Source organism: Nocardia sp. NPDC004123 (assembly GCF_053603795.1).
This window is the reverse complement of record NZ_JBSGGG010000018.1, coordinates 1-55,728: the sequence shown is the minus strand read 5'-3', so window position 1 is coordinate 55,728 and position 55,728 is coordinate 1. Positions and strand designations below refer to the sequence as shown.

General features: G+C 66.1%; 57 protein-coding genes and 1 pseudogene (1 of these 58 only partly in view). 24 read left to right on the top strand and 34 right to left on the bottom strand.

Going from position 1 to position 55,728, the window contains the following annotated elements:
* The 4 genes from ACWEQQ_RS26100 to ACWEQQ_RS26085 all read right to left on the bottom strand — a co-directional run.
* Positions 1-698, bottom strand: the start of a protein-coding gene (locus tag ACWEQQ_RS26100; RefSeq protein ID WP_452350055.1) for a wax ester/triacylglycerol synthase family O-acyltransferase. Its footprint begins 766 nt before the window's first position; 698 of the gene's 1,464 nt are visible here — the first part of the coding sequence; it begins with the start codon at positions 696-698; its stop codon lies beyond the left edge, outside the window.
* Between the two features lie 100 nt (positions 699-798).
* A complete protein-coding gene (locus tag ACWEQQ_RS26095; protein ID WP_452350054.1) occupies positions 799-1,089 on the bottom strand; it encodes a DUF4342 domain-containing protein in 291 nt (96 codons plus the stop codon).
* A gap of 478 nt (positions 1,090-1,567) precedes the next feature.
* On the bottom strand, positions 1,568-2,479 hold the full coding sequence (locus ACWEQQ_RS26090; protein WP_452350053.1) for an alpha/beta hydrolase: 912 nt from the start codon (positions 2,477-2,479) through the stop codon (positions 1,568-1,570).
* On the bottom strand, positions 2,476-3,552 hold the full coding sequence (locus ACWEQQ_RS26085; RefSeq protein ID WP_452350052.1) for a saccharopine dehydrogenase NADP-binding domain-containing protein: 1,077 nt from the start codon (positions 3,550-3,552) through the stop codon (positions 2,476-2,478). The genes ACWEQQ_RS26090 and ACWEQQ_RS26085 overlap by 4 nt, the downstream gene beginning before the upstream one ends.
* A gap of 63 nt (positions 3,553-3,615) precedes the next feature.
* Here ACWEQQ_RS26085 and ACWEQQ_RS26080 point away from each other — a divergent pair, with 63 nt between their 5' ends.
* Positions 3,616-4,224 carry a TetR/AcrR family transcriptional regulator gene (locus tag ACWEQQ_RS26080; RefSeq protein WP_452345156.1) on the top strand — a complete coding sequence of 203 codons (609 nt, stop codon included), beginning with the start codon at positions 3,616-3,618 and terminating at the stop codon, positions 4,222-4,224.
* 621 nt (positions 4,225-4,845) lie between these two features.
* Here ACWEQQ_RS26080 and ACWEQQ_RS26075 read toward each other — a convergent pair.
* A complete protein-coding gene (locus ACWEQQ_RS26075; RefSeq protein ID WP_452350051.1) occupies positions 4,846-5,334 on the bottom strand; it encodes a hypothetical protein in 489 nt (162 codons plus the stop codon).
* 212 nt (positions 5,335-5,546) lie between these two features.
* Complete coding sequence (locus ACWEQQ_RS26070; protein WP_452350050.1) at positions 5,547-7,031, bottom strand: FAD-dependent monooxygenase; 1,485 nt, start codon at positions 7,029-7,031, stop codon at positions 5,547-5,549.
* 93 nt (positions 7,032-7,124) lie between these two features.
* On the opposite strand from ACWEQQ_RS26070, the gene ACWEQQ_RS26065 reads away from it, so the two are divergent.
* Positions 7,125-7,772, top strand: a complete 648-nt coding sequence (locus tag ACWEQQ_RS26065; RefSeq protein ID WP_452350049.1) for a TetR/AcrR family transcriptional regulator C-terminal domain-containing protein — start codon at positions 7,125-7,127, stop codon at positions 7,770-7,772.
* Between the two features lie 132 nt (positions 7,773-7,904).
* Here ACWEQQ_RS26065 and ACWEQQ_RS26060 read toward each other — a convergent pair whose 3' ends face one another.
* Positions 7,905-8,312: a MarR family winged helix-turn-helix transcriptional regulator gene (locus ACWEQQ_RS26060; protein ID WP_452350048.1), complete on the bottom strand. Its 408-nt coding sequence runs from the start codon at positions 8,310-8,312 to the stop codon at positions 7,905-7,907.
* A 151-nt stretch (positions 8,313-8,463) separates the two neighbouring features.
* Here ACWEQQ_RS26060 and ACWEQQ_RS26055 point away from each other — a divergent pair, with 151 nt between their 5' ends.
* Positions 8,464-9,591 (top strand): NADH:flavin oxidoreductase, encoded by a 1,128-nt coding sequence (locus ACWEQQ_RS26055; protein WP_452350047.1) that lies wholly within the window; start codon positions 8,464-8,466, stop codon positions 9,589-9,591.
* A 194-nt stretch (positions 9,592-9,785) separates the two neighbouring features.
* Positions 9,786-10,028: a hypothetical protein gene (locus tag ACWEQQ_RS26050; RefSeq protein ID WP_452350046.1), complete on the top strand. Its 243-nt coding sequence runs from the start codon at positions 9,786-9,788 to the stop codon at positions 10,026-10,028.
* 687 nt (positions 10,029-10,715) lie between these two features.
* Here ACWEQQ_RS26050 and ACWEQQ_RS26045 read toward each other — a convergent pair.
* The 3 genes from ACWEQQ_RS26045 to ACWEQQ_RS26035 form a co-directional block, all read right to left on the bottom strand.
* Positions 10,716-12,842, bottom strand: a complete 2,127-nt coding sequence (locus ACWEQQ_RS26045; RefSeq protein ID WP_452350045.1) for a serine/threonine-protein kinase — start codon at positions 12,840-12,842, stop codon at positions 10,716-10,718.
* Between the two features lie 1,177 nt (positions 12,843-14,019).
* Positions 14,020-14,439, bottom strand: coding sequence for a hypothetical protein (locus tag ACWEQQ_RS26040; protein WP_452350044.1), 420 nt, complete (start codon positions 14,437-14,439; stop codon positions 14,020-14,022).
* Positions 14,440-15,090: 651 nt separating this feature from the next.
* A complete protein-coding gene (locus ACWEQQ_RS26035; protein WP_452350043.1) occupies positions 15,091-15,300 on the bottom strand; it encodes a LysR family transcriptional regulator in 210 nt (69 codons plus the stop codon).
* Between the two features lie 103 nt (positions 15,301-15,403).
* Between ACWEQQ_RS26035 and ACWEQQ_RS26030 the strand changes: the two genes are divergently transcribed.
* A complete protein-coding gene (locus ACWEQQ_RS26030) occupies positions 15,404-15,736 on the top strand; it encodes a putative quinol monooxygenase (protein ID WP_452345169.1) in 333 nt (110 codons plus the stop codon).
* Complete coding sequence (locus ACWEQQ_RS26025; RefSeq protein ID WP_452345170.1) at positions 15,733-16,194, top strand: nuclear transport factor 2 family protein; 462 nt, start codon at positions 15,733-15,735, stop codon at positions 16,192-16,194. Before ACWEQQ_RS26030 ends, ACWEQQ_RS26025 begins: the two co-directional genes overlap by 4 nt.
* 19 nt (positions 16,195-16,213) lie before the next feature.
* Here the strand turns inward: ACWEQQ_RS26025 and ACWEQQ_RS26020 are convergent, their stop codons facing one another.
* From ACWEQQ_RS26020 to ACWEQQ_RS26010, 3 genes are all read right to left on the bottom strand, one after another.
* Positions 16,214-16,603: a hypothetical protein gene (locus ACWEQQ_RS26020; RefSeq protein ID WP_452350042.1), complete on the bottom strand. Its 390-nt coding sequence runs from the start codon at positions 16,601-16,603 to the stop codon at positions 16,214-16,216.
* 330 nt (positions 16,604-16,933) lie between these two features.
* The gene (locus tag ACWEQQ_RS26015; protein ID WP_452350041.1) at positions 16,934-17,770 is read right to left on the bottom strand and encodes a MurR/RpiR family transcriptional regulator; all 837 of its coding nucleotides are present in this window, start codon (positions 17,768-17,770) and stop codon (positions 16,934-16,936) included.
* Between the two features lie 32 nt (positions 17,771-17,802).
* Positions 17,803-18,102, bottom strand: coding sequence for an antibiotic biosynthesis monooxygenase (locus ACWEQQ_RS26010; protein WP_452350040.1), 300 nt, complete (start codon positions 18,100-18,102; stop codon positions 17,803-17,805).
* A 77-nt stretch (positions 18,103-18,179) separates the two neighbouring features.
* Between ACWEQQ_RS26010 and ACWEQQ_RS26005 the strand changes: the two genes are divergently transcribed.
* Both ACWEQQ_RS26005 and ACWEQQ_RS26000 read left to right on the top strand, forming a co-directional pair.
* Entirely contained in the window at positions 18,180-19,415 is a 1,236-nt protein-coding gene (locus ACWEQQ_RS26005; RefSeq protein WP_452350039.1) for an amidohydrolase family protein, read from the top strand.
* Positions 19,416-19,532: 117 nt separating this feature from the next.
* Positions 19,533-20,885 (top strand): threonine/serine ThrE exporter family protein, encoded by a 1,353-nt coding sequence (locus ACWEQQ_RS26000; protein ID WP_452350038.1) that lies wholly within the window; start codon positions 19,533-19,535, stop codon positions 20,883-20,885.
* A gap of 290 nt (positions 20,886-21,175) precedes the next feature.
* Here the strand turns inward: ACWEQQ_RS26000 and ACWEQQ_RS25995 are convergent, their stop codons facing one another.
* The gene (locus ACWEQQ_RS25995; RefSeq protein ID WP_452350037.1) at positions 21,176-21,367 is read right to left on the bottom strand and encodes a DUF397 domain-containing protein; all 192 of its coding nucleotides are present in this window, start codon (positions 21,365-21,367) and stop codon (positions 21,176-21,178) included.
* Entirely contained in the window at positions 21,364-22,242 is an 879-nt protein-coding gene (locus ACWEQQ_RS25990) for a DUF5753 domain-containing protein (protein ID WP_452350036.1), read from the bottom strand. The genes ACWEQQ_RS25995 and ACWEQQ_RS25990 overlap by 4 nt, the downstream gene beginning before the upstream one ends.
* 385 nt (positions 22,243-22,627) lie before the next feature.
* On the opposite strand from ACWEQQ_RS25990, the gene ACWEQQ_RS25985 reads away from it, so the two are divergent.
* The gene (locus ACWEQQ_RS25985) at positions 22,628-22,864 is read left to right on the top strand and encodes a hypothetical protein (RefSeq protein ID WP_379383496.1); all 237 of its coding nucleotides are present in this window, start codon (positions 22,628-22,630) and stop codon (positions 22,862-22,864) included.
* A 245-nt stretch (positions 22,865-23,109) separates the two neighbouring features.
* Here the strand turns inward: ACWEQQ_RS25985 and ACWEQQ_RS25980 are convergent, their stop codons facing one another.
* A complete protein-coding gene (locus ACWEQQ_RS25980; protein WP_452350035.1) occupies positions 23,110-24,858 on the bottom strand; it encodes a proline--tRNA ligase in 1,749 nt (582 codons plus the stop codon).
* A 58-nt stretch (positions 24,859-24,916) separates the two neighbouring features.
* Here ACWEQQ_RS25980 and yaaA point away from each other — a divergent pair, with 58 nt between their 5' ends.
* On the top strand, positions 24,917-25,663 hold the full coding sequence (gene yaaA / locus ACWEQQ_RS25975) for a peroxide stress protein YaaA (protein WP_452345179.1): 747 nt from the start codon (positions 24,917-24,919) through the stop codon (positions 25,661-25,663).
* Positions 25,664-25,725: 62 nt separating this feature from the next.
* A complete protein-coding gene (locus ACWEQQ_RS25970; RefSeq protein WP_354850838.1) occupies positions 25,726-26,118 on the top strand; it encodes an ankyrin repeat domain-containing protein in 393 nt (130 codons plus the stop codon).
* A gap of 169 nt (positions 26,119-26,287) precedes the next feature.
* On the opposite strand, the gene ACWEQQ_RS25965 is transcribed toward ACWEQQ_RS25970, so the two are convergent.
* From ACWEQQ_RS25965 to ACWEQQ_RS25955, 3 genes are all read right to left on the bottom strand, one after another.
* On the bottom strand, positions 26,288-27,109 hold the full coding sequence (locus ACWEQQ_RS25965; RefSeq protein WP_452350034.1) for an ABC transporter permease: 822 nt from the start codon (positions 27,107-27,109) through the stop codon (positions 26,288-26,290).
* On the bottom strand, positions 27,106-28,128 hold the full coding sequence (locus ACWEQQ_RS25960) for an ABC transporter ATP-binding protein (RefSeq protein WP_452345181.1): 1,023 nt from the start codon (positions 28,126-28,128) through the stop codon (positions 27,106-27,108). Before ACWEQQ_RS25960 ends, ACWEQQ_RS25965 begins: the two co-directional genes overlap by 4 nt.
* Before the next feature lie 164 nt (positions 28,129-28,292).
* Positions 28,293-28,976: a PadR family transcriptional regulator gene (locus ACWEQQ_RS25955; RefSeq protein ID WP_379384158.1), complete on the bottom strand. Its 684-nt coding sequence runs from the start codon at positions 28,974-28,976 to the stop codon at positions 28,293-28,295.
* Between the two features lie 218 nt (positions 28,977-29,194).
* On the opposite strand from ACWEQQ_RS25955, the gene ACWEQQ_RS25950 reads away from it, so the two are divergent.
* Positions 29,195-30,469: an alkaline phosphatase family protein gene (locus tag ACWEQQ_RS25950; RefSeq protein ID WP_452350033.1), complete on the top strand. Its 1,275-nt coding sequence runs from the start codon at positions 29,195-29,197 to the stop codon at positions 30,467-30,469.
* Positions 30,469-31,557: an alkaline phosphatase family protein gene (locus ACWEQQ_RS25945; RefSeq protein WP_452350032.1), complete on the top strand. Its 1,089-nt coding sequence runs from the start codon at positions 30,469-30,471 to the stop codon at positions 31,555-31,557. Before ACWEQQ_RS25950 ends, ACWEQQ_RS25945 begins: the two co-directional genes overlap by 1 nt.
* A gap of 57 nt (positions 31,558-31,614) precedes the next feature.
* On the opposite strand, the gene ACWEQQ_RS25940 is transcribed toward ACWEQQ_RS25945, so the two are convergent.
* Positions 31,615-32,106 (bottom strand): carboxymuconolactone decarboxylase family protein, encoded by a 492-nt coding sequence (locus ACWEQQ_RS25940; RefSeq protein WP_452350031.1) that lies wholly within the window; start codon positions 32,104-32,106, stop codon positions 31,615-31,617.
* On the bottom strand, positions 32,103-33,179 hold the full coding sequence (locus ACWEQQ_RS25935) for an NAD(P)H-dependent amine dehydrogenase family protein (RefSeq protein WP_452350030.1): 1,077 nt from the start codon (positions 33,177-33,179) through the stop codon (positions 32,103-32,105). The genes ACWEQQ_RS25940 and ACWEQQ_RS25935 overlap by 4 nt, the downstream gene beginning before the upstream one ends.
* Before the next feature lie 56 nt (positions 33,180-33,235).
* Between ACWEQQ_RS25935 and ACWEQQ_RS25930 the strand changes: the two genes are divergently transcribed.
* Positions 33,236-33,724: a nuclear transport factor 2 family protein gene (locus tag ACWEQQ_RS25930; RefSeq protein ID WP_354850854.1), complete on the top strand. Its 489-nt coding sequence runs from the start codon at positions 33,236-33,238 to the stop codon at positions 33,722-33,724.
* A 46-nt stretch (positions 33,725-33,770) separates the two neighbouring features.
* Here the strand turns inward: ACWEQQ_RS25930 and ACWEQQ_RS25925 are convergent, their stop codons facing one another.
* The 4 genes from ACWEQQ_RS25925 to ACWEQQ_RS25910 all read right to left on the bottom strand — a co-directional run bounded on the left by ACWEQQ_RS25925 (position 33,771) and on the right by ACWEQQ_RS25910 (position 37,370).
* The gene (locus ACWEQQ_RS25925; RefSeq protein WP_452350029.1) at positions 33,771-34,529 is read right to left on the bottom strand and encodes a hypothetical protein; all 759 of its coding nucleotides are present in this window, start codon (positions 34,527-34,529) and stop codon (positions 33,771-33,773) included.
* A gap of 8 nt (positions 34,530-34,537) precedes the next feature.
* A complete protein-coding gene (locus tag ACWEQQ_RS25920; protein ID WP_452350028.1) occupies positions 34,538-35,236 on the bottom strand; it encodes a hypothetical protein in 699 nt (232 codons plus the stop codon).
* Between the two features lie 86 nt (positions 35,237-35,322).
* Entirely contained in the window at positions 35,323-35,913 is a 591-nt protein-coding gene (locus ACWEQQ_RS25915; protein ID WP_452350027.1) for a hypothetical protein, read from the bottom strand.
* A gap of 38 nt (positions 35,914-35,951) precedes the next feature.
* Positions 35,952-37,370, bottom strand: coding sequence for a DUF1254 domain-containing protein (locus ACWEQQ_RS25910; protein WP_452350026.1), 1,419 nt, complete (start codon positions 37,368-37,370; stop codon positions 35,952-35,954).
* A 228-nt stretch (positions 37,371-37,598) separates the two neighbouring features.
* Between ACWEQQ_RS25910 and ACWEQQ_RS25905 the strand changes: the two genes are divergently transcribed.
* The gene (locus ACWEQQ_RS25905) at positions 37,599-38,843 is read left to right on the top strand and encodes a PucR family transcriptional regulator (RefSeq protein ID WP_452350025.1); all 1,245 of its coding nucleotides are present in this window, start codon (positions 37,599-37,601) and stop codon (positions 38,841-38,843) included.
* A gap of 49 nt (positions 38,844-38,892) precedes the next feature.
* Here ACWEQQ_RS25905 and ACWEQQ_RS25900 read toward each other — a convergent pair whose 3' ends face one another.
* From ACWEQQ_RS25900 to ACWEQQ_RS25890, 3 genes are all read right to left on the bottom strand, one after another.
* On the bottom strand, positions 38,893-40,365 hold the full coding sequence (locus ACWEQQ_RS25900; protein WP_452350024.1) for an MDR family MFS transporter: 1,473 nt from the start codon (positions 40,363-40,365) through the stop codon (positions 38,893-38,895).
* A complete protein-coding gene (locus tag ACWEQQ_RS25895; RefSeq protein ID WP_452350023.1) occupies positions 40,362-41,030 on the bottom strand; it encodes a hemerythrin domain-containing protein in 669 nt (222 codons plus the stop codon). Before ACWEQQ_RS25895 ends, ACWEQQ_RS25900 begins: the two co-directional genes overlap by 4 nt.
* Positions 41,031-41,091: 61 nt before the next feature.
* Entirely contained in the window at positions 41,092-41,874 is a 783-nt protein-coding gene (locus tag ACWEQQ_RS25890) for an SDR family NAD(P)-dependent oxidoreductase (RefSeq protein WP_452350022.1), read from the bottom strand.
* Between the two features lie 94 nt (positions 41,875-41,968).
* Here ACWEQQ_RS25890 and ACWEQQ_RS25885 point away from each other — a divergent pair, with 94 nt between their 5' ends.
* Positions 41,969-42,580: a TetR/AcrR family transcriptional regulator gene (locus ACWEQQ_RS25885; RefSeq protein ID WP_452350021.1), complete on the top strand. Its 612-nt coding sequence runs from the start codon at positions 41,969-41,971 to the stop codon at positions 42,578-42,580.
* Positions 42,581-42,795: 215 nt separating this feature from the next.
* Here the strand turns inward: ACWEQQ_RS25885 and ACWEQQ_RS25880 are convergent, their stop codons facing one another.
* Entirely contained in the window at positions 42,796-43,623 is an 828-nt protein-coding gene (locus ACWEQQ_RS25880) for a DUF4184 family protein (RefSeq protein WP_452350171.1), read from the bottom strand.
* Between the two features lie 366 nt (positions 43,624-43,989).
* On the bottom strand, positions 43,990-44,391 hold the full coding sequence (locus ACWEQQ_RS25875) for a winged helix-turn-helix transcriptional regulator (RefSeq protein WP_452350020.1): 402 nt from the start codon (positions 44,389-44,391) through the stop codon (positions 43,990-43,992).
* Positions 44,392-44,527: 136 nt separating this feature from the next.
* On the opposite strand from ACWEQQ_RS25875, the gene ACWEQQ_RS25870 reads away from it, so the two are divergent.
* Entirely contained in the window at positions 44,528-45,394 is an 867-nt protein-coding gene (locus ACWEQQ_RS25870; protein ID WP_452350170.1) for an aldo/keto reductase family oxidoreductase, read from the top strand.
* Positions 45,395-45,722: 328 nt separating this feature from the next.
* The gene (locus tag ACWEQQ_RS25865) at positions 45,723-46,751 is read left to right on the top strand and encodes a hypothetical protein (protein ID WP_452350019.1); all 1,029 of its coding nucleotides are present in this window, start codon (positions 45,723-45,725) and stop codon (positions 46,749-46,751) included.
* A gap of 714 nt (positions 46,752-47,465) precedes the next feature.
* Here the strand turns inward: ACWEQQ_RS25865 and ACWEQQ_RS25860 are convergent.
* A complete protein-coding gene (locus ACWEQQ_RS25860; protein ID WP_452350018.1) occupies positions 47,466-48,368 on the bottom strand; it encodes a LysR family transcriptional regulator in 903 nt (300 codons plus the stop codon).
* Positions 48,369-48,499: 131 nt separating this feature from the next.
* Here ACWEQQ_RS25860 and ACWEQQ_RS25855 point away from each other — a divergent pair, with 131 nt between their 5' ends.
* Positions 48,500-48,811, top strand: a complete 312-nt coding sequence (locus ACWEQQ_RS25855) for an EthD family reductase (protein WP_452350017.1) — start codon at positions 48,500-48,502, stop codon at positions 48,809-48,811.
* Positions 48,812-49,255: 444 nt separating this feature from the next.
* On the opposite strand, the gene ACWEQQ_RS25850 is transcribed toward ACWEQQ_RS25855, so the two are convergent.
* The 3 genes from ACWEQQ_RS25850 to ACWEQQ_RS25840 form a co-directional block, all read right to left on the bottom strand.
* Positions 49,256-49,720, bottom strand: a complete 465-nt coding sequence (locus tag ACWEQQ_RS25850; protein WP_452350016.1) for a hypothetical protein — start codon at positions 49,718-49,720, stop codon at positions 49,256-49,258.
* A 186-nt stretch (positions 49,721-49,906) separates the two neighbouring features.
* The gene (locus ACWEQQ_RS25845) at positions 49,907-50,725 is read right to left on the bottom strand and encodes a maleylpyruvate isomerase family mycothiol-dependent enzyme (protein WP_452350015.1); all 819 of its coding nucleotides are present in this window, start codon (positions 50,723-50,725) and stop codon (positions 49,907-49,909) included.
* A gap of 194 nt (positions 50,726-50,919) precedes the next feature.
* A complete protein-coding gene (locus ACWEQQ_RS25840; protein ID WP_452350014.1) occupies positions 50,920-51,369 on the bottom strand; it encodes a nitroreductase/quinone reductase family protein in 450 nt (149 codons plus the stop codon).
* Positions 51,370-51,732: 363 nt separating this feature from the next.
* Here ACWEQQ_RS25840 and ACWEQQ_RS25835 point away from each other — a divergent pair, with 363 nt between their 5' ends.
* The 5 genes and pseudogenes from ACWEQQ_RS25835 to ACWEQQ_RS25815 all read left to right on the top strand — a co-directional run.
* A complete protein-coding gene (locus tag ACWEQQ_RS25835) occupies positions 51,733-52,194 on the top strand; it encodes an N-acetyltransferase family protein (RefSeq protein ID WP_452350013.1) in 462 nt (153 codons plus the stop codon).
* Between the two features lie 726 nt (positions 52,195-52,920).
* Positions 52,921-53,955 (top strand): TY-Chap domain-containing protein, encoded by a 1,035-nt coding sequence (locus ACWEQQ_RS25830; RefSeq protein ID WP_452350012.1) that lies wholly within the window; start codon positions 52,921-52,923, stop codon positions 53,953-53,955.
* 218 nt (positions 53,956-54,173) lie between these two features.
* The gene (locus tag ACWEQQ_RS25825; protein WP_452350011.1) at positions 54,174-54,551 is read left to right on the top strand and encodes a hypothetical protein; all 378 of its coding nucleotides are present in this window, start codon (positions 54,174-54,176) and stop codon (positions 54,549-54,551) included.
* 188 nt (positions 54,552-54,739) lie between these two features.
* The gene (locus ACWEQQ_RS25820; protein ID WP_452350010.1) at positions 54,740-54,886 is read left to right on the top strand and encodes a hypothetical protein; all 147 of its coding nucleotides are present in this window, start codon (positions 54,740-54,742) and stop codon (positions 54,884-54,886) included.
* 534 nt (positions 54,887-55,420) lie between these two features.
* Positions 55,421-55,728 (top strand): annotated as a pseudogene (locus ACWEQQ_RS25815) (sterol desaturase family protein); the annotation flags it as partial.

Below are 55,728 nucleotides of genomic sequence, written 5' to 3'. Positions count from 1 at the left end.
GGCTTTTCGGTAAGCACCTCCCGCCAGGCCGGCAACGCGCGGCGTGCAAGGCGCAGTGTTCTGCTCGGATGGACAAGGCCCGACCACCCAAGCCCCAGTTCGTGTCTGCGGCGTCGCAGGTTGTCGCGAAGCAGTTCACCGGTGGACGGGGTGGGTGTCGGCGTCCACGGCGGTGCACCCTCGACGGGCGCGTCGGCGGTCCGGTCGAGCAGCGCCCCGAATGCGGCCATCGCGGCCGGGCCATCGGCGAGGACGTGATGCAGCTTCAAGAACGCGCCGACCCGTTGGTCCGGCAGGCCGGGCAGCAGCCACAGCTCCCACAGCGGCCGGGCGGGATCGAACGGTCGCCCGGCCAGTTGCTGGCATATCTGGAGCAACTGGCCCTGGTCGCCGGGCGCGGCAAGCGCATGGACGTGGATGTGCTCAGCGAGGTCGAAGTAGGGCGCGTCGATCCACAGCGGCCAGCCCAGCCCGAGCCGAGGCCGGCACAGCAGCTGTCTGAAGCGAGGCACCAAGTGCATTCTCGGCTCGAGGTGTCGCCGGACCACGTCGAGCCGGACGCTGCCGTCCTCGTCGAGCAGGCTTGTGCCGTCGAGGATGGCGAGCCCGCCGATGTCGGTGGACCAGCCGTAGTCGTCCCAGAGCAGCAGGAACAGGTCCGAAGCGGTCACCCGTTCCAGCAGACGGGTCTCGGCCATGACCTCACGTCCCTTCCTCGTGGCCTGGACAGCCGCCGCGGTTCCGAGACCTTGGAGGAACGAGTCGGCATCATTCACCTCCGGCCACCGCCCGCATTTCCTACGTCGGCGCAGTGATGCCGGTCTCTGTCGAGTCGGGAGTCTCTCGTTCGACTTCGATCGAGTAGTCCGCGGCGAGCGCGGCGAGCGCCCCGATCGCGGCCACTGTGGGCGCGAGGAGGAAGCCGACCACACCGACCGTCACGGGTACCTCCATCACGGTCTTGCCGTCGGAGTCCTTGATGATGATCCGACGAATGTTGCCCTCATGGACCAATTCCTTGACTCGCTCGACAAGGTGGCCGCCCTTCACGTCGATCTTCTCTGTCGATGTCGTCGCTTGCTGCGTCATTCCGTTCACCGCCTCCGCTGCACTGTCCGGCGGACCGCGGCCTCTCCGTTCCCGCGGCTCAGCCTCGATGTCCGGCTCATGACCGGACCCCCTCTTTTCTTCACATCGTCGTCTTCGGGACCGCCTCGCGGCAGGGCCGAAGGTCCACCCCTCACCGGGCCGAACCGCCTGACTGCCGGGGTCCGATTCGCGACCCGTTGATCGGTACCGCGCCGAACATCACCCTCTGGCGCCTCGGGCTGGCCGGTTCGGTCAGCGCGGTATCGGCTACTTACCGTGCGTGTCCGGCACGGGCAGAGCATCGACGGCGGTTTCGCGAGGCGCCGAGAGCCAAAATGGGTGCGCAGCGGACACTCCATAATCGTGGGCTACGACCGCGACCGATAATGACGCCCACATCCTCGACCGCCGCAAACCAGATGACCGGAACAGTCGCCACTGCGTCGGCTTGCAGCTATTGAGAGAAGGATCGGCGTGGTTATCGGGCGTGGTGGGCGGCGTGCCTCGTGAGGAATTCCAGCTCTACTCGGAGCACGTCGGAGTGGTCGATCCCGCCGTCATAGACGTCGTAATGCCCGCCGCGGCTGCGGTAGAGCTCGCCTCGGGGCGCTCGCGCGGCGGCCTGGGTGGCGGGTCCGGTGGGGGCCATGGTGTCGGATTCGGCGACGACCATCAGTAGAGGGCATTGGATTCGGTGGGCCGTTCGGACAGGGCGATGGACAGCGATGTCGAGCAGTGATCGTGCGGTGATGCGGTTGGGCCAGGGCTCGCCGTCGGTTGGGGTGAGTCGATGTAGTCCAGTCAGTGAGTCGTTTGTCGCGATCACGCCGAGGCTGTCGGGTCCGACGCTGAGCGGCAGGTATTTCGGCGGGTTGCCGACGACGCCCGAAAGCGCGTCTGCCACTGCGGTAGCGGTCAGGCGCAGCGTGCGCAGTGGAGCCACATTCCCCATCCCGGCCAAGCCGTCGACGAGGGGGCATTGTGCGATGGCTCCGGCCAGTGCCGGATCGGCGGCAGCGATATCGAGGATGTGCATGCCGGCGAAGGATGTTCCCCAGATGAACAGGCGATCGTTGTCGAGCGAGTCGTGGCGACGTGCCCAGGCCAGGGCGGTGCGGTAGTCCTCTCGCTGGCGGCGGATCGAGAGGAGCTCGCGCGGTGTGCCGCCGGATCGACCCCAGTGGCGATAGTCGAATACGAGGGCGGCAAAGCCGTTGTCGGCGAAGAACTCCGCGAACGGGGCCAAGCCGGCGGCTTTGACTCCGCCGATGCCGTGGGCCATCACCACCGTCGGGTGCGGCGCCGGTGACGACGGGAGGTAGAGCCAGCAGTCCAGTTCGGTGCCTGCACCTGCCGGGATACGCACGTGCTGTCGGGTGGTGTCGGTCATCGCAGGTCCTTCGCGGTCGAGTCGAGGGTGATCGTGACGCCCGCCGATCGGGCAAGATCGGCGCCGAACAATGCGCCAGGGGTGAACGCACCGGGGCGGGCATCGCCTTCGGCCAGGCGGGCCGCGACCAGGGCCGCGACGCGGCTGGTGAACGCATAACCCTCACCGGTCTGCAGCCACGCCCGGCGTGTTTCCCCGCCCTCCCATTCCGCGCACGCGTATGCCCACGACACTTCACCGAGCGTGGCCGGTGGTGTCAGTTGCCAGCGGTCGATGAGTCGGATCACGATGCGCCGCAAGGCTTCTACCCTCAGTATCGCGCCCACGATCGGTAGGGCGGCCCGGGCCACCCGGCCGGTGGGGACCTCACTGGAGGTCGCGATCACGTCACCGGCATTCGAGGCGCGGAGCGCGGCTTCCAGCTCGCCGGTGGGTACCGCCACCGTGGCACGCGTCGTGCCGTCGGGCAGCGGAATGCGTTGCAAGTGAGCGCCGAGCCGGGTCCGCACGAGGCGGCCGTCTCGGTAGACCAGCCCGCCGGTCGCCGCCGCATCCACCACGCTGGCCAGCACCGCCGGTCCCAGGCCGTCCACGACGGGCATCGCCGCCACTCGCACGCGGATCGGGGACGGGCGCCCCGCGCACAGCTCGTACACCAGCGCCTCGTTGGCCAGGGTGCCGAAGCCTGCGCCGGTGACCAGTGTCGACCCCGCGGCCCGGGCCGCGGAATCCATCTCCAGCAACGACCGCACGGGCTGGAATTCGTTGGCCAGATCCACGTAGTGACTGCCCGCGGCCACACAAGCCTGCGCGGTCGGGACCGTCGTCGCACCGAACGGCCCAACCGTGTTGACGACGACATCCGGTCTGCCCGCAGCGATTTCGGCGAGCGGATCATCGGTGACCAGCGTCCGTAGCGGCACCCCGCCCGACGCCTCGATCGTCGCGGCGGCCTCGGCCAGCCGCTGAGCATTGCGGCCGACCAGCACGATCCGATGCCCGCCGCCGCGTAGTTCGGCACTGATATTTCGCCCGGCGCGGCCGGTCGCGCCGACGATCCAGATTTCACCCATGCACATACGCTACGTTCTGTAGCGTATGTCTGGCAAGAGTCAATCCGATACAATCCGTAGCGTATGTCTGACAAAGGTAAATCCGCCGGGATGGGCCGCCCCCGCAATGCGGCCCTGGACACCGCCATCGCCACCGCCGTCGAACAGCTGTTGCTGACAGACGGTTACAGTGCAGTCACCATCGACCGCGTCGCTACCGTGGCCGGTACCACTCGCACCGCGCTGTACCGCCGCTTCCCGGGCCGCGTCGCCCTGATCGCCAGCGCCCTGGCCGAGCATTTCGGCACCGATCCAGCGCCCGACACCGGCACCCTGCGCGGCGACCTGATCGAGCTGCAACGCCTACAGGTCGAGTTCTTCCGCACCCCGGTCGTCGCCGCAGGCATCGCCGGCCTGCTCGGCGACCTCAGCGGCGACCCGCAATGGAGTGCGTTGTTCCACGAAGCCTTCATGGCGCCACGCCGCCGATCGACCCAAGCAATGTTCCAACGCGCCGTCGACCGCGGCGAGATCCCGCCGTTCACTCATCCCACCGTCGTCTCCGACATCCTGACCGGCCCCCTGCTGCTGCACGCAATGCTCCCAGCCACCGGCCCCCTCGATGACACCCTCGTCGCCGCCACCGTCGACGCAGCCCTGCACCTCCTCAACGTCGGCATTCGCGACGCGTAACCCGCCACACCCCGGAGCGTTCGGTCCCCGGCAGCCCAATACGCGAGCCGACCGCTGCGAACCGCGCACTATGCGGCAGGAGAAGGTGTCTCAGTCGTGTTCCGCCGACGGCTACGACCGGCTCATCCCATCGTTCACGGCCGACAACCGCACGATGCCATGCGCAACGTCCACTCCAAGGGGATCGCCCGCGGTCTGAAGCTGTTCACCACGGAGCTGACGACTGCGAAGTTCCTGCTGCGTATGCAGACTCGAAGGAGCGACCAGCGTCTGCATATCTCCGAGAAGACCTGCGGCAGTAGCGGAACCGGATCTGTGTCGCCAGTAAATCCAACCCCGCGACTCGGCCCACACACCCACGCGGTCCAAGACAACACCGAAGAGAACAAGGCCGACAACCAACCACACCAACGACATAACCGCCCCCTCCACGTCCTGGTACGACGATACCCGGCGCGGTTCCGTGCCCGATCCAGACAGCGCGCCACGCGGATCTTCGGACGTGGCGCATGGCTGCTCTGAACGGCGCCCTATGCGGCTAGGACATTGCCCGTGAAGATGATTGGCGGTGGCGACCATTCGCGATCGGACCGAATGGGTGTGATGATCGGGACGAGGCGGCTAGGGATGGGCTCGGCGGAAGCCTTGGTGTTCGGATCTTTCGATGACCAGGCCAGGGTTTCTGCTGTGCAGTTCCGCGGCAATGTCGTCCAGTGATGTCGGGCGCAGCCAGCGCTCCGAGATGGTCAGTGGGTAGCCGACTGCGATCTTGCCTATCGGGCCGTAGATCCATCTGAGCCAACGCCTTTCGGTGATCTTCGGGCTGGGCTCGACCAGTTCGATGGCCAGATACCTACTGCCATGGGCTGTTATCAGATGGATACGCGATATCGCAGCCCACGGAATTCGGCCGAAGGGGCTGAACGTCACGCCCTGATCGTCGACTGCCACCTCGGGTGAGGGACGGACGATGTGGTCCAGTCCGACGAGAAGAGAAAGGATTCCCGCGACGATCGGCGCCACCACGGGGAACGTCAGCCGCGAGCCGGTGGTCGTGGTCGTCACGAGTAGCAACCAGCCGCCCGCGATCCCTAACAGACCCAGCGACAACATCTCTACCCAACGGACCCACGAAGATCGAAAGATCGCCGGTGGTGCTGAGACTTCCCGAGGCTGGTCCACAATCGTGGACTGTAGCGGTCAGCATGATAGGGCCCTCCCGTAGATCTCTCTGCTGAACCATTGCCAAGCGCCCGATTTCGACGTGGCGCGGTCTACGTGCCTTCGTCCAGGAGGGCGCACCGCCAAGTTGTCGATTTGCCCTACACGCAGGCCGATTCGCCGACCCAGGTCGTCAGAGCATCGATCAGACCGGCCGTGCTCGACTCATCGGTCGCCCATGCGACATAACCGTCGGGGCGAATGAGTACGGCGGCCGGGGCCGGGATGGTTCCGACTGCGGGGACGGCCCACTGCGCGGTGTGGGTTTCGGCGGTGACGATCTCGAGCCGGTTCTGCCACCGCGCCACGTCGGGGACGGCATTCCCGTTGAGCACCAGCAGGACCGGGCGAGCCTGCTGAAGCAACCGGTGGAGCCGGGTTTCGCCGTCCGCGGTGGTGAGGCCGGCGTCGGGTACGCGGCGTCCGGCCAGCGGGTGGTCGCTCTTGGTGTCGTAGCGGATGTCCAATGCGGTGATCATGAGGCCGAGCCGCGTGCGGACCGCGTCCATGTCGATCAGATCGCTCACGGTGTCGCGCAGTGCGTCGATGTGCGCACCCGGGCGCATGAGGGCGGTCTGGGCGCGGGTGTTGTGCAGGACGCGGGCCGCGATGGGGTGGCGCTCGGTCTCGTAGGTGTCGAGCAGTTCGTCGGATGCGTTGCCGCGCAACACCGCTGCCAGCTTCCACCCGAGGTTGACCGCGTCCTGGATGCCCAGGTTCTGGCCCTGACCACCGGCCGGGTAGTGGATGTGGGCGGCGTCCCCGGCGAGGAATACCCGCCTGGCGCGGTACCGCTCGGCCTGGCGGGCGGCATCGCCGTAGTGCGTTACCCAGCGCGGGCTGTGCATGCCGAAATCGGTGCCCGCGAGCTCCATGAAGTGCTCGCGGAAGGCTTCGAAGGTCAGCTCGGCGCCACGTTCCAGCACCATGTCGTGCCGCTGGACGATCAACCGGTACCAGCCGGGCTGCAATTGCACCACCGAGAAGTCACCCGGGCCGCTGCGGTGGGCGAAGAAGGGCTGCGCCGGCGGATCCGCCAGCTCGACATCGGCAATCATTCCGGTCACGGTCGCATCCGTCCCGGTGAAGGCGATGCCCGCCAGCTTGCGCACCGCGCTGCGGCCACCGTCGCAACCGACGAGATAGGCCGCGCGAATCCGGCGGGGGTTGGCTCCGCCGATCTCGACCTCGACGCCCGCGCCGTCCTGGCTGAATCCGGTGATCGGCGAACCCCACTGTGTGTCCGCGCCCAATTCCGTAGCGTGCGTGTCGAGTTCGCGTTCGATAATGGACTGGAGGATGGCGAGCATGTAGGGGCGGCGGGTGGGGAAGTCGCTGAAGTCCAGCGACAGTCCCCCGAAGTGCCCGGCCTGCATGATGCGGCCCTGCGGCAGCAGCCGATCGAGCAGTCCGCGCTGATCGAGGATCTCCATGCTGCGGGCGTGGATACCACCGGCCCGTGATTCGCCGGTGCGCGCCGGAAGTCCGTCGACCAGGACGACATCGACGCCCGCGAGCCTCAGTTCGGCGGCCAGCATGAGCCCGGTCGGCCCGGATCCGGCGATGACTACCTCGGTGGTTTCCATGACGCTCTCCTTAACAACGTTAAATCGCTTAACGATGTTAAGGAGAGCAGAACGTTGTTAAGCTGTCAAGGAATCGGACGAAAGGGGTGGTCGATGAAGAAGCTCGACGCCGACGTGATCGCCGAGGCTGCGCTCGGATTGCTCGACGAGCTGGGTCTCGACGGCCTGACCATGCGCAAGGTGGCCGCGGCGCTGGATGTGCAAGCGCCCGCGCTGTACTGGCATGTCAAGAACAAGCGCGAATTGCTCGATGTCATGGCGCGTTCCGTGTTCGCCTCCGCCGTCACCGATGTCGAAGCACCACGGCAGGGAGAGAGTTGGCAGGACTGGGTGGCTGCGGTGGCCGGGCGGCTGCGGCGGTCGATGCTCCGCTACCGCGACGGGGCGAAGGTCCTAGCGGGCACCTATGTGAGCGACGAATCCATGTGGCGCACGGTCGAATTGACGCTGCGCACCTTGGAAGATGCCGGCTTCGCGCTGCCGGAAGCCGGCCGGGTCTTCCCGATCCTGCTGCACTACACCGTCGGTTTCGTCATCGAGGAACAGTCGCGCACCGGCGCGGAGTACATCGACGGCAACCCCTACGAGCTCGAACATATCGGCCAGGGGATCGACTCCGACCGCTATCCGCGCACGGCGCGCATGGTGGCCGACACCTTCACCGCGGATCCGGACGCGGAGTTCGACCACGGGGTGCGCGTCATTCTCGCCGGAATCCTCGCCACCACACGGGCGGGGTGATTCGACCAGCACTACCTTTCACAGTTCATCGCCGCCGCCGGGCGGCGGGGTCGGTCTGGGCTCGCCACTGGATCAGCGCCTCCGCGAACGGCCGCGCGCACTTACCGAGAGACCACACCGAGGCGTGCCCGCTCACTCCGGCCGGGCGGCGAGCTGGGAGACGAAGACCCGTTTCAGCAGGACATACAGGTGGTCCTGATCTTCGGCGCTGAGGCTGTTCAGGCCCTCTCGAGTGGTGTGCATCTTCGCTCGGATGGCGTCGGTGACCTGCTCGCCCTCGACCGTGATGACGAGGTTCGTGACGCGCCGGTCGGATGCGCTGGCCTCGCGGCGCACGAGGCCGCGCTTCTCCAGCCGGTCGATGATCCCTGTCACGTTCGAGGCGTCGCAGACCATGATGTGAGCCAAGGCGCGCATCGCAATCGGGCCTCGGCGCAGCACGGTCAGCGCCTTGCCCTGAATCGCGGTGAGGTTCTCGCTCGCCGCCGCGAGCGTGAAGTCTCCGTAGTAGGCGCCGAGCGACACCGAGAGCAGCTCCATGAGCTGAGCGGTGTCGACGCGGGGAGCTGCTGCCATATGAACCAGCCTATCCACAGAAACTTGACTACCTCAAATATTTACCACTAGCGTTTGCCATATTGCTTGAAGTTCTCAACCATCTAGATTGACAAGTAACCACGAGGAGTGCCCAGTGACCGTCACCGCGTCCGACGCCGTTCGCACGGCTCAGGTTCTGTCACGACCCGTCACGCTGAACGGACTGACCGTTCCGAACCGCATCGTGATGGCGCCGATGACGCGCATGTTCTCCCCCGGCGGCGTTCCCGGGGAGGACGTGCGCGCCTACTACGCCCGCCGCGCTGCCGCCGGCGTGGGGCTGATCGTCACCGAGGGGACCTACGTCGGCCACGATTCGGCCGGGCAGAGCGATCGGGTGCCTCGATTCCACGGTGAAGAGCAGCTGGCGGGATGGGCGAAGGTGGCGGCGGACGTGCACGCCGCAGGCGGCAGGATCGTGCCGCAGCTGTGGCACATCGGCATGGTCCGCAAGCATGGCGAGGAGCCCTACGCCGATGCCCCCGCCGTCGGCCCCTCCGGCATTCGTGTCGACGGCACCGAGGGCACCGGCAAGGCGATGACCCAGGGTGACCTGGACGACGTCATCGGCGCCTTCGCGGATGCCGCCGCGGCCGCCGAGCGCATCGGCTTCGACGGCGTCGAAGTACACGGCGCCCACGGCTATCTCCTCGATCAGTTCCTGTGGGAACGGACGAACCGCCGAACCGATGCCTACGGTGGCGATTCCGTGGCCCGGACGAAGTTCGCGGCCGAGATCGTGGCGGCGATCCGGGCGGTCGTCTCACCCGGGTTCCCGGTGATCTTCCGCTACTCGCAGTGGAAGCAGGAGGCCTACGACGCGCGGCTCGTCGAGACCCCGCAGGAGCTGGAAGCGATCCTGGCCCCGCTCGCCGCGGCCGGCGTCGATGCCTTCCACGCCTCCACCCGCCGCTACTGGCGCCCGGAATTCGAGGGCTCGGACCTGAACCTGGCCGGCTGGACCAAGAAGCTCACCGGCAAGCCCACCATCACCGTCGGTTCGGTCGGCCTCGACGGCGACTTCCTGCGTGCGTTCACCGGCGAGGGCGCCGAACTCGGCAGCCTCGACAACCTCCTCGACCGGCTGGAGCGTGACGAATTCGATCTGGTCGCTGTCGGCCGAGCTCTGCTCCAGGACCCGGAGTGGGCGTCCAAGGTCCTGGCGGGGCGGATCGACGAACTGAAGCCGTACGACGCGGCAGCACTGAAGACACTGAGCTAGCCGTCGGCGGTAGCGACGCGTCACGAGCTGGTGGGCGACTCCGTGTCGTCGGCTGGTACATCCGCCACGGATGCGTCACTTCGGCGGTGATCCACGTCGCCCTCTCCGCCCAGTCCTGAATCCTGTACTCGACGGCTGGAGCTGTGCCAGCCGAAGTTGTTGTCGGGAAGCAACTTACGGGCATTGTGGAGCGCGTGAACGCACTCGACTCGGCAGTCGCGTGCGCTCTGCCGACGTCGAAGACTCAGGGCCCGTTGATTTTCAATGGGGATGTCGATCGTGCGGGGTTCGGCGTGACCATCGAATCGGTCACGGCAGGAGTGGCCCTGTTCCGAAATCCGATCGGCCGGCTGGTCAGGGAAGGTGCGGGTTTTCACCCTGGGGTGGGTGTTGCGCGATCCGTTCACAGACGAGGATTGACCCTGTTCACGTCGTGAGCGATACCGCCCCCAGGGAAGTGATGCAGATGCCTCTTGCTGTTCAGTTTCTGTCTTCTCGTCCCGGGACCCCCGGCAGGCGAATGCGCTTGCGTACCCGGCGCCGCGTCCTGCTCTCGATGGCCCTTACCGGCGGACTCATGCTGCTCGGCCCCAGCGTCTTGGGGATGTCGGGGTCGCTGGCGCTAGCGGCACCACCGGTGGCATCCGTGTCGTCGTTCGATGCCGCCTCGCAAAGCTACTGGCATCCGCCGATACTTCGGTGCCCTCACTTCGACTGCTAACTCAGTTCCCCACCGGGCGGCGGGCTCTCCAGGACACGGAGCGGCGGAGGCTCCTGCCAGATCTATCCGGGGTGTTCCAGCCCCGGACCAGGGCGGACTGGCTGCGGCGCCCGGGCAGCCCACCTGTGACATGAGCGAGCGGCTGGCGAAGCCGGACGCGGTGGCCCCAGGGAGCAACCGAAGCCCAAGGATCCATGGCCAGAGCCACAGCCCCGCCTCAGCAGGGGCTGTGCTGGTGCTGGTGCTGGTGAGGATCGCAAACGGAAAGCGCCCGGACCTACCGAGTTCGCACATCGCATCGGCATCGAAGACCAGTTGACTTCGTCTGTCGGCATGACGCGAGTTATCGACGAATCGACGTGCGGTCGACGCTGCTCAGCCGACGCGGCGGAGACATCGGCGCCTACAGCGGGTTCTTTTTGAACCAATCGATCAAACCCTGATCGGTCTTGGGACGGTTCGAGGGGGAATCGGGACCGACTGCTTTGACTCGAATGGCGATGTCGCTGCTCTGATCCAACGCAACGAGCGTCGGTACAGGATCGGTGGTGCAGGTGAACCGACCGACGGTAGTGCCATTTCGAATCGACGGTTGCTCGGGAACCGTTGCACCGGCGCACGCGCGCCCGCCGGACTTCCTCATGACACCATCGAAAAACTGCGTCGCGATCGGATGGTTGGGAAATTGGAAAAAGGTTGCTGTCGGCGCACCAGATTCGTTGCCCAAGCATACGACGACGGCGGTCGCATCGCTCTCGGGTGACTCGTGTCGACAGTATCGTGGGTTGTAAGTTTTGGGCAGTTTGGTGAGCAGATCACGGTCGGCTGGAGTGGTGTAATCCGGGTCCTTCGGTTTGGTCCGGAATTGCGAATTCCCCTCTCCCGTGTCGCTCAGTGTCCAGAACAAACCTGCGCTACCGCCCACCGACTCGGTGAAGTAGAAAACCGCCATGCTCATGGCCGCGTCGTCGGTTTGGATCACCCCCGACGTCGGTGGTGTCGTAGTGGCATCCATGAAGCAGGCCGTCCGCCCGACCTCCCTGCCGTCTCTCGTCGCGGGGCCGTCCGGGCCGGCTGGATAGCCCGGACAGCTGCTGGTCTGTACCGGTAAGCCGTGATAGGCCTTGCCTAGCGCGTCGGCGCTGGGAAACAGGTGGAACTCCGCTCTGGGCACGCGGATTTCCGGAATCTCGTCGCAGGCGAGACGGGCTTTCTCCCCCAGAATCGCCTCTGGCTTCCAGTGATGACAGATGCTGCGGTTGTACGGGCCTTGCGCGTTCATCAGCAGAGTGATGTCGTCGTCGGTGAACTCGGATTTCGCCGCCCCTGGGGCCGGTGGTGCGGGCTTGTAGAGCAGCGACCAGGCTCCGACGGCCACGACGGCCACGACGGCCACGGCAGCGGCGATCCAGAGGCGGCGTGGCCGGCGCCTGGGCCCAGGGACGGATCTCACCTCGGGCGTGGAGGTCGCCCGGGGTGCGGGATGCGCCGCCATGGTCGGATCGTATTCGAATACGGCAAGGGGACTATCGTCTGCGGCGTCGCCGGTTGACGGTGCAAGTGCGGCGTGAGCGGCGGCGGCCAGTTCGCCGGCGCTGGCGTAGCGTTCATCAGCCGACTTCGCCATGCCGCGCGCGACGACAGCGTCGATCGCGACCGGGATTCCCGGTGCGTAGCTGCTCGTTCGGGGTGGAAGTTCGTACATGTGGGCCCGCATGATGGCGGCGTCGCCCCCATCGGTCGCGTAAGGGCGGGTGCAGGTCAGGCATTCGTGCAACACGCACGCCAGGGCATACACGTCGACAGCCGGGGTGGCCGGGCCGGGTTGGAAACGTTCGGGTGCCATGTAGTTGAACGACCCGATCGCCGATCCGGTCTGGGTCAGGCGTTCGTCGGTGTTCGTATTGGCCAGGCCGAAGTCGGCCAGGTAGGCGAACCCGTCGTGGGTGAGCAGGATATTGTCCGGCTTGACGTCACGATGGACCAGGCCGTCGTGGTGTGCCGCGTCGAGTCCGGCTGCGATCTGGCAGATCACCGAGACAGCTTGCTCGGGCGGCAGCGGGCCGCGGGTTCTCAGCACGGTGCGGAGGCTTTCGCCGTGCACGAGTCGCATGTCGATGTAGAGCAGCCCGTCGATCTCGCCGTAGTCGTGGATCGGGATGACGTGGGGCTCCTGCAGCAGCGCGGCGATGTGGGATTCGCGCCGGAACCGGGCCCGATAGACCGGGTCGTCGGCCAGCTGTTCGGGCAGCACTTTCACCGCGACTACCCGGCCCTTGGTGGTATCGAGTGCCTCGAATACCCGGCCCATCCCGCCGGAACCGATCAGCCGCCGCAGGCTATATTTCCCGAACGTCGACCCTGGCATCAGTGGCGGCCGTAGGTTGTTCACGACTGCCTTGCCTGCGTTGTCGGCAACCTGCGCAGGTTGATCAGAATCGAGAATCGGCGCTTGAACATTGTCGACCTGCCAGCTGGACGACGATGCGGCCTCGGCCCCTTCGGCGAAAGTGCGACCCCACTGCCACACGATCTATGCCCCCTCACATTCTAGTCCGACGGTATGGACCGGCGTGCTACGACTGCTCGGGGATCGACCGGCTCTCGCGCCGACACATCGAGCGAATGCTGATGACTCACTGCTGATGGGGGTGCCGTCTCGTTCCACAGACTCGTCTGGAGGATTGTGGTTCGCTGCATGCTGCGAGCAGCGTGCGGCACGCGGCCGGTACGGTGGCCGGCCCCCCACTGCCCGTGTGTCGGAGTCGAGTGCACGGTGGTTCACCGCCTCCGCGACCAGTTCGCGGCCCACCTCGCGGAAAAAGGTGTAGCGCGGTAGGCATCGGCTCGGTCGCGAACATCCGCGACAAAGGTGGACGGCATTCGTGAACTCCTGGAGAGCTGGTTCGTGTATCGGCGCGGCGCGCGATGGGTGAGGTCTGCCGCTTCGTTGGTAGCAGCCTTGACAAGAATCTTCGGCGTCGGCGCTCGTCTCGAATAGCCACCATAGGTGGCGATCGTTTTCACCCCTGGGCAATATCTCACGCCCTGGGTGCCGACACAGCACTGCTGGTCGGCCCCGATTCCACCGCGGTTGTACAACGCCCATGGCCGCGACCGGGCGGTCATAGACCAGTCGGGACCGAGATCGGTCGCGGGCATCACCGATAAGCCGGCCTGGAAACCGGGTCGATACCCGGCACGCCGGTCATGCCGACATCCTCGCCGAACAAGTTCAGGCGAACGAGCAATCAGAGCGCGAGCAAACGAATAGCGGACAGGCCTCCTCCCGGCTCCTCGACGACGCCCACTGATCACGGGATCCAAGCGACCCCTGCACTGGATTCGGTCGACTACGCTGCACGCTTCGTGCTGCCGACCGGTCGGGGTGGCGAAGGCCGAGGCGGGTGGCGAGTTTCCCTTTGCTGACCCGCCACCCACGCCGGCAGACGACGGTTATGCAGAGGGGCTGGCGATAAAGCACCACAGGGCGAGAAGGGGGTCGGCGTTGCACAAGCCGCCGGCGACGGGTTCGGTTGTTGCCGGAGCGGGCGATTCGAGCGGGAGGGGGTTGGCTGTGGCGGTGCCGGCGGCGGACAGGGTTGCGGCGCCGATCAGGAGGGCGGCAGAGATTCCGCGGCGTGCGAGCATGTGAAACTCCTCAAAGCATCGGGGGTGGGGCGAGAAGAGGTCGGGTGGTGGCCGGATCAGATTGCTACGCAGGCGGATCCGAGGTTGATGCCGGCGCCGACATCGACGGGCTGCCTGATTTGAGCTGTCGCGTTCGGCTGGATGGCGTAGATGTAGGTGATTTTCGTCGAGGACGGGGTCCAGGTCGCCTTCGCTACGCCGTTGGAAGGCTTCGCCTCGGCGAATCCGCTGGGGCCCTGGCCCTCCTCGAAGAAGTAGACGGTCTGGCTGTTGTCGTCCACCGCGACGGTGACGGTGTACGAGCAGGTCGTTCCGTACGTGTGGGTGCCGAGGGTGAAGGCGGGCGCGATCGCGATGCTGGTGACGGTCGCCGAGGCCGACGGCGCGGTCAGTGCGGTCACGCTTGCGACGACGCCGAGTGCGGCAGCACCCGCAGCGATCCGTTTCGTCTTGGGCGAGTTCAGAATTCGCGTCATGGTGTATCGATCTCCTGTCAGGGTCGAAATCGGTTCGGCCGGACGGTCTGCCGCCGGCCGAGGGTGAGAGCCGCGGTGCCCTTGCCGGCGATCACGCCGTCCGTCGCATTGATGACGTAACAGCGGCGGGTCCGCCGGCCCCGACCAGCGTCGCGATCGCAACCGCCGCCAGGACACCGATCCGCGCCGAGAACTGTTGAACCTTGCGCTTTTTCGGACTCACAGTCCATTCGTCGGATGATCCTCGGACACCGTTAGCAACAGCGGCGGCCCCCAAAACTGGGGGCAGCGTTCGAGCAGCTCTATCGGAGCCATCCGAGTTCGTGGGCGAGTTCCTTGGCGGCGGACCGGATGCGGCGGTGTAAGGGTGACTGCTCGCGTGGATGCACCGGATAGACCGTCAGGGCGGGTGCGCCGCGTAGGGGGCGCCAGGTGAGGCCGGCTACCTGGGTTGACAGGGCTGCCTCACCAGCGAGCGACAATGTGACTCGGTCGTACAGGTCTCGCTGGGCGATGTCGAATGAGAGTGCCGGCGTGTGGAATCGAGGTTCTCGGCCGCCGGTGCGTAGCAGCGCCTTCAGTTGGTCGTGGACGGCCGGATTGGCGGCGCGATCGTGGATTCGGACGGGATATGCTGCGGCCGCGTCGATCTCACGCGGCGGGCGCCTCCTGCGCCAATGCCATACCGGCCGCGGTCAATTCGACACGACGAGTGCTCCGCAGCAACAGCGCCGTCCCGAGTTCCGCCTCCAACCGGCGTGTGCGGCCGCTGAGCGCCGGCTGGGCGATGCCGATCCGCTCGGCCACTCGCGTGAAATTCAATTCCTGCGCGAGTACCAGAAAATACCGCAGGCTCACCACGCCCGGAGCTATGCGTCCCCCCTGCCGATTGATAACGATCCGTTCTGACTCTATCCCGAATCGATCTTTCGCTCGACCGTGCGCGTGACCCTAACCTGCACATATGACAATCCAGCTGACCGCGGTGCTGGACATCGCGCCCGCGCACACCGCCGCTTTCGAGTCCGCGATCACCACCCTCGCCAAGGCCGCGACCACCGAACCCGGTGTGCTCGTTTATGGCTTCTGGCGCGATCCGGCCCAGCCTGGCCGTTATCTCATCCGGGAGCGCTACGCCGACCAGGCGGCAGTCGACACCCATATGGCGCTTGCGGACGTCGTGGCCTTCACCGTCCTGCTCCCGGAGTGGCTGACCGAGGACTCGCACGTGATCCTCGAAACCACGACCGACCTGACCCGAATCCCGTTGTCCCGCAACCAGGAAGGTGCACTGTGAACGACCGGGATTCGAAAGTCGCCGCCATCGCCGCCTTCTTCGACGCTTACGCCCGCTATGACCTGGACGGCATGCGCGCCGTTCTCACCGAGAACATCGCCTGGACCATTCCCGGCCGTCACGCCCTGTCCGGCACCAAACACGGCATCGACGAGGTCGTCGCCTTCTTCGATCAGCTGTCCAAGGCAGGTATGAAGGCGGAGACCTTCTTCCTGGAGGCCAACGACGAATACGTCGTGGACATCCACCGCGGCTACTCCACCGCCGGCGCGGGCAAGGTGGATACCATCTGGGCGCTGGTGTGGCACTTCAATATCGACGGCAAGGTCGACCGGGTGGTGAACCTCTCCGGTGACCAGCATCAAATGGACAGCTACGTCTGGCAGAACTACACGCTCGCACCACTACCCGAACGGCTCGCACTGGCTGCAAGGCAGTCTGTTCGGGTGCACGATTGAGCGGCTGCTGACGCTGACGCTACCTCTCGATCTCTTGGGACGTGGCCATGGTGGAGTGGATTCCGCGGGCTTCGGCGGCCGATGGTCCACCTCCGGTCCCACCGGTCTCGCCGTGGTCGCTGCAGCCGTCCCCGGTCTGGCTGGGGTCGGTGCAGGTGTTGTCGCCCCCACCGCTCTCCCCGCAGTTTTCGGTGTCGCAGCCATGGGGCGGGACGGGCGGAGGCGGAACCGGCTCGGCGGCATTACCAATCCATCCCCAGGTCCGATCGACCTGCACCACGCCGGGCGCTGCACTCGGCGCGGCGAGGGCCGGAACCGCCGCCGTCGCGGGAACTGCCATCGCCACCCCCGCCAGCACGAACGCGGTGAACAGCTGACGTGTGGTACTTCGGTAAGTCTCGTTGGTCATCATCATTGCCTTTCCCGGACTCGGTGAACCGGCTGCTGCGCCTGATCGATTTCGTCACCTCGCACGTCTCGTTCGAGTAACGACTACGCCGTCGTGACCATCCGGGGTGGCGGCGCGGTCGATGGTGTCGCTGTGAAAGCCGCTTCGGCGGGCAAATCCGAGTAGCCCGGTGTGCGCATGTCCGGGGACACCGTCCATGAGATGCCCCCATGTGCGATCGCCCTCAACCGAATTTTACTCAGGTGATCAACAGCGGAAAATGGCCATCTCCGGCACCGAGACGAGGACCGGGTGCGTGCTCGTCGGCGGATCCAGATGCCATGGGCGGGTTCAGGGTTGGTCGTCCATGAGATCGAGGTCTTGCCACATTTGCTGGATCTGGCCCGAGGCGCGGATCGCGTCGTCGTCGGCGAGTTCGCTGAGAACGGCCTGGATTGCGGCGACTACGCCGGTGAGGGATGGTCCGGCATGGGTGGCCTCGATGGGGGTGAGGATGAGGTGGTCGGCATCTCCGGCGAGGGGCGAGGTGCGAAGGTCGGTGAGAACGCTGACGGTGGCGCCACGGTCGCGGGCGAGTCGGGTCAGGCCGCGCAGGGTTCGGGTCAGACGCCAGATGTTGATGGTGATGAGGCAGTCGCCCTTTTCGAGGCGAGCGACGTCGACGGCCTGCGTGGTGGAGGAGCCGAGGGAAAGCCGGATGTCGTGCCCGGCGATGGCACCGAGGTAGCCGAGGATGTGGGCCGGCCCGGCTCCGCTGCCGGAGCTGATGATGAGTGTGCGGCGGGCCGCCTTGATGGCCCGGGCGGTGGCACGGATGGCGGCGAGATTGTCGGAGGTGGCAAGTGCGACAACGTTGTTCGCGTCCTGCCGCAGCATCTGGGCTGCGGGGTCGGCGGCCGCGGGGCCGAGGGAGATGTCACCGGAGGAGACGGAGGCGAGGTAGAGGGCCCGGAGTTCCTCGCGGAGCTGGGGCCAGCCTTCGAAGCCGAGTTGCTGCGCGGTGCGGACCACGGTGGAGACATTGACGCCGGCTCGTTCGGCGATCTCGCGGGCGGAGGAGTAGCTGGCGAAGTGCGGCGCCCGGACGAGCACCTGCGCAACGCGTTCGGCTTGGGGACCGAGCGTGTCGCGTGCGGTTTGCGCTGCCAGCCATGCCTCGATGCTCACGTGTCGTCTCCTCGTGGGGGTAGGTGCCCTCGTCACTGCGCCGTGTGATGAGCGACGTGGAAGCCGCGGGTGCTGATGGCATCGGCAGAGTCGAAGAAGGGCATCAAGGCCAGGGCGAACTCCTGGCGCTGGGGTGAATTCTGCCAGGCCGCACAGGCATCGGCGTCGGCCCACAGGGCGGTGACGACGATCGCGCCCGGCTCGTCCGCGGGAATCAGAACCTGCGCCGCGAGGGCGCCCGAGGCTTCGAGGATGCCCAGCGAGCGATAGCGCTCGACCAGCTCGTCACGACGGCCGGGCGAGGTGCGTAGCGACAGTGAGGTGAACTTCATGGAACAATCATTGCACACATCCATTCTGTGCATCTATTGTTGCATTCAACTTGGCTATTACCGGAAGGAAACCGAGCATGAGTGCCCCCAATCCCGATCGCCTGTTGATCACGAACGCTCATCTGCTGCATCCCGAAGACGGTGAGCTGAGCGATGTTTCATGGCTGGAGGTCGCCGACGGGCGCATCGCGGGCCATGGCACCGGGCGCCCGCCGACGGCGTCCGAGGACGTGCCGGTGCTCGATGTCGCCGGGGCGACAGTGCTGCCGGGTCTGATCGACGCACACGTGCATCTGCTGTTGACCACCTTCGACCCGAAGGAAGCGGCCGGCTGGACCCCCGGGTACGCCACTGTCCGGGCCTTGAAGGAAGCCGAGCGCATGCTCCGACGCGGATTCACCACCGTCCGCGACGTCGGCGGCGCCGATTACGGGATGGCCCGGGCCATCGAGGAAGGGCTCGCTGCGGGTCCGCGTTTGATCTACGGCGGGAAGGCCCTGTCACAAACGGGTGGGCATGGGGACATCCGCCCACTGGGTGACGACGCGATGCCCTGTTGCCAGAGTCGTCCCGCCTTCGCCCGCATCGCCGACGGTGCCGACGAGGTGAGCGCCGCCGCGCGTGACGAATTCCGCAAGGGCGCTTCGCATCTGAAGATACTGGTCAGCGGCGGCGTCGCCTCACCGCACGACGAGGTATCGGCGGTCCAGTACACCGAAGAGGAGATCCGTGCGGCAGTCATCGAGGCCGAGCAACACAATCGCTATGTCACCGCGCACGCTTACCACCCGCGCAGCGTCAACCGGGCGCTGCGGGCGGGCGTCCGCTGCGTGGAACACGGAAACCTGATCGACGACGAAACCATCAGCCTGCTGCTCGAACACGACGCCTTCCTGGTCCCCACGCTGGTGACCTACGACCAGATGGCCCGGTTCGGCAAGGCAGCCGGAATGCCCGAACAGTCGTACAAGAAGATCGCCGATGTCCACGCAGCGGCCATGTCCGCGCTCGAACGGGCCCACACCGCAGGGGTCAACCTGGTCTTCGGCACCGATCTGCTCGGCCCGCTGCACAGCGCACAGCTGCAGGAATTCGCCCTGCGCGCCGAAATTCAGCCGGCGGCCGACATTCTCCGCGCCGCCACCGCCACCGCGGCCCGGCTGCTGCGCATGGAAGGCGACATCGGCACCCTCGACGTCGGAGCCCACGCCGACCTGCTCGTCGTCGACGGCGATCCGCTCGACGATATCCGCGTGCTCACCCGGCCTGAGCAGACCCTGCGCCATGTCATCAAGGCCGGGACCGTGATTTGAGTTGTCGCACAAGCCGGTAGGACCGTGAACACCCGGAAGAGAGAGCGGCTGCGCGGTGCAGATTCGAAAGCCGCGCGGTCCTTGCCGCGGGTGGCGGTGCGCGTGCGGAGGGGGCGGATGTGGCAACCCCGTGCCGCAGCCCCCTCTCCTCCGCGGGTACTCGACTTGGCGCTGCGCATCGGGACCGCACTGTTGGGCGGTGGGGCGAGTTGCCGGGAAGTCGAGACCGCGATGCGCGCGGTCACCAGCGCATACCGCTTGAACGGCAGCGTCCCGAACGTCACCTTCTCCATGATCAGCCTGTCGTACCAGCCATCGGTGGACGTGGCGCCGCTGGCGGCGGATCGATCGGTGCTGGATCGCGGCTCGCACTACACCCGGGTGGATGCCGTCGAGCGTCTCACCGCGCGCATTGTCGACGGTCTGCCATCGCGCGCGGCAGCGGAGCAGCTGGCCGCGATCGAGTACGCGCCCGGCCCATACCGGCAGTGGGTGCTGTCCGTAGCGACCGCGCTGGTCTCGGCTTTCGCGGCGGTCATGGTGGGCGGCGGCTGGTGGGTGCTCCTCGGCGCGCTCGGCGGAGGTCTGGTCGGCGAGCGCGCCGCGGCCGCCGTAGCCCGGACCGGGGCTGCGCCGTTCTACCAGCTCGGCGCCGCGGCCGTAGCGGCAGCCGGAATCGGTGTCGCCGCGAGCACGGTGACCGACCCGTCTCACGCGGGCGCCATGATCACCGGCGCGCTCTTCGCGCAATTCCCCGGCCGCCCGCTCGTGCTGGCGATCAACGACGGCTTGGCCGGCTACTTCCTGACCGCCGGCGCACGCCTGCTCGAGGCATTCTTCCTGCTGACCGCCATCGTCTGCGGGGTGACCGCGACCCTGTACATCGGCCGCCTGGCCGGGGCCGGACCGACCGTGCAGGACACCATCTTCAGCCGGGCTCCCGCTGCCGGCTGGGCACTCGTGCTGACAGCCGGGGCGCTGACCGCAGCCTTCGCTGTCATTCACGAGGTTCCTCCGCGGGCGATAGCAGCGGCCACGACCACCGGTCTGGCGTGCTTCACGACCTACCATCTCCTCGTCGTCGCGCACCTGGCCCCCGTGGCCGCGACGGCCGTGGCGGCGATACTGATCGGGATCTTCAGCGGACTCGGAGCCCGCGTGCTGGGCAGCAGCACCCTGCCGCTACTGGTGCCCGCCCTCGCTCCCCTGCTCCCCGGCCGCTCGCTCTATCTCGGGCTGCTCGCTCTCAGCGAGGGGCGTTTCGCGAGCGGCGGACCGCAATTGGCCCTGGCAATCGCCCTCGGCCTCACGCTGGCAGTGGGCACCGACATGGGCCTGCAGATCGTCGGCCGCCCCGACTCTGCCACCGGCACCCTCGAGCGACCAGCCGAACCGGTCCGAACGCGCACTACGACTGAGAAATTGGCGGGAAACGGGCTGTTGCAAATTAGGCGCGGATTTCAGCCGTGACCTGAGTCACATGTCTACGTGGACCGCTGTCGACCGATCATGCAGGGCCGCAGGTCATTTGCCTCCCGACGTGACGTCACAATCGCCGACTCGGCGCATTTTGCAACAGCCCGGAAACTGCTGTTCAGCACTGGATCGTGCGGGAATGCACCGGTCGACCGGACCTCGGCATCTCGGCGCGTTCATGACACCGAAGTGATTTGAGCGCGTTGGCCTCGGATCCGCGCCGGACGAAAGCCGCCGACTGAATCGCGCACTCAGCCAGGGGCTTTCGTCGTGCGGTCAGTTCGTCAGCGCTGCCAGATACCGCTGTCGATGAAATTCGTCCACACGTCGGCGGGGAACGCCAGGATCGGACCCCGGCCGTTGTCCTTCGTGTCGCGGACCAGCGTGACAGTTGAGTCGTGCCGAACCTCGACGCACTCTTTGCCAGCATCGGAGAAGCTCGACTTGTACCACTCGCCCATTACCGGCTTCTTCATGCCGTGTGCTCCTTTGCGATTCGCACCAGCAAGTCCCTGGTGTCCTGCGCTGTCAACGCTACAGCCCGAAGACCGGCGATTGCTTCACGATATTCGTCGACCTCTTCGTCGTGCTCGTGGAGAACGCTGCCGATGGCGCCTTCGGCGTATACCACTGGCGGCAAAGTCATCCCACTCGCGCCTTTGGGCAGATGGAGCAGGATGAACTGCTGTATGACAAGCCCCGGGTGTGGGCCGATAGCGAACGGGAGCGCCCGGATCTCGATATTGTCCCGGTCTCCAACCTCGGCGAGCCACCGCAGTTGCGCTGACATGACCCCTGGCGGCCCAGGCCTGTTCCACAAGACCGCTTCGGATATGAACGCCTCCAGCCGAAAACCGGCATCGTCCAACCGTGTTTGCCGCTTTTGGGTGAGCTCGACCCGCCGTTCTACGTCCACTGCGGACAGACGTGGCAGGGTGACGCGGACGATTTCCCGCCGGTAGTCAGCAGTCTGCAACAAGCCGGGCACGATTACCGGTTGGAACGTGATGATCTGCTCTGCCACTCCTTCGAGCCGGAGGAGCTTCTCGAAGTTCGGCGCGACCTGGTCGCTGTACGGCTTCCAGAACCCTTTCGAGTTACCCTGCGCCTTGGCCGCATTGTCCTGTGCTCGAACCTCTTCCAGAAGCTTGAGCGCCTTGGCCTGGTCCTCCGGGGAAGCGTGGTAGTACTCGAGCAGGTCCTTGATCTGCGGCCTGGTGAGCTTGGTCGGCGAGCCTTCCTCCATTCGCATCAGGACAAATCGCGTGACCTCGAGGTGGGCCGCCGCGGCCGACAGGGCCGTACGAGGTGCCTTTGATCGCACAGATTTCATGAAGTTTCCGAAATCCATGCGAGAGACCGTCAAACCGGCCATTTCGTTAGCCTCGCTATCTGGGAAACGTTCTCTACGCACATGTGCGTTCCGCACCTCAATCTTATTTCACGCGACTGTGCGCCATCCACGTATTGCCGCAGCACTTTTCGGCGCATGCTTAGTACATGACACCTGACGGCGACAGGTCGGCCCGCCGCAGTCGAATGAATCCGGAAACAACAGGAGTCGAAATGGCTTGGGATGCTTGGGCTTTGACGCTCTTGACGATCGCTGAGGCAGGCATCTTCATCGTCTGCCTGGGCGGGGATATAAGAAATTCCTGTCGGTACGGAAATAGCGGGCGCGGCCGTCACCGACGCGGACGCAAGAAAATTGGCGAGTGCCGGGAGGTGAATGGGTCGTGGACATCTACGAACGGCTGGAAAATTGCGATGTCGGGGAGCGGGAGCCGGCGATGACATCGGCGGAGGCAATGGAATCGCTTGTGTTGCATCAGGATTGCCTCACCGCGATGTGTGAGCGAAAGATGGCGGCGCGGCAGATCATCAAGACCGACGCCGAAAAGATCGAGTCCGCGAAGGTCATTCGGTTTCCGGCGAGTCGAATGGAGCCGGGTTGTGGCACGTGTGATCCGTAATCGGCATCGGGCACCCTATCGGCGGCCCGCCACGCTCGCCGAGGCGAAGAGCGGACTCGATCGGCATCGGGCATGCGTGGACGACTGTGCGGCGAAAAGGTCCTATGAGCGCGCCGTCCAGGAGATGGTTCGCGGGCCTGGTCTCGGCTGGAACATCTGGCGAGCGGACACCGGCCAGGCTGGTTGAAAAAGAGTGGCGCATCACCGGACGGTGATGCGCCACTTACAGTTTCGCGACAGCGATGTCAGCCGCGGATCTTGGCAGCGACCGAGGCCACGGCGGTCTCGGCGGGGAGTTCCTCGGCGGTGCCGGCGAAGCGGTCGCGGAGTTCGATCTTGCCCTCGGCCCAGCCGCGGCCGACGACCACGATGTAGGGCATGCCGAGGAGCTCGGCATCCTTGAACTTCACGCCCGGGGAGGCGGTGCGGTCGTCGAGCAGGACCTCGAAGCCCAGAGAATCGAGTTCGGCGGCAACCTGTTCGGCGCCGGCGCGGGCGCCCTCGTCCTTGTTCGCGATGACGACGTGGACGTCGAACGGGGCGACCTCGCGAGGCCAGCGCAGGCCCTTGTCGTCGTGCATCTGCTCGGCGAGCACGGCGACCATGCGGGACACGCCGACGCCGTAGGAGCCCATGGTGAGACGGACCGGCTTGCCGTTCTCGCCCAGCACGTCGACCTCGAAGGCGTCGGTGTACTTCTGGCCGAGCTGGAAGATGTGGCCGATCTCGATGCCGCGGGCAGCCTCCAGGACGCCGCGGCCGTCGGGCGAGGGATCGCCGTCGCGAACTTCGGCGGCCTCGATGGTGCCGTCGGGGGTGAAGTCGCGTCCGGAGACCAGGCCGACGTAGTGCTTGCCCTGCTCGTCGGCGCCGGTGATCCAGGCGGTGCCGGAGACCACGCGCGGGTCGACGAGGTAGCGGACGCCGTTGGCCTGCAGCGCCTTCGGGCCGATGTAGCCCTTCACCAGGAACGGGTTGGCCTTGAAGTCGGTCTCGTCGAGCAATTCCACCTCGGCCGGCTCGACGGACGCCCCGAGGCGCTTGTCGTCGACCTCACGGTCACCGGGGATGCCGACGCCGAGGATCTCGGTCTTGCCGTCGGGGTAGCGCAGCTTGACCATGACGTTCTTGAGGGTGTCGGCGGCGGTCGCCTCGCGGCCCAGCACGTTGGCGGTGTTGGCCCAGTCGACCAGCGTCGCAATGGTCGGCGTGTTGGGGGTGTCGTGGACGACGGCGTCGGACTGGCCCTCGAGCGGGATCGCCGGGGGCGCGGTGGTGATCACGGCCTCCACGTTTGCGGCGTAACCGGATTCGCGGCAGATGACGTAGGTGTCCTCGCCGACGGGGCTGTCGGCCAGGAACTCCTCCGACGCCGAGCCGCCCATGGCGCCGGAGGTGGCGGCCACGATGACGTACTTGACGCCGAGGCGGTCGAAGATCTTCTGGTAGGCCTCGCGGTGGGCGTTGTAGCTGTTCTTCAGCCCGTCCTCGTCGAGGTCGAAGGAGTACGAGTCCTTCATGATGAACTCGCGCCCGCGCAGGATGCCCGCGCGCGGGCGGCCTTCGTCGCGGTACTTGGTCTGGATCTGGTACAGCGTGACCGGCAGATCCTTGTAGGAGCTGTACTCGCCCTTCACGGTGAGGGCGAACAGCTCCTCGTGGGTGGGGCCGAGCAGGTAGTCCTGGCCCTTGCGGTCCTTGAGCCGGAACAGGCCGTCGCCGTACTCGGTCCAGCGGTTGGTGGTTTCGTACGGTTCGCGCGGCAGCAGCGCCGGCAGCGAGATCTCCTGGGCCCCGATGGCGTTCATCTCCGACCGGACGACATCCTCGACCTTGCGCAGCGTGCGCAGGCCGAGCGGCAGCCACGAGTAGACGCCTGGCGCGATGCGACGCACGTAACCGGCACGCACCAGCAGCTTGTGGCTGGGTACCTCGGCGTCGGCGGGGTCGTCGCGCAGGGTGCGCAGGAACAGGTGGGAGAGACGGGTGATCACGGCTCAACACAGTAGCCGCTGCTCGCGCACAGTTCACAAGGCATTACCGTGTTGGCTCGTGCTGGTGCTGCTGCCTCCCTCAGAAACCAAGTCCGACGGTGGTTCGGGCGGTCCTCTGGACCTGGATTCCCTCGCGATGCCGCAGCTCACAGCGGTGCGCGACAAACTCGTCACCGAGTTGATCGCGCTGGCCGCCGATCCCGATGCCGCGCGTGCCGCGCTGGCACTGGGTAAGGGGGCTGACGCGGAGATCGCGCGCAATGCCGCGCTGCGCACCTCCGCCACCCGCCCGGCCCTGGACCGATACACGGGTGTGCTGTACGACGCACTCGACGCGGCCCGGTTCACCAAGGCCCAGCGCGCCAAGGCCGAGGCCCGCCTGGGCATCGGCTCGGCGCTGTTCGGGGTGATCCGCGCGGGCGATCCGATTCCGGCCTACCGGCTTTCGGGCGGGTCGAAGCTGCCGGGTCTGCCGACGCTGCAGTCGCTGTGGAAGGCGGTGCTGCCGGCGGCGCTGCGCGCGGAGGCGGCCGGGCACCTGGTGGTGGATCTGCGGTCGGGCACCTACCAGAATCTGGGCCGGGTTCCGGGAGCGGTCACCGCGACGGTGCTGACCGAGCGTCCGGACGGGAAGCGAACCGTGGTGAGCCACTTCAACAAACACCACAAGGGACTGCTGGCGCGGGCGCTGGTGCTGTCGCGGTCGGAGCCGTCGGATATCGACGGGCTGGCCCGGGTGGCCGAGAAGTCCGGACTGCGCACCGAGGTCGCCTCGCCGACCGAGCTGCTCATCATCACCTCCTGAGCACACCGATCCCGTAGGGAACTTGGCTCGGCCGCGGCGGTCCCGCTGGCTAGAGTGGCCTGGTGGAACCCAAAGACCTGGATCCGGAAGTGCTCGAACTGGCGAGCAAGATCTTCGATCTGGCCCGCAGCGGCGATGCCGCCACCCTGGGCGCGTACCTCGACGCCGGGGTGCCCGTGAACCTGACCAACGACAATGGCGACACGCTGCTCATGCTGGCCGCCTACTATTCACACCCGGAGGCGGTGAACGCCCTGCTGGAACGCAAGGCGGACCCCAACTTCGGCAACGACAAGGGCCAGACCCCGCTCTCGGGCGCGGTGTTCAAGGGCTCGGACGAGATCGTCCACGCCCTGCTCGCGGCCGGGGCCGATCCGAACGCGGGCAGCCCGTCCGCGCGCGACGCGGCCGAGATGTTCGGGCAGACCAAGTATCTGGCGCTGTTCGACAAGTAGGGTGAGCCGGCCAACTCTCGTAACTCTCCAGGGTTTCGCCCCCGAACCCCCTGAGAGGCACGACTCCCGTAGCTCTCAGAGGCTTCGGCCCCGAACCTCCTGAGAGGCACTAGGTCCGGCCTGCGGACGAGATCGCCACGCAGGCCGGACTTTTCGCGTGTTCGGCCGGTTACTGCGTCCGCTGGTAGGTGCGGAAGGCCGACAGCGCCCAGCGGAAGGCGAGCGCTGCCAGGGCGGTCAGGTAGCCGAGGTGGGCGGCGACGAAGCCCGCGTCGGCGGTGCCCGCGAGGCCGGTACGGCCGATGTCTACCGCCCAGGTCACCGGGTTGAACTTGGAGATGCCCTGGACCCAGCCCGGCATGAGGGAGGTGGCCATCATGCCCGAGGACAGGAAGGTCAGGGGCAGGATGATGAGCTGGGACATGCCGATCAGGGCGATCTGGCTGCGGGAGATCAGGGCCAGGGCCACCGAGCCCGCGCAGAAGACGGCCGCCAGCAGGGTGGCCGCGATCAGCGCCAGCGCGATGCCGGTCACGCCGCCGGGATAGCGTGCGCCGCCGGCGAATCCGATGAGCAGGACCAGCGCGGACTGGACCAGGCCGATGGTGAGCTGCACGCCGAGCTGGCCGGCCACCACCGCGCTGCGCGAAATCGGTGCGGTGAGCAGCTGATTCATCACGCCGTTGTCGATGTCCTCGATGTATCCGGTGCCCGCCCAGACGCCCGAGTAGAGCACGGTCATCATGAGCACGCCGGGCGCCAGGAAGGTGATGTAGTTGGCCGCCCCGAATCCCGGGATGTCGCCGACGGATTTGAAGACCTGCCCGAACAGCAGGATCCACACGATCGGCTGCAGCAGCGCCGCGAACACGCCCCAGGATTCCCGCAGGGTGTTCACCATCCAGCGCCGGAATATCTGCCCGGCCGCCACCGGCCAAGTGGCCGTGGGGTTTTCGCGGGTGAGGGACAGGTCGTAGGTGAGCGTGGTCATGCCGCCACCTCCGCCCGGTCGCGGTTGTTGTCGGCCCGGTAGGAGCGGCCCGCATAGTGCAGGTACACATCGTCGAGTGAAGGCCGGGAGATGGAGACCGCGCCGAAACCGATGGCGGCGGCGTCGAATTCGGAGATGACCCGGCCGACGATGCCGGAGGGGTCGTCGGTGCGGGCGATGAGCCTGCCGTTGGGCCCGTCCTGCTCGACGACGATATCCCGCAGTGCCGGAATGGATTCCCCGACCGCGCGCACGGCGGCCACATCCGGTGCGATGAGTTCGACGGTGAGGGTGTCGCCGTCGAGGGTCGACTTCAGTTGCGCCGGTGTGCCTTCGATCACCGCGCGCCCGTGATCGATGATGACCAGGCGATCGGCCAGCTCGTCGGCCTCCTCCAGATAGTGGGTGGTGAGCACCACGGTGAGGGCCGCCTCGGTGGACAATCGGCGGATCTCCGACCACATCTCGGCCCGGGCCTGCGGGTCCAGGCCGGTGGTCGGCTCGTCCAGGAACAGCACCGACGGCGTGTGCACCAGTCCGACGGCGACGTCGAGCTTGCGCCGCATGCCACCGGAGAGCTTGGACACCTTGCGGTTTCGCGCCTCGGTGAGCTGGAACTGATCGAGCAGGCCGTCGGCCCGGGTCACCGCGTCGTGGCGGGTCAGGCCGTGCAGACGCGCGGCCATGACCAGATTCTCGAAGGGCGTCTGGCGCGGGTCGGCGCCCGAGCCCTGTGAGACGTAGCCGATGCGATGCCGGATGGCGGCCGCGTCGGTGGTGACATCGAATCCGGCCACCCGCGCGGTCCCGGAATCAGCCCGCGACAGGGTGGTGCAGATCTTTGTGGTGGTGGACTTGCCCGCCCCGTTGGGGCCGAGCATGCCGTAGACGGTGCCGGCGGCAATGCCGAAGCTCAGGCCGTCGAGAGCCCGTACATCGGGCTTGCGGCGGCCGCCGGGATAGGTTTTGACCAGGTCGTGCACCTCGACCGCGGCCGAGGGCATGGGTGTGACGGACATGGTTGTTCGTTCCTCGTCAGGTGTGGGGAACGACCACGGGACCGGTGGATATGCTGGAAATGCGGTTCGAGCATCCGGCGGTTTGCCGTCGGTCGTTCGGATTCGGCGACGGCTCGGGTGTTGGCGCACCCGGGCCGTCGTTGTTGCCGGGCCGATTGCCCGGCTCAGGTCGGCGGTGTCGGCAACCCCCATTCCTCGAGCAGCTTGTCGCCGATGTCCGGGGGCACCCGGCCGGCGGGGTATCGGGCGACCAGGTCGGCCATGGTGCGCCAGCCTTCGATGCCGCCCAGGTCATCGGATTCGATGCGGGCGGCCAGGGCGGCGGTGAAGTCGCGGTCGGCGGTGAGCATGTGCATCTCGTAGTTGCCCTCGATGAGCAGCACCTCGGGCAGCCAGGAGACGACGGCGTCGGTGGCGGCGCGGATCTCGGCAATCTGCTTGTCCAGCACCGTGACTCGCCGCCGCAGCAGGGCCGCGGCCTCGTCGGGTCCGAGCGCGGGCAGGAACGACAGCGCGGCCATGAACCGCGGGTATTCCTTCTCGGGTTCGGATATCCAGGCGCGCAACCAGTCCCGCATCTCGACGACGCCGTCGGGGGTGATGCGGTACACGGTCCGCGCGGGCCGGTTGCCGTCCTGTTCAGCGCCGACGACCTCGATGAAACCCTGGTTCAGCAATGATTCGACCACCGGGTACAACGCGCCGTAATTGATCCGCACGCTGCCGTCCTTGCCGCGCTGCTTGAGGGTCTGCGAGATCTGATACGGGTGCATCGGCCGCTCCCAGAGCTGCACGAGTACGGCCAGCGCCAGCGGATTGACCCGGCGGAACGCCCGCTTCCCGGCCATACTCACCCCCGGCTACTCTGGTCAGAGTATTTGCTTACTCTGGCCAGAGTACTCCCCCGCCGACGGCCCAGCAAGGACGAAATGCAGGGCGAGCAGGAAATGCCGGACATGCCGTGCTAAATTGGTCGCACGTCCAATAGTTGACGCGTTCATCTATTTCTCATTCAATTTCGCCTCACTGGTTACTCGCCGGTAATCCCCCGCGCGATGCATAACCCGTGACGGATTTTCTTCGAAGTACCACTACCACCCGCCGAACGGTCCTCGCCGGAGCGGGAGCCCTCGCGGTCGGCGCGGCCCTCGGGTCGACGGCCCCACGTGCCTCCGCCGCCCCGCTGCCCGCGCCCGCGGATTCCGGGATCGACCACATCGTCGTGGTGATGATGGAGAATCGCTCGTTCGACCACTACCTGGGCTGGCTGCCCGGAGCGAACGGCAGGCAGGCCGGGTTGACCTTCACCGACCGTAATGGATTGGCACACAACACCTTCCACCTGGCGACCACGCAGGGCTGCCAATACAACGATCCCGACCACTCCTTCGAGGGCGGCCGCGTCGAGTACAACGACGGCAAGTGCGACGGCTGGCTGCGCGCCGGAACCAACGACGAATTCTCGATCGGCTATTACGAGCAGGGCGATCTCGGCTTCTACGGAAATGCCGCGTCGGCGTGGACCGTGTGCGACAACTACTTCTCGGCGATCATGGCCGAAACCTATCCGAATCGCTTCTATCAGCATGCCGCGCAAACGGACCGCATTCACAATTCGACGACCATTTCGACCCTGCCGACCATCTGGGATCGCCTGGCGGCGGCCGGTATTCAGGGCCGCTACTACTTCTACGACACACCGTTCCTGGCGCTGTGGGGCAGCAAGTACCTGTCCATCTCGCGCCCGTTCGCGACCTTCCTGTCCGATTGCGCGGCCGGGACGCTGCCCGCGGTCTCCTTCGTCGATCCCAAGTTCCTCGACGAGGACACCGGCACCTCGGCCGACGATCATCCGCACGCCGATATCCGTGCCGGACAGGCGTTCCTGAACCAGGTCTATCAGGCCGTCACCAACAGCCCCGCCTGGTCGCGCACCCTGCTGATCATCAACTACGACGAATGGGGCGGCTTCTTCGACCACGTGCCGCCGCAGGTCGCGCCGGATGCCAACCCGGACTGGGGGCTGCGCGGATTCCGGGTGCCGTGCCTGGTGATCTCCCCGCTGGCGCGGCGCGGGCACGTGGCCCACGAGGTCTACGACCACACCTCGGTGCTCAAGGCGATCGAATGGCGATGGGGGCTCCCATCCCTCACCCCGCGCGACGCCGCCGCCCGCAATATCGCCGAGGTGCTCGACTTCGGCAGCGCCCCGAATCTCGCTGCGCCGCAATGGAATGTGCCGCCCGCGCCGCCGGGGGTGTGCGCCCCGGCCGTGGTCGCCGACTTCGAGCAGTGGAATACCCTGCGCGCCGTGGCCGCATCGACGGGATGGAGTCTGTGATGCGCCGGCTCGGCCAACTCATCGTGGTGCTGGTGTTCACGATCGCCGCGCTGGCCGTCGGCTACGGCCCGCATGCGACCGCGGATCCCGGCGCGCCGCACATCTTCGTGATCCAGCTGGAGAACAAGGGGTACGACGAGACCTGGGGACCGGCGTCGGCCGCACCGTATCTGAGCCAGACCCTGCGGTCGGAGGGGGTGCTGCTGAGCCAGTACTACGGCATCGGGCACAACAGTCTGGACAACTACCTCGCCCAGCTGTCCGGTCAGGGACCGAATGCCGAGACGCAGGCCGACTGCCAGATCTACAGCGACTTCGCGGGCGCCGGAACGGTTCCGCCCGGCCAGGCGGTCGGTCAGGGCTGCGTGTACCCCGCGTCGGTGCCGACGCTCGCCGGGCAGCTGACGGGGGCCGGCCGCAGCTGGAAGGGCTATATGGAGGATATGGGCACGCCCTGCCGCCATCCGGCCCTGAACAGCCAGGACACCACCCAGAAGGCGACCGTCGCGAGCCAGTACGCGGCCCGGCACAACCCGTTCGTCTACTTCCACCAGATCATCGACTCGCCTGCCTGCCAGCAGCAGGTGGTCGATCTCGGTGCGCTGAAGAGTGATCTGACACAGGCGGATACGACGCCGGACTTCGCCTACATCACCCCGAATCTGTGCGACGACGGGCACGACTCCCCCTGTGTCACGGGCGCTCCGGGCGGGCTGGTGTCGGCGGATCTCTGGCTGCGCGAATGGGTTCCGGTGATCAGCTCGGCCCCGGCCTTCCAGCAGAACGGGATACTGATCATCACCTTCGACGAATCCGATGGGCCGCAACAGGATTCCTCGGCATGCTGTGGCGAGGGCCCCGGCCCGAACAGTCCTCTGCCGGGTATCGCCGGCCTGGGCGGCGGCCGGGTCGGCGCCCTGGTCATCTCACCCAAGTCGGTGACGCCGGGCACCTTCAGTGACACGCCGTACAACCACTATTCGCTGCTGGCGAGCATCGAGGATCGATTCGGCCTGCCGTATCTGGGCTATGCCGCCGCACCGGGTCTGCCGCGCTTCGGAACCGACGTGTTCAATCGGAGGAACTGACGCGGCCGCCGGCCGGGGTGCTGCCGAGCAGGGGCGGGCAGCACCCCGGCCGTTGCGCTACTGCTGCGCGGTATGTCCAGGCAGCACGCAGACCGCATCGAGGCCGAGCACGTGGTTGAGGCGGCCGAAGGCCAGCCAGGAGCCCAGGCACATGGACAGTTCGACGATCTCGGCGTCGGAGTAGAGCGTCTTCATCCGCTCGAAGAACTCGTCGTCGAGGTTGTGGTGGTCGAGGGCGTAGCGCTCGGCGTACTCGGCGGCCATCCGGGTGCGGTCGTCGAAGGATTCGGTGGTGCGCCACTGGGTCACGTCGTCGGCGAAGGACTCCTCGACCTTCTCGCCATTGCGATCGGTGCGCCAGTCCAGGCAGAACAGGCAGCCGTTGATCTGGGCGATGCGCAACCGCGCGGCCTCGAATTCGCGCAGGCCCAGGGTGCTGTGCGAGTAGACGGCGAGGGAGAAGTTGGAGGCCGCCACGCCGATGCCGGGCACCATTTCGCCCCACACGTAGCCGATGGGGTCCTTGCCCTCGGGAATGTCGATGATCATGCCGATGGGTTCCTTCCGAGAGTGCCGAACGGCAGCGGGACGTCGAGGGCGTCGTAGAGGCCGGGCTCGGCGTCGGCCAGCCACGGGATGGCGTTCACCAATCTGCCCACGGCGGTGGCATTTCCGCCCGCGGAGTGATTGCCGTCCTCGTCGGTGGCCTGCACGGTGATCTCGATGCGCGGGCGGCCCTCGATGAGCACGCGGTGCGCACCGGCGCCGCTGGGCGGGTGCGGCCAGTCGGGGGCGCAGCTGGCGTGGATGCGGGTGACGTGCTCGATGACGATGCGCGGGCTGCCGTCGACGATGCCCTGCACCTCGAAGCGCACCGCGCCCTGGGTGCCCGCCTCGAATTTGCCCATGCGCTCGGTCTCGACGGTCTCGTCCAGCGCGCGCCGCTCGACCACCTCGCGAATGTCGGTGAGCGCCACGCCCAGTCCGCGCGCGATCATCCGAATCTGCCCGCCCCACACCATGGTCGGGATGGTGGGCGCGAGCATGGGCGGCTGATAATCCAGGGGCTGGCCCATGCCGACCAGGTAGCGCACCGAGTCGGGCTGGTCGTAGGTGGAATAGTCGAAGATCTCCTGGCACCGCAGCACATCCACGCTGCTGCCGAGGCCGCTCATCAGCAGCGGCAGGACGTCGTTACCCCAGCCGGGGTCGATGCCGGAGACGAACAGGGCGCCGCCGCCCTCCGCGATGGCCGCAGATACCCGGTCCTGCAGTTCGATCGGGGCGCTGCGGTGGTCGTAGAGCGCGTAGAGCGCGGGCGTGACCACCACGGCCCCGGTGCGCAGGGCGCGTTCGATGTCGGCGAGGGCATCGTCGGGACGGATGTCGCCGGACGCGGCGTAGACGATGGCGCGGGGTCCGGCCGCGAGCGCGGCGTCGACATCGGCGGTCGCCGCGACCCCCACCGCGGTGTCCAGCCCGGCCAGGTCACCGGCGTCGCGGCCGACCTTGGCCGGGTTGTGGACCAGAACGCCGGTCAGCTCCAGACCCGGATGTGCCGCGACGGCCCGGATGGCGGCACGGCCGACATTGCCCGTACCCCAGACCAGGGTGGAAATCATGTCCGAAACGTAGCAAATGCTTGCTAGGTAGATGTCCGATTCGGCTACATTGCGGTATGGATTTTGCAGCTCTCGAATCGATTCGCGCACTCAAGTATCGCTACCTGCGCACGCTGGATCTGAAGCAGTGGGACGAGTTCGGGGACACGCTCTGCGCGGACATCGTCGGGTCCTACGGATCGCCGTCGGGCGGACTGCCGGCCCAGTTCACCAGCCGCGACCAGATCGTGGATTTCATGCGCGGCGCGCTCAGCGGGAACATCATCACCGTGCACGTCGCCAACCATCCGGAAATCACGGTCGACGGCGATACCGCTTCCGGCAGTTGGTGTCTGGAGGACACCGTGATCGCCGCGGACTACGGCCTGCTGATCCGCGGAGCGGCCTACTACCACGACACCTACCGCCGCGAGGACGGCGTCTGGCGCATCGCGAGCACCGGCTACCAGCGCATCTACGAATCCAAGATGTCCACCGACGCGCTGCCCGGCTACGCCCTCACCGCCAACCGCTGGGCCCCGGCCGCCGAGCCCCAGCAGGGCTGACGTAGTCCGCGCCGGGTGAGCGAGCGGCATCGGCTGCCGGAGGCGATCAGTGTCCGGCAGAAAGGCTGGAGGAGCCGCTCGGCAGGGCGATCTTCGGCAGCCGGAGATTCGCGTCCGGAACACCGGTGCCGTTCGGGTCGAGCAGGCCGCCCTGCTCGGCGTAAGAGCTCTCACCCGGCGCCGCCTGCAGGGTGCCGAGGTACTTCCACACGCCGCCCGCGAGCGTGCCGCCACCTACCAGCAGGGTCCCGGCCAGGCCGCCCGCGCCGGCGAAGGCCGCGAGCGCGGCGGGCGCGGTGGCCAGGCAGACGGGGCCGACCACCAGGCAGGAACCGAAGCCGATCACCGCCCCGACCAGCAGGCCGATAACAGTGCCGCCGACGGTTCCGGCCAGCGTGGCCGTCGTCATCTTCCCGGCCAGCTCGCCGAGCGCGAGTTGGTTCTCCAGCGGGGAGGCCACCGGCTGGGCCGCGACCCGGACCGCCGGATCGGGGGTGAGTGTCAGCCGGTGCCCGTCCGCCGAGATCTGTTGGCCGAGGACGTATTCGCGACCATCGAGTTCGAATGTCAGTGGCAGATCGGCCAACTGCCGGCCGGAGCCGTCCTGGACCGTCACCGACCGCTGATCCGACGACAGTACGAAGCCGCCGACCTCGATGGTCGAGATCACGGATTCGGGGGTGACGCTCGCCCGCCACTGCGGATCTGTGCCGGTTCCCGCGGCCGCCGGAACCGCCGCCACGCTCACGGCGACCACCGCGAGCGATGCGAAGGCGGTGGCGAATACTGTTGTGCTGATTCGCATCTGGTTCTTCACCCTCCGTGATTCGCGCCGGTCGCGTACTGGCCGTACTGGCTGGTGCCCGGTGCCGCGTTGAGGGTGGTGACGTAGTTGTAGGCGGCGACGGCGGCACTGGGCCCGCCCGCGAGCACCAGCCCGGTCAGTCCCCCGACCGCACCGGCCACTGTGACGATGGGCAGCACCGCCACGACACAGCCGAGGCTGAGCACCAGGCACGACGCACCCGCGACCGCGAGCCCGATCCCGACGCCGGCCACTGCCCCGACGGCGGTGCCGATCAGACTGCCGACCGAGGTGCTGATGCTGACCGCGTTGATGAGATCGTTCATCGCCAACTGGTTCTCGACCGGCGAGGCCACCGGCTGCACCGATGCCCGGACCAGCCCGGTGACATCCGGGACCAGGGTCAGAGTGCGCGCGTCGGCCGAGATCTCCGGCCGGATCGGTAGCTGTCGGCCGTCGACTTCGGCGGCCAGCGGCAGGGCGTCGAGCGCCTGTCCGAGCCCATCGCGCACAGTCACCGACCGTTGATCGGCGGCGAGCCCGAAAGTGCCGTCCTGCAGCGTTACGACCACCGAATCTCCCACCGCGGCAGCGTGATAGGAGATGACCGGAGCGGTCGTGTCCGGCGCTGCCGCTGCGGTCGCGGCGCTGACGGCGACGCTCGCGGCAGCGGAAAACGCTGTCAGCGCCAGGGTGTGAAATTTCATGGCGAGTTCCTCATCGCAAAGCAAGTTGTCACGTGTGCTCGGCTTCCGGGCGACCACCGGGTTCGATGCGCCGGAAGTCCGATGGATCAGAAGGGGCGGGGCGGCAGCGGCTTGATGAGCGGAGCGAGCAGCTCCCCCGAACGCTCGACAGTGAGGACCTCCGCGGGATCCAGCGCGATGATCTCGCGCTGGGATTCGTCGATCTCCCACACGTCCTCGCCGACCAGCCGGCCCTGGTCGTCGTAGGGCCAGATCATGTGCTCGACGTTCTTGACGAGATAGGTCGCGTCCGGGTCGACATCGGCTCCGCCCGCAGCCAGGATCGCACCGGGTGTCTGCTGGTAGATCGCCGCGGTCGAGCAGATCATGTTGTCGCCCACCGCAAGCTTCTCGTCCTCGGCATAGAAGATGCACTGGCCGGTACCGCTCCACTCGCTGTAGACGGCCTGCACCGCCTCGGCGCCATCGAGGACGGTGTTGATTCCGAAAACGTTGAAGTGGTAGACGGGATGCCCGACAGTCATGTCCGGGGTGAAGATGTCCTTCCATCGTCCGGCCATCTCCAGATTGCGATGCCGGTCGTAGGCCTGCAGCAGGTATCGGTGCCGCGGGTTGTCCGTGGTCTCGATCAAGCGCCGCACGGCGATGTTGGTCATGGTGATGTCGAATCGGTTCACGATGGTTCCTTCTCTTTCTGTCAACGCGGGGCGGATTGTCAGTGCGTGGCCGTGATTCCGGGTGGGTTCCAGGTGCCGTCGACGGTCTTCGTGTCGGGCCAGTACAAGCGCAGTACCAGGTTGAAGTCGCCCGAAACCGGAGCCGGCAGCCAGTTGGATTCCCTTGCCGCGCCTGGATTTTCGCGCTGGATGTAGAGGTCCAGCGAGCCGTCGGGGTTCTTGTGCAGCTGCTCGCCACGTACCGCGTACCGATTGATGGGGTTGGCGATGAAGAAACCCTTGTCGTTGTACATGGTCAGCGACCAGAACGCGTGCACCGGTGGAATCTGATCGGGGGCGAAATGCAGAACGTAGTTCCGGTCGGAGTTCAGCTGCGCGGCAGTCGCATCGGTGCGGGTGTTCGGGTAGATCGCATCCTCGGGCAGGTTCGCGCCGAGCCCGCCGTGCGCGATATTGGAGCGCCGCTCGTAATCGGCCCCGTAGGTGCCCATCCCTGTGCGTGCGACGTTCCAGCCGTTGACCGGTTTACCGACAAGATCGATCTCGATCTTCGACAGCGCCTCGGGCCACGCGTCCTGCCACGCTCGGCGGTCGGGCTCCGGCAGTTGGGCCAGGTCCAGCTTCTTGTCCGGTGTCCACCCGGCCTCGGCCAACCGGTCGAGCAGGCCCTTGTCCTCCGGCCGCGGCTGATTGTGCGACAGGCTCGAGTAGTACAGGTCCCAGTACTGCTGCGGGGTGAGGTGGTGAATGTAGGCGGCGACCTCCTGACCGGTGGGCCAGTCCGGGTGCAGGTCGGTGTTGTCCGGTGGTGTGTAGGCGGTGCCGTAGGCACTCAGAGGCACGGCCGTCAGCTGCCGTTGGATCGCGGCGACCGCGGGAAGGTCGTCGGGTCCATTGACCTGAATCCGGCCGATGACCCAGCCGCCGTCGGTCGGCATCTTGTACTCGTGCACCCCTGCCGGGAGGGTGCCGTGCCAGCTCGGGCCGGTGATCGCGAACTGATATCCATGGCCCGCGCCGAGAGTGCGGGTGCCCGGCGACGCCTGCACATTGGTCCACATGTCCAGGATCGGGAACAGGTGGTAGCGATCACCCATGTCCGGAACGCTGACCACCAGCGGCTCCTTGGACACGTCGTAGAACATCGACGAATACAGGGTGTCGACATTCGGGCGCACGACGGCGGTGAACGATGCGTCGGGCAGAAACGCCATATTGGCGAACTGGTTCATCGGTGCCGCGGTGCGCCCGTTCGGGCGTGGCAGGTTTGTCAGCTGCCGGCGCGTGACCTCCATCGTCACCAGCGGATAGGTGTAGACGTAGGCGTTGACCGCCGCGTCCTCCTTCGCGGCTTCGCTCGGCGATGAACTCTTCGAACACGCCGTCAGCGCGACCGCGAGCATCAGCGCTGCGGCAAGTGCCGCCGCGACCTTGCCTCGACGGGATCTGGAACTCAAGGATCCTCCTGGATAGACACGAACAAGAGCGGACGGGCCTTGTACGGATCACACAACATGCCTCCTCCGCTCAACGGATCCCCAATTCACCGCGAATATGGGTGTGAACTGGCCTTATTCCGCTTCGGTGAAGAAGCTACCAACCGTGGTGTGACGGCAACCACTGTCAAATGGTCAATGTCGATTCGAATAATTGACCATTTGGATAGTTCTTGGCACCATCTGGCCATGCACACACTCCCGGGTGGCGACGAGATCCAGGCGACGGTCCAAGCCGTCGCGGGCGAAATGCTCCCCCGGTGCCCCGCACTCGCCGAAGACGCCGCACACCTCATTGCGGACCGTGTCGGTGAAATTCGCCGGGCCGGCGTCGAGGACATCGTGCTCGCGACATGCCGGGCGAACACCCTGGTCGCGTTCGACTATCTGGCCCGGGGCGTGCCGCTGGAGATGTTCATGCCCTCGGCGGAGGTCATCGAACGCACTCGCATGCTGGTGCAGCGTGGGCTGCCGTTGACCGCGGTGATCCGCGGGTACCGCATCGGTGCGAACCTGATGACCGAACAGTGGTCGGATGCGGTCTATGCCTACGGGCCCAATGATCGCCGATCAGTGGAGGTCGCCAAAGCGGGCACCTCGTACATCCTGTCGTGCCTCGATCTGATGACCGAACGGATATCGGAGGAGTACCGCAACGAAGACGAGCGGCTCGCGCGTGAACGCTCGCTCTCCCATCTCGAAGATGTGCGCCGCGTGCTCTCCAGCTCGGACACCGACGTCGACAATGCGACATACCGACTGGGATACCGGCTTTCGGGACGGCACACGGCAATCGTGTTGCGCGCCTTGACCAACGATGCGGACGCGGGCGCGTCGCTCGACGTGGCAGTCCGGGAACTGGGCCGGGCGACCCGGACACCGGGGCTGACCGTTCGTGTCGACATCCGCACCATGTGGTGCTGGCTGCCGAGCCCTGCGGATGATCACCTGCGCATCCCGTCGCCCTCGGTGCCGGTCCTGGTCGCCATCGGCAATCCGGCCGGCGGTCTCGACGGGTTCCGCCACAGCCACAGAGAAGCCCTCGACGCATTGCGCGTCTCGGAGATGACCGCCCCTTCCACCGCCACGGTCACCTACTACCGCGACGTCGACATCGCAGCCATGTGCTCGATCGTCCCGGAGCGATGCCACGAGTTCGTCAGCTCCGAACTCGGCACATTGGCGAGCAACGACCGCACGACGCGGCGCATCCGCGAAACCCTGAGGGCGTTCTACGCCGCCAACAGCAACTTTCGTGCGACTGCCGCGAATCTCGGCATCCACCACAACACCGTCCGATACCGCCTCGAACAAGCGGAACTCGCCATCGGCAGACCGGTTGGCGAGCGCCGCTTGGCCCTCGAGCTCGCACTCCACCTCGCACATGCCATCGGGATCGTCGACGACGAAGTCCCCCGTACCGGCATCCGATGACGTATCGGTCGGACCCTCTCCAGAGCAACCTATCGCGCGTAGCCTCCGTCTATTGTGGCGGCGAATCGGCAATGACGAGACGGCGTCGCCGCGGCAATATCAGCGCGGGGACGACCGCGACGGCACCGATAGCGAGTGTCCACCAGTATGTTTGGGCGAATGCGTGGGTCAATTCCCGGGTTAATTCCTCGGTTCGGACCGTTCTGGTGAACGCGTCGACATCGGGGGCCCGATGTTCGATGTTGCGTTGAATCAGCACCAGCAGCGCCGCGACACCGAACGAACTACCCGCACGAATGCCGACATTGGTAGCGGTTGTGGCCGAGGGGATTTGGGAGTGTCGTAAGGTCTGGTAGCTGGCACCCATCGCGGCGGGCATGATCATGCCGTGCCCGAGGCCGATCACGAACACTGCTGCCACGACCAGGATGTCGCTGGTGCCGGGCGCGAGGTGGGTCAGGCCGAAGATGCCGGACAGGACCACGGGAAGTCCGGCGAGGATCAGCAGTCGCGGGGAGTGTTTGTCGGTGAGCTTGCCGGTGATCAGCGTGGTCACGATCGCACCCAGTCCGAGGGGTGCGACCATCGCTCCGGAGCGGAGTGGGCTGTTGTCGTCGACGGTCTGGAAATACAGCGGCAGTAGCGCGGTCAGGCCGGACAGGGTGCCGATGTAGACGAACACCATCGCGTTGACCGCGGCGAAGTTCCGATCCCGCAGTAACCGGACGTCGACCAGCGCCGCGTCGCCTCTGCGGAGCGCGTGCAGGACATAGCAGCCGAGCAGAACGACTCCGGTCAGCACGCCGGCCACGACACGGATATCGGTCAGGCTCGTTCCGCTGCCCGCCTGCGCGGTGCCGTACACCAGCGCGCCCAAACCGGGTGACAGCAGCGTCAATCCGAGGAGGTCGAGCCTGGCGTCGTGGTCGCGGACCGGGTCGGTCGGCAGTAGCCGGATCGCGGCGATGACCGCGATCGCACACAAGGGAACGTTGATGTAGAACATCCACCGCCACGACAGGTGGCCGAGGATCAGACCGCCGACCGTCGGGCCGAGCACCGGGGCGAGCATCGCGGGCACCGCGACCGCGCTCATGACGCGCCCCATCCGGGCGGGTCCGGCGGCACGGGCGAGCATCGTCTGCCCGATCGGCAGGATCATACCGGCGCCGAAGCCTTGCAGCAGCCGGAACATGATGAGCGCGGTGATGTTCCAGGCCATTCCGCACAGCACCGATCCGGTGATGAACAGCAGCAGCGAGACGATCCACATCGTCTTCGGGCCGAACCGGACGATCACCCATCCCGACAGCGGGATGCTGCCCGACAGCGCCAGGGTGTATCCGGTCAGCACCCATTGAATCGCCGTGAGCGACGTATGGAACTGAGCGCCAAGGGTGTTCACGGCCACGCTGGTGATCGTGGTGTCCAGGATCGTCATGATCGCGCCGAGAACCACAACGATCACGAGCTTGCGCAGGGCCGGGTCGAACTCGGTCGATGTCGTTGGAGCCTGTGTCATTTACCTTGCGCCCCACCATCGCCCGGTTGCTGCCAGCCGCGACGCGCACGGGCGTAGCGGGGTTTCAGCACGTAGTGGTGGAGGACGCGAATCGGGGAGGGCAGGAAATCGAGCATCTTGGTCTGTGCGTCGGCGGGCGCGTCGTCGAGTGCCCACGGCAGGTACTCGGTCAAGGCGCGAAGTCCGTTGCGTTTGCGCATCTCCGCGCCGAACGCGGCCCATCCGGGCCCGCCGACGGTGCGGTCGATGAGCGGCAGCGCCAGCTGTTCCTCGTGGGTGAAGTGCGTATCGAGCGCCGCGGCCAGGGCGTCCACGTCGGACCGTAACCGCAGCCCGCCGCCGGCGGTGGCTATTCCGGATTCCACTCTGGCCAGCAATTCCTCGATGCCCTCGTGTTCGGCCTCCATATCGTCGAGGATTGCCAGGTCTGCCGGATCCGTGACCGCGGCGCGCACCAGCGGCCACAGGGCGGCATCCTCGGTGCTGTGATGCCGGTCGAGCTGGCGTCGGAACGTCTCCCACCCGATCCGCACGGACGGCTCGGTGAGGCGGCCCTCGGCAACAGCGGCCGTGAGGCGTATCAGGTCGCGCATGCAGGCGTCGTGTGCCAGATACATTCCGAAGAAGTCGATTGTCGTGGTCGGTCTGTGGTTGTTCATGGTCATGTTCAGCCGTTCTCGTTGAAAGTTCCTGGGCGTACTGCATATTCAGATCAGGGGCAAGCACTCACGGCATGACCGAGCCGCCCGCGATGTCGAGCGTGACGCCGGTGATCCACGAGGACGCGGCGGAGGCGAGGAACAGCGCCGCGGAGGCGACGTCGTCGGGGGTACCCAGCCGTCCCAGCGGGAAGTCTCGCAGCAGGTGCTGCCGTTGTTCGTCGGACATGAAGCGCCGCATCCGCTCGTGCTCGATCGTGGCGGGCGACACGCAGTTGACGCGAACCCCTTGGGGTGCAAGCTCTTTGGCCAGATGACGACTCATCGACACCACTCCCGCTTTGGCTGCCGCGTAGGCGGCCGAAGCCGGGGTGGCCTGTCGGGCCGACGATGACGCCATGGTGACGACGGCGCCGCGGCGAGCGATCAGGTCCGGCAGGAACGCCGAGATGGTCAGGAAGGTAGCCGTGAGATCGGAATCCACCACGTGACGCCAGTGTTCGGCGGTCTCGTCGATCGACGGCACCGGTTGGCCATAGCCGCCGGCGAAGGCGATCACGATGTCGACTTCACCGAATTGGTCCAGGACCAGGGCGCGTACCCGGTCCAGGTCGGATTTCGAGGTGCAATCGGCGACGGCCGTCAAGGCCCGGCCGCCTGCGGCGGTGATCGCGGTCGCGACGCCGTCCAGCGCGGCGTGGTCGCGGCCCACCACGGTCACCGCAACACCGTTGCGAGCCAATGCGATGGCGGTGGCCGCGCCGATTCCGCGGGAGCCGCCGGTCACGACGGCGGTCTTGCCCGCCAGATCCGGGTGGTCGGCCATCACTGCAAGGTCCGGAGTAGTCACGCCACTGTCCTTTTCGTCATCGCGAGTGTCTGTGCGGGAATTTAGTTAGACTGTGTGTATGAATAAATCAGGCCCGCAAGGTACTGTCAAGGCCATGAGCCCACGCCAATACAACCTGGGGAAGCGCAGCGCGCAGATCGAGCAGAGTCGCCGGCAGGTTCTCGACGCCGCCAGGGCTGTACTGGGTGAGGCCGACAGCTACACCGGATTCACGCTGGATGCGGTAGCCAAGCGTGCGAACGTGGCCCGTGCCACGGTCTACTACCAGTTCGGGTCGAAAACCGGACTGCTGGAAGCGGTCTGCGACGATCTCGGCGTGGCCGGCGGCCTGTCCGAACTGGTCAAGGCATTTACCAACCCCGAACCACTCGCGGCGCTCGCCGAATTCATCGCCTGCTTCGCGCGCTTCTGGCAGGCCGACCGCCCCGCCATGCGGCGGCTGCGCGCGCTGGCCGCACTCGACGCCGACGTCCACACGGTTATCAGCGCCCGCGACGAGCGGCGCCGCGAAGGCTTGGCGGTATTGGCGGCCCCCTTCGCCGACGGGAACCCATCGGAGGGAGACACCGATCGGCAGGTGCGTATCCTGCTGGCCCTCACCAGCTTCGAGACGTTCGACACCATGGTCGGACCCGACGGCGACCTGTTCGACGCCATCCCGGTGATCACCGGGATGGCGGCCACCGTGCTGGGAGCAAGCACCTAGGAATGTTCGGCCCGCTCGGGCTGAAGATCAGCCACCCGAGCTCGACAGGGACGGTCGAAGGTCCCGCACTGCCGGTGTTCTCCGGCGATCATGGCGTCTCCAGGCCGTAACGCGCCCTGCCCGTTGATCTTCCATAGCCCGAGCCGGCCAACTTGGTCAGCGCGGGAAGCGGCATGACATCATGCCGGTGATCGGCATCGGCGAGTCCCGAGGTCTCAGCGCCTCGGCATGTCGTCTTCGACACCGTGAACGCCGAGGTCTGGTTCGCCGGCGCCGGCGGGGGCGTCGTTGTGGGATTCACGACCTGCCAGGCGCATCGACGCTGCGCCTGCCAGCAACGACAACGCCCCTACATAGAGCAACCGGACTCCCAACACGAACGGCTGAAATGCCAAGGGCATCAGCGGAATAAACGACAAGGCCAACACGGCGACCAGTCCGGCCGCCAGCCAGAACCGCCTCGGTGCGCGCCGGATGGGCGGTGGGTCACCGTGCCAGGCTCGCAGCAGTCCGCGCCGGCCGATGTAGTAGAACAACCCGACCGCGAGTGCCCCACCGCCCAGGGTCGATGCCTGCTGCAGCAGGTACCACCAGGGCCTGCCGAGCGGACCTGGCTGCAACAGCACGGGAAATCTGGCTACTCCCCAGCCGTGCCCGCCGGCCGGATCATGGGTGAACCCGTCCCAGAAGATATGAGTGAACGCACCGATCAGAATCGAGTATCCCGTGACATACCACCGATATCGCGCGGCACCGAGTACGCCATAGGCGGGCAGATCGAGCGCGCCGAGCCGTGGCAGATGTGCGGCAATCTGCGCGGCACCCCAACGGATCACCACCGTTGCGACGATTCCCATGGGTAGACACCACCACAGCAACGCCGGTAGTGCATGCGTCTCCGGCATCGAAAAGAACCCTGCCACCGGATAGGAGGCATCGGGAACCGCTGAGCCGACCACCAACGCGACACCATCCAGATGACGAGGCCACCGGATCTTCATCGGGAGCACTGCCAACGCATGCGACGGAAAGGTGAGCGGCACGGCCAAGTGTATCCACTGTCGTTTCAACCCCTTCGGGGACGCGTCCACGAACGCCGTCGAACCTGTACATCGGCGGTCCGAGATCGCTCCCACTCCCATGCAACACCCTGAATTCGGTATGGCCTCAATGAGTCACCAGGACAAACCCAGTGCTGCGCTGCCCCTGAGACCACAGGCAGTAGCGGATGTCTCTGGGCCGCTGCCGATCTCACCGCCGACGCCTCGCGCTGGCCGGTTCGGTCAGCGCGGTATGCGGCATGTCAGTCGTTGGTGCTCGTGCGCCGGGAGTGGGGCGGGCGGGATTCGAAACCCGCTCAGCGCGAGGCGCCCCACATCGGAGGTGAAGGGTGGGGTATCCGGGGCTGGTCAAGCGGTGCGGGTGTCGTGTGTGGCACGGTTGTCGAGCACGTCGTCCATGTGTGTTTCCGCCCAGTTCTTCACACCGCGCATCATCTGGTGCAGTGAGAGGCCGAGGTCGGTCAGTTCGTAGGAGACCGTGACGGGCACGGTCGGTGTCACGGTGCGGGTGATCAGACCGTCTCGCTCCAAGGCGCGCAGTGTCTGGGTAAGCATTTTCTGGCTGACGCCGGTCAGCAGACGGGCCAGCTCCGAGTAACGCATCGAACCGCCGCCGAGCGCGCACAGGACCAGCGTGACCCATTTGTTGGAAATCCGATCCAGTAGCCGGCGGCTCGGACACGCCGCCAGGAACGCGTCGTACTCCACCTTGGACTGCGCCCGTTTCTGGGCAGTCGTCCTCGTTGCCATCGACCGCTCCTCCGACCCGTGGGTGCCTTACGCACTTCGAAGTGCGTACTTCCCATTGGAAAGTTACCTCTCCATAGTGAAGCAACGAGCAGTTGTGCACCATTGCGGCTCGATACGAAAGGAGTAAGTTGTGAGCATGCGGTCCACCGCGCTGCCCGGCGGCACCTGGCCTCTGGGAGATCTGACCGTCAGCCGATTCGGCTACGGCGCAATGCAACTCGCGGGCCCCGGGGTCATGGGCCCACCGGCCGACCACGACGGCGCACTCGCGGTGCTGCGCGAGGCGGCGGACCTGGGCATCACCCACATCGACACCGCCGACGCCTACGGGCCACGCGTCACCAACCAGCTGATCCGGGAAGCGTTGCACCCGTATCCCGAATCGCTGCACATCGTGACCAAGGTCGGCGCGACCCGCGACGAGCAGGGCGGCTGGCCCCCGGCCCGAGAGCCCGACGATCTGCGCCGCGCCGTTCACGACAACCTCGAAACCCTGGGGGTCGAGGTGCTCGACCTGGTCAACCTCCGGCTGGGCAACGCCCTAGGGCCCCAACCCGGTTCGCTCGCTGAGCCGTTCGAGACCCTCGTCGAACTCCAGCGCGACGGCCTGATCCGGCACCTCGGAGTCAGCAACGCGACAGACGAACAAGTCGCCGAGGCACAGGCGATCGCACCGATCGTGTGCGTACAGAACATGTACAACCTCGCCTACCGCCACGACGACGAACTGATCGACCGGCTCGCCGTGGAAGGTGTTGCCTACGTACCCTTCTTCCCCCTCGGTGGCTTCAGCCCACTGCAGTCCGCGGCACTCGAGAGTGTGGCAGCCCGGCTGAACACGACACCGATATCGGTCGCTCTGGCGTGGCTATTGCAGCGGTCGCCGAATATCCTGCTGATTCCCGGAACCTCGTCGGTGAGGCACCTGCGTGAGAACGTGGCCGGCGCGGGGCTGTCGCTTTCCGATAAGGAACTCTTCGAACTGGACGAGATCGGCCACTGATCTCCTTCGCCGCAGCCGACGGCACGGCAGGCAAAAGCGAAACGACGTTGCGCACTCCGAAAGCCGAATCCGCCATTCGGCATGTCAGCGCGTTCGTCCGGCCGCGGCCTGCCGGTCCGAGCCGCCCCGTAAACGGCTACTGTTTCGAGCGACGCGAGCCAGGACGAATCCGGCTCGGTGGGTGGTGGCGAGTTCGTGGTATCGCCGCCGTGGCCGCGCCGAGTCGGTCGGCCACCGCCTTCGTAGTGTCGCTGGCAATGATCTGACCAACGTCATGACCGAAATTCGCTAGCATCGCCTGGCACTCCGGACGCCAGAATGAAACGTTATGCGCTTAACCACCGCGACCGTCATATTGATGATGGCGGCAGTCCTGCTGACAGGATGTGTTCTTCCGACACGAGGACCCGACCAGACCGAGCGTGACAGCTGGTCACGCGTGATCGAAACTGCCATCCAGGCTCTTCCCGGGGTGGTCGATGCGTCACATTGGTTCGATTACGAGGGCAAGTCCCGCACGTACGCATCCCGACTCTTCGTGCGCCTGGAGGATGGCGCCACACCGGACGAGGCCGCGTCCGTGGTGCGTGCCATGGGCGCCCAGCAGCTTCCGCCGCGCTACCAAGGCGACTACACCGAGGTCAACATCGACCGGATGACGGACTCTTATTCTGCGGATTGGCGGTTCGGTCGGGACGTGAGCAGGGAAGCGAACTCAGCACACACCTGGGTGAGAGTCTCGGCCCCCGGCACACAGGTGGGCTGGAGGTCACGCGGCTTCGACGTAGACAAGATGAGCAACGCCATCAGCGTTGCAGCGGGCTCCGAGGCCGAACCCCACCGTGCCACCGCGGCGATGCGCCGAATCATCCAGGACTTTCCCGAACTGGCGCCCAACGATTGGACGGTGGCCACCGTTCCTGTGGAGAGCGCGTTCAGGTTGAACAATCACTCGAGACTGGAACCCGGGTGGCTCAACACGGACCGCCGACCCCTCTTCCCCAGCCGACCCCGCTTCCCGTCCAATGGTGAACTCGAGATGTGGGAGTGGTTCCTGACCGATCAACCCACCCCATTCTTCGTCGAGATTTCCGTATACGACCCGCCCGGCAAAGCAGGCCGCACCCTGGACGTCGCGATATACCCTCCTGTCGGAAAGCAATTCACCGCTGCGCAGGCAACACAACTCGCCGAACGGCATCTTCCCTACCTGGCCCGGCCCGGTGCCGTGGTCGACTACACGATCGAAACACGCAGCGGCCCCGTCTTCGCGGTCTTCGTCGGCGGTTGCCAGCCATCCTGGCGCGATGTTCCACCGGAGTCGCAGCCCTACGCGCGTCAGTATGAACGCTGCTAGGCCGTGTCTCGGTAGTGGTTTGTGTTGCAAGGCGCTGGGAAGCGGTATTGGGCCAAGGTAGCAACTGTACGTGGATATAGCGGTAGATACCCGACATCAGTCGTGAGCTTGCGGCCATACTCGCCGGATCCAAACGCGTCGTCACCAGCTGGCTAAACACACTCAATTCGGCAGTAGCGGATGTTCGGCCGGCGTCGGATCCGCACGGCCAGTTGATCTTCGGATGCCCAGCGCTGTCCGGTTCGGTCAGCGCGGTATGCGGCGATGTAGTGCGTTCTCGACCCTCTGCGGTTGGCGCGGGCACGCAGGGGGCGGACGTTGCGGTGGATCTGTTACTGCGAAGGTGGCGGTGCCGGCGTTAGGACACCACCCAGCGTGATTGTTATGAGTTAGCTGATGCACGATAGTTCCGGTATGTCGGAAAGCGGCGAACATGACGCCCACGAGACGGGCGGTGGTGGGCGTCCTGGTTGGCGAGGCCGGTTTCGGCGACAGACCCCGGGGACCGGAGGAGGTCAGCCCGGTGCGCCGGCGCGGGGTGGGTCGCACGGGTGGGCTGGCTGCTGCTGGTGGTCGCTGTAGTACTCGGGATCGTGGTGCCGGTTGGGCAATTGCTCGTGCTCGTACCGATTTCCTGGACACATCCGCTGTTGAAGGTTTTGGCGGTGCAGGGGATCGTCATCGTCGTCGGCAATGTGCGTGTCCTGCTGCGCGTCAGTCCGGCAGCCAGTGCAGCTCGTGTGCCAGGGTTTTGGCGACGGTACGGATGCGGCGGTGTAGCGGTGACTGCACGCGCGGGAGGACCAGGTGGATGGTCAAGGTGGGTGCGCCCTGCAGCGGTCGCCACGTGAGACCGGCCGGTTGTGTCGTGACCGCGACTTCACCGGCCGGAGCGAGGGTGAGCCCGTCGCGTAGGTCGCGCTGAGACATATCGAAAGAGACTGCGGGCGTGAGGAATCGGGGGCGTGGCCGGGTGTCGCGGAACAGTGCGGACAGCTGATCGTGGATCACGGGGTTGGCCGTACGGTCGGGCAGTCGCAGCGGATACGCGGCCGCATCGGCGATCTCGATCTCCGGGTGTTCGGCCAGCGGATGATGCTGCGCCAATTGGACCCCGACGCGCACACGCCGCAGCAGGAACCGGCGCACGCCACGACCCGGCTGTTCACCGCGGGTGATCCCCGCATCGATGCGGCCGTCGGCGACCGCGGGAGAGATCTCCGGTGTCGCCATCGGGACCGCGCCGACCTCGAGTCCTGGGCTGCTGCGAATGAGCCTGTCCACCAGGGCCGGTACCGTCTCGGCCCCCGCGCTGAGGCTGTATCCGATGCGCAGCGTGCCCAGTTCACCGGCCCCCGCCTTCCGGGCGGTGTCCCATGCCCGGTCCAGCGCCGCCAGCGCGGGCGGCGCGGACTCCGCCAAAGCCGCACCGGCCGTGGTCAATACGACGCTACGCGTGTTACGAACCAGCAGGCTCGTACCGAGTTCCGCCTCCAATCGGCGCATCCGGGCACTGAGTGCGGGCTGCGCGATCCCGATCCGTGCGGCCGCACGGGTGAAGTTCAACTCCTGCGCCAGCACCAGAAAGTACCGCAGGCTCACCGTATCCGGCGCCACATGCCCTCCCTGCCGATTGATAACGATCCGTTCTGAGCCTATCGCGTCCCGGTCTTTCCCTCGACCACACATCAAGCCCTAACCTGCGCATATGACGATTCAACCGACCGCGGTAGATGCAGGAGGCAGTCATGCATAAATTGTTGGTCCTCTATCCCAAGCCCGCCGACCCTGACCACTTCCGCGACTACTACGTGACCAAACACCTTCCACTGGTCATGAATTGGCCCGGCCTGCTTGCGTGGCGCTACAGCTTCGACGTGGCGGCGACCACGGGAGAAGCGCCGTATTTCGCGGTCTTCGAAGCCGACTTCGCCGACGCCGCCGCCATGGCCGCGGCGCGGGCGTCGGCGCACGGCCAGCGGGCGGCCGCCGATGTCGTCAACTACGCGACCGGCGGTGTGGTCGTCATCCACTATCCGGTGCAGGACGGCACCGGCTAGGCAGGACGGCACGCTCCGGGACGCGTTCGGTCGGCCGTTGCGGGCCAGGTCCGGCTATCGGCGGGACACCGTTCGCGGTTGCCGGTTCGTTGAGCGTCAAAGGTGGGCCGATGTCCTGGCCGGATGTCACGGTGGTTGATGCGCGCGTGCGGCGCGACGGCCGGGGCGGGAGCCCGCCAACCTCGGGCAGACCCGGCATCGCCTTTCGAACAACGGTCCAAGCGTTCCGAACCCAGTAAGGAATTCTGACTGTCATCGGCAGTAGCGGACGTTCTGCGGCGCACCGGGTTCCGGCCACCGGCCGCTCTGCGCTGGCCGGTTCGGTCAGCGCGGTATGCGGCAGTTGCCGACGTTCTGCACCGCACCAGGTTCCGGCGGCGGCGCCCCGCGCTGGCCGGTTCGGTCAGCGCGGTATGCGGCAAGAGCGGATATTGGACCGTCTGGCTACTGAGGCCAAAAGACGTGGGTATCCCTGACCATCAGCGGCGTCGATTCTGCGTCCTCGTACCAGCGCAAACGCGCAAGCTCTACCGAGCCATCGGGACCGACCAGTCCGAGATCCACGCGCCGATACAGCCAGAGCATCAGCTCAGTCAGGTCCTGAAGCGTCTCGACGTGCACCTCCTGCCGAGCTTCGAGATGCCAACCAGCCGAAGTCCGTTCGAGGTTCGCGTCGAGCATCCCCCCGATCTTCCACGCAGGGCCGTGCACACCAAGCAAAGGTTCAGGATCCAGGAGAACCGGCTCTCCGTCTTCGCCTTCGATGGCAAAGCGGACCCCGCTTTCGATCCGAAAACCATCCTCGGGAGCCTCGCCCAACCCCAGATGCCAGCGCAACTCCGCAACATCCGCTGCGGAGAGTTCATCCCGCAGGTCAACCGAGATCAGGAACTCGAACATATCTGCCACGGGCGCACCGTATTACAGACCGGCGACAACTCCCGCCGCCAGACACTCACACATCGGCAGTAGCGGACGTTCCGCCGACCTCGGATCGGCACGGCCATATGATCTTCCGATGCCCCGCGCTGTCCGGTTCGGTCAGCGCGGTATGCGGCAGTAGCGGATGTACTCGGGCACTCGCCGATACCTGATTCAGGCGACGATGGCCACCAGCGTCGTCGCTGCGTCGGTCAGCTCCGAGTCGCCATCGAGCTGGGCACGTCGTCGAGCGGTCTCTACGGTGATCCCGCGGCTGGCCAACCGCCAGAACGTGTCCTGGTCCATTCGCACCGTCGCGGCGGGCTCCGGTAGCTGGATGGAGACGAGGTCCCATCCCTCACCGTCGGATACGACCGTCCAGAGATCTCCTGCCGGGCCGGTGATCTCGAAACGTAATGCGGTCCCGGATGGGCGAATTCGCTTACGCAAGGCGAAGGGCAGGGCGTGCAGGAATGTGACGAGAACAGCACTGGTCATCGACACGTCGTTGCCGCCCGGGTGCGATACCGCGTCGCGAATCTGCTGCTGGTGGACCCAGAATTCGGTGTATTCACGAGCGATGTCGAGCCAGGCCGGGCTGGGGCCTGGTCCCGCCCATGAGACGTCCAGGTGGGCCGGGCCGGCGAGATCGGTTGCCGCCCAGACAAGGTCCAACTGTGGGCCGAGATGGCACAGGAGGTCCATCAGCACTTGCGGGCTGCACTGCCGCAACGCGCGAACGAAATCCTCATTGACGCGTGCCAGGTAGACAGGCAAGGTTTCACCCTCTCCGAACACAGCGCCACCGTATGCATCGCGGCTACCTGAGATTCGCCGCAGGTAGTCGTTCACGATGTGCGCCGTGACGTCGTGAACATCCCACCCGGGACATACGGTCGGCTTCGCCCAGTCGGCAGGTTCGAGCGATTGCAGCAGCTCGAGCATCGTCCGCCGCTCGAGTGGAAACAATGGTCGGGTATCGATCGGGATCACAGTACTGAGTCAACCGGCACTCCGTCTCCGGTACCAGCGGTTATCCGCACATCGGCATGAGCGGATATCTCTGGGCCGCCGTCGATCTCGCCGCCGACGGTACCGCGCTGGCCGGTTCGGTCAGCGCGGTATGCGACATGAGCGTGCATCCGAGTTGCTGGTAGCGATCTCGGATGCCCTGCTCTGTTGCGCTGTCAGGCGGATTCGACCCGAAAGACTGCGATCCGATCCGCTGCGGCCGCAACTGACTCCGCGGTGGCTTCCGCCGCGAGACCGCTCCTGACGAACAGCTGTGCCACCCGCGCTGGACTGTTCGCGACATGCTCACGAAGCAGCGGCCGGCGCTCCTCCACAGGCAATTCCACCAGGCGAACCGTAGCGGCACGTCGTCCCCGGCTCAGCGTCACGGTCTGGGCGTTGCGCGCGTTGGCCACCCAGGCCGCCTGCGGGTAGGCCTGAATGATGTAGCGCTGTCCGCCGATAGGCACGACGGCGATCGGCGCGGTGCGCGGCTGTCCGCTCTTGCGTCCCGGCGCGGTGAGCAGATACATCGACCCGAAGGCGATCCCTGCCCTCTGTAGCGCCACGATGACTTTGTTGAACCGTTTGACCTTGTGTTTGAGATCGGCTGCTGCCTGATCCACGTCGCCTGTCCTCCCCGCCCAGTCCTGAATCCTGGACCTACTCCATGGCTGGATTCGCGCCAGCCGAAGTTGTTGTCGCAAAGCAACTTACGGACGTTACCGACCTCCGAAATGCCCCCAACTCGGCACAAGCGGACGTTCTGCCGGCGTCGGATCCGCACGGCCAGTTGATCTTTCGATGCCCCGCGCTGACCGGTTCGGTCAGCACGACATGCGGCAGTAACGGACGTTCTGCACCGCACCAGGTTCCGGCAGTCGGCACCTTGCGCTGGCCGGTCCGGTCAGCGCGGAATGCGGCAAAATAGTGTGTTGGGTGGTCATGCTCAGGTGGTGCATGCGGCCGGGAGGTGTGAGCATCGTGGAATGGGTGAACGGTGCGACGCGAGCGAAACAATCAGGCCCGCAACCGCGCACGACTTGTGCGTCGTGGTCGATAACCATGCTAGGTACTGGGGAGAGCGGGATCTTCGCGCTCTGCACCTCCCCGTCCTGGTCCACGAGTTTCCCGAGACCAGCTTGGTGGCGGTAGGCCCCGACGGTATCCGTGGATATGTCCTAGGGTTCGTAACCCCGGCCCGCGCGGCCTATGCGCATCTGATTGCCACCCGCGATGACGCACGCGGCACCGGTCTCGGCCGCCGTCTGTATGCGGCATTCGCCGCAGCCGCACGACGACAGGGGGCTTCGCGGCTCAAAGCCATAACCTCGCCCGGTAACCAGGGATCGATCTCGTTTCATCGTGAGCTGGGCTTCGATGTACGTCTCGTCGAGGATTACAACGGGCCGGGCCAGCCGAGGATCGTGTTCACCAAGGAGATTCTCTAGCCTCCGTGACATGTCCGGGCTGGGAGACTGTGCGAATACGCGGCTCTCGGCATGAGCGGATGTCCTTTGGCTCGCGGCCGCTTCGCCACCGACCACTGGATCAGCGGATCCTCGTCTGCCAACCTGCGGGATATAGGCTCCGGCGTCGTGGACGTCTATCTGCTACGGCACATCCATCACGCGAGCCCGTCGGACGGGTCTCCGATTCGACACGTCGACGACGATGGAGACCTCCCCTGGAACGAGGAAGACGGAGACGACGTCAAACTCCTGGGGGTCTACTCAACCGAGCAGCGCGCACACGAGCGAATTCGCGAAGCGCAGAACCTCCCGGGCTTCCGAGACGAACCCAACTGTTTCACATCGACAGATACGAAGTCGACAAGGACGAGTGGACCTCGGGCTACTTCACGTATCACTACTAGCCAGCGCTCCTACGGGAGATGAACGCACGCCACTCGGCAGTTGCGGACGTTCTGCACCGCACCAGGTTCCGGCCGCCGGCGCCTCACGCTGGCCGGTTCGGTCAGTGCGCCATGCGGCATAGGATGTCTGGCTATGGCTCCGCGAGCTCATTTGAGCTGTCTGTCCTAACCTTCCAGCCTCCGGTGCGTTGACCGGTTCGGTCCGCGCGGGTCGGGCAACCGCGAGCGTCTCGCCCAGGAACTCCGCGATGGTGTCGGTTGGTGTCGGTAGTTTGTCAGGGCCGCGAAGACAGGAGTGGTTGTGGCCGAGAATGATTGGGCGGGTTTGGCGAAGGACATCGCGTGGGTCTTGTACCCGGACTGGGACAACGACGAGCGCATGATCTCACCGAAAGATGGCGACAGCGTCCAGTTGCGCGAGACGCTGACCGGACAGCGGGTCTTGTTCTGGGCTGAGGACAAGGGCGTCGAGGTTAGAGTCACGGTGCCGGACAACCCGATAGCGGCTGCTCGGTTGCGGTCTGTGATCGAGTCGCAGCGAACAACGTCGTTTGCGATGGTCCGAGATTATGAATCTGGCCGGATGGTGCCGTATGACCAACCATTGTGGACGCCTATCAAGATCCACGATGACCGAGCCGCGGACCATGGCGGGGAGAGTGTCGAGGAGTATGCGCGCGAGTGGCGGACCGGCTGGCGCCATAACGCCGACTATCGGGACGAGGTGGCCGCTGCGATCGTCGCGGTCCTTCGTGACGGACTGGGTTGCACACCGGCGGACCTACGAGTCAGTGCCTACACCGCGTTTGGACCTGCGAGACCCCCACGCTTGCGAAATATCTCCCAGGACCGCCCAACCCAAGGCGGCGCGTCCGCGCGATGCTCTGGCTGGGATGAATTCGCCGACCGCCTGGAGTGGGTGCTGACCACGATGCCGTGGCACGGCAGTCTCGACCTGTCGGTGCCGGGGAAAGCTCTGTTCATGCAGCTCAACAGAGAGCGGGATCACGTCGTACGCGGTGTGGGCTCTGTGGGAGCCAACGCTGGTTTCGACCCTGATGAACCCCGCGATCGAATGAGCAATCTCGGATGGCACTGGGGCGTTCCCTACTACGCCGCGGGCACGTCCGACGAATGCAGCTGGCTCACTCCGTCTTTCGGATTTGGCGCCACGCAGCCGACGATGCGCCCGCTGGTTTCGATGATCGTCGCGACACTGCGCGACATCGGTGAAGTCTCACACCCGGATGAGTTGGTGTTCGAAGCATTCTCGAACCTGGCAGGCGTAGACGATATGTCCTACGTGAATGCCGAGTTTGGACTGTCCCCGGCCTGAGATCCACGAGGCGATGAGGTAGCCCGATACCTCGGGCCGCAGGTCGGGACGAACACGCCGCATTCAGCATGAGCGCGCATTGCCGGCGGCCGTGCGGCACTCTGCCCGTTGATCTTCCGAGGTCCCGCGCTGGCCGGTTCGGTCAGCGCGGTATGCGGCAGTACAGTGCGTTTGCCTGGATGAGGGCCTCGTCGTTCGCGCTGAAAGGATCACTGGTAGTGGAAGTGGTCTTTCTTCATGACGCTTCTCCAGGGCAGGCGGTTGCCGTTCGCTCGGCGAGCGGTGAGTGGTCGGCCGTCTGGCGAGGGCACGGCCGTGCCCTCGAGGGTGAGGCGTGTCTGGTGGAGCTAGGCATCGATGAGGTCGAATCCTGGATCGACACAGGCGGAGTCGGTGAATTCAGTGGAGTGAAGACCCTGGACGGGGCAGTTGTGGTGTGCGGAAAGGTCTCGACCGCATATGACGATGGTGTGATCGCGTTGAGCCTCAATCCGGGCACGGTCTTGATCGAATCGGATCTCGCACCCGCGGTCGATACCGGTCGGCACCTATGCCTACGCCCAACCTCGATCGAGATCTTTCCGACAGGCGTCTGAACGAATCCACTGCCCGCTCATCGGCAGAAGCGGACGTTCTGCCGACCTCGGATCCCCACGGCCAGTTGATCTTCCGCCGCGCCAGGCTGGCCGGTTCGGTCAGCGCGGTATGCGGCAGTTGAGGACGTTCCGGGACCACCGCTTACGGGCTATCCCGTCACCGAGCGCGCGAAAGGAATTGCAAATCTATGAAGTTCAAGATCGCCGTCACCGCCGGGGTGCTTGCACTGAGCGTCGTTGTGGTCGAGCCGGTCACCGCTGCCGCCGTGGCTCCGTCGTTTTCGGGGGACCTTCAGCCGGAACAGTGCCCCGAAAAATGGGGGCACATGATTTGAAATGCGAATACTTCACAGTCGGTAGCGTCGGGGACCTCTGCATCTACCTAGTTGGGGGACTCACAGTGTCTAAATCCAGTACTCGAACCAAGCTTCGAGGCACCCTCGCCGCTACCGTACTTTTCGCCGGACTGGCCGCAGCCAAGGGTGCAGCCGTCGCGGCACCGATTGTCCTTCAGCCTGCCGCGCCGGTGCCCGCCCAACCGGTGGCGGGAACCGGGTCGTCTACCGGGTCGGCCTCGATCATCCCTGATCTCCTCACGATCATCCCTGATCTTCTCGACCCGTGCCCCTCAGTGATGACGCATCGCGCCTTGCTCAGCCCCTGCACCGACATCGTCGCGCACGGATAGTTGAGATTTCCGCTGGAATTCGGCTTCCGATCCTTTTCTCCGTCACCGCAACCTCCCGCAGCGAATTCTCCTGTGGGAGGCCCGCATTCCCGAGAATCAATTCCCGGAAACCGCATGCAGCTGCGCTCCGGAACGCAAGCATGCAGCACCACGCCGCGAACACCCCGACGAGGACCCCACAGTGGACTACACGCGCATCTTCCTGTTCGCGTTCACGGCATATTGTGTCGCCCTGGCCGTCGAATGGGTGTCCTGGCGTCGGGTCTCCGACACCGAGCGGGGCAACGGATTCCATGGTCGCGACACCGTGAACAGTCTGGTGATCGGGATCGCGAGCAAGGCGACCAGACCACTGGAAGGCCTGCTCGTCCCGTTCTCGTTCACCCTCGTCGCGGCGGCCTGGACACCGATCCACCTGCCCGCCGACCGGTGGTGGACCTGGGCCATCGGATTCGCGGCCACCGATTTCTGCTACTACTGGGGACACCG

What these genes read in the sequence shown, in the direction of transcription:
- ACWEQQ_RS26095 (WP_452350054.1), bottom strand. Translation starts at nt 1,089, where the DNA reads ATGACGCAGCAAGCGACGACATCGACAGAGAAGATCGACGTGAAGGGC.
- ACWEQQ_RS26090 (WP_452350053.1), bottom strand. Translation starts at nt 2,479, where the DNA reads ATGACCGACACCACCCGACAGCACGTGCGTATCCCGGCAGGTGCAGGC.
- ACWEQQ_RS26085 (WP_452350052.1), bottom strand. Translation starts at nt 3,552, where the DNA reads ATGGGTGAAATCTGGATCGTCGGCGCGACCGGCCGCGCCGGGCGAAAT.
- ACWEQQ_RS26080 (WP_452345156.1), top strand. Translation starts at nt 3,616, where the DNA reads ATGTCTGACAAAGGTAAATCCGCCGGGATGGGCCGCCCCCGCAATGCG.
- ACWEQQ_RS26070 (WP_452350050.1), bottom strand. Translation starts at nt 7,031, where the DNA reads ATGGAAACCACCGAGGTAGTCATCGCCGGATCCGGGCCGACCGGGCTC.
- ACWEQQ_RS26065 (WP_452350049.1), top strand. Translation starts at nt 7,125, where the DNA reads ATGAAGAAGCTCGACGCCGACGTGATCGCCGAGGCTGCGCTCGGATTG.
- ACWEQQ_RS26060 (WP_452350048.1), bottom strand. Translation starts at nt 8,312, where the DNA reads ATGGAGCTGCTCTCGGTGTCGCTCGGCGCCTACTACGGAGACTTCACG.
- ACWEQQ_RS26040 (WP_452350044.1), bottom strand. Translation starts at nt 14,439, where the DNA reads ATGACGCGAATTCTGAACTCGCCCAAGACGAAACGGATCGCTGCGGGT.
- ACWEQQ_RS26030 (WP_452345169.1), top strand. Translation starts at nt 15,404, where the DNA reads ATGACAATCCAGCTGACCGCGGTGCTGGACATCGCGCCCGCGCACACC.
- ACWEQQ_RS26020 (WP_452350042.1), bottom strand. Translation starts at nt 16,603, where the DNA reads ATGACCAACGAGACTTACCGAAGTACCACACGTCAGCTGTTCACCGCG.
- ACWEQQ_RS26010 (WP_452350040.1), bottom strand. Translation starts at nt 18,102, where the DNA reads ATGAAGTTCACCTCACTGTCGCTACGCACCTCGCCCGGCCGTCGTGAC.
- ACWEQQ_RS26005 (WP_452350039.1), top strand. Translation starts at nt 18,180, where the DNA reads ATGAGTGCCCCCAATCCCGATCGCCTGTTGATCACGAACGCTCATCTG.
- ACWEQQ_RS26000 (WP_452350038.1), top strand. Translation starts at nt 19,533, where the DNA reads ATGTGGCAACCCCGTGCCGCAGCCCCCTCTCCTCCGCGGGTACTCGAC.
- ACWEQQ_RS25995 (WP_452350037.1), bottom strand. Translation starts at nt 21,367, where the DNA reads ATGAAGAAGCCGGTAATGGGCGAGTGGTACAAGTCGAGCTTCTCCGAT.
- ACWEQQ_RS25990 (WP_452350036.1), bottom strand. Translation starts at nt 22,242, where the DNA reads ATGGATTTCGGAAACTTCATGAAATCTGTGCGATCAAAGGCACCTCGT.
- ACWEQQ_RS25965 (WP_452350034.1), bottom strand. Translation starts at nt 27,109, where the DNA reads ATGACCACGCTCACCTACGACCTGTCCCTCACCCGCGAAAACCCCACG.
- ACWEQQ_RS25960 (WP_452345181.1), bottom strand. Translation starts at nt 28,128, where the DNA reads ATGTCCGTCACACCCATGCCCTCGGCCGCGGTCGAGGTGCACGACCTG.
- ACWEQQ_RS25955 (WP_379384158.1), bottom strand. Translation starts at nt 28,976, where the DNA reads ATGGCCGGGAAGCGGGCGTTCCGCCGGGTCAATCCGCTGGCGCTGGCC.
- ACWEQQ_RS25945 (WP_452350032.1), top strand. Translation starts at nt 30,469, where the DNA reads ATGCGCCGGCTCGGCCAACTCATCGTGGTGCTGGTGTTCACGATCGCC.
- ACWEQQ_RS25940 (WP_452350031.1), bottom strand. Translation starts at nt 32,106, where the DNA reads ATGATCATCGACATTCCCGAGGGCAAGGACCCCATCGGCTACGTGTGG.
- ACWEQQ_RS25935 (WP_452350030.1), bottom strand. Translation starts at nt 33,179, where the DNA reads ATGATTTCCACCCTGGTCTGGGGTACGGGCAATGTCGGCCGTGCCGCC.
- ACWEQQ_RS25930 (WP_354850854.1), top strand. Translation starts at nt 33,236, where the DNA reads ATGGATTTTGCAGCTCTCGAATCGATTCGCGCACTCAAGTATCGCTAC.
- ACWEQQ_RS25925 (WP_452350029.1), bottom strand. Translation starts at nt 34,529, where the DNA reads ATGCGAATCAGCACAACAGTATTCGCCACCGCCTTCGCATCGCTCGCG.
- ACWEQQ_RS25920 (WP_452350028.1), bottom strand. Translation starts at nt 35,236, where the DNA reads ATGAAATTTCACACCCTGGCGCTGACAGCGTTTTCCGCTGCCGCGAGC.
- ACWEQQ_RS25905 (WP_452350025.1), top strand. Translation starts at nt 37,599, where the DNA reads ATGCACACACTCCCGGGTGGCGACGAGATCCAGGCGACGGTCCAAGCC.
- ACWEQQ_RS25900 (WP_452350024.1), bottom strand. Translation starts at nt 40,365, where the DNA reads ATGACACAGGCTCCAACGACATCGACCGAGTTCGACCCGGCCCTGCGC.
- ACWEQQ_RS25895 (WP_452350023.1), bottom strand. Translation starts at nt 41,030, where the DNA reads ATGACCATGAACAACCACAGACCGACCACGACAATCGACTTCTTCGGA.
- ACWEQQ_RS25885 (WP_452350021.1), top strand. Translation starts at nt 41,969, where the DNA reads ATGAGCCCACGCCAATACAACCTGGGGAAGCGCAGCGCGCAGATCGAG.
- ACWEQQ_RS25875 (WP_452350020.1), bottom strand. Translation starts at nt 44,391, where the DNA reads ATGGCAACGAGGACGACTGCCCAGAAACGGGCGCAGTCCAAGGTGGAG.
- ACWEQQ_RS25870 (WP_452350170.1), top strand. Translation starts at nt 44,528, where the DNA reads ATGCGGTCCACCGCGCTGCCCGGCGGCACCTGGCCTCTGGGAGATCTG.
- ACWEQQ_RS25865 (WP_452350019.1), top strand. Translation starts at nt 45,723, where the DNA reads ATGCGCTTAACCACCGCGACCGTCATATTGATGATGGCGGCAGTCCTG.
- ACWEQQ_RS25855 (WP_452350017.1), top strand. Translation starts at nt 48,500, where the DNA reads ATGCATAAATTGTTGGTCCTCTATCCCAAGCCCGCCGACCCTGACCAC.
- ACWEQQ_RS25835 (WP_452350013.1), top strand. Translation starts at nt 51,733, where the DNA reads ATGGGTGAACGGTGCGACGCGAGCGAAACAATCAGGCCCGCAACCGCG.
- ACWEQQ_RS25820 (WP_452350010.1), top strand. Translation starts at nt 54,740, where the DNA reads ATGAAGTTCAAGATCGCCGTCACCGCCGGGGTGCTTGCACTGAGCGTC.